We start from the raw sequence: 55,904 nt of genomic DNA on the forward strand, positions 1-55,904 counted from the left end.
TACGTGCTGCCCAAGCACCTGGACGAGAAGGTGGCCCGCCTCCACCTCGCCGCCCTCGGCGTCAAGCTCACCACGCTGCGCCCGGAGCAGGCCTCGTACATCGGCGTGGACGTGGCCGGCCCGTACAAGCCGGACCACTACCGCTACTGATCCCTCCGGGCGCGCACCAGGCGTACGGACAGCCGAACAGAATCCGCCACCGGCCCTTGAAGGACGCTCAAGGGCCGGTGGAAACGCCATGGCCGGGGGTCCCAGGGGATGCCACGATCGGATGTCCGAGCCGAGGGCAGGCACCTCCCCGACCACCACCGAAGGACGCATTCATGAACCCCAATCCGGCCGGTAGCCCCAACCAGTACCAGCAGCAGCCGCCGCACCAGCCGAATCAGCCGTACCAGCCGAACCAGGCACCTCAGGGGTACACCGGTCAGCCCGCACCCGCGGTGGCTGGCGAGCGCGGCAAGTTCCCCACCGTCCTGCTCCTCGTCTCGACCGTCCTCATCGGCCTGATGGCGGGTCTGTTCTTCGCCTTCGACGTCTCGGTGATGCCGGGTCTGGCCAAGGCCGACGACCGGACGTACGTCACGGCGATGCAGAACTTCAACTCGGTCATCGACGGCAGCCCCGTCTTCGGCATGGCCTTCATGCTCGCGCTCGTGGCGGTCGTCGTCTCGGCGATCGTGGAGTTCCGCAAGGGCCGCCGCAACGTGGCGATCTGGGTGGCGGCGGCGGCCGTCGCCTACTTCGTCGTCCTCCTGATCACCTTCAGCGTCAACATCCCGCTGAACAACGAGCTCAAGGACGCCGGCGACGCCGCGAAGATGACCGACTTCTCGATCGTCGAGAAGTTCAAGACCACCTGGGTCTCGACGAACATCGTCCGCACCCTGCTGTGCACGGTCGCCCTCACGGCCCTGTCCCGGGCCCTGGTCCTCTTCGGCCGCGCCACCCGCTCGACCGCCCGCTGAACCGCACGCTGAACGACCAGCACGCAGGAGTGCCCCGGCCGGGACCGTCGGCCGGGGCACTCCTGCGTGCGGTGCGTGCGGTGCGTGCGGTGCGTGCGGTGCGTGCGGTGCGGGAGTACGTACGTACCTCAGGCGGTGGCGGTTCCGTGCAGCACCAGCGCCCATGCCAGGAACCCCAGCGACGCCGTGCACAGCAGCGTGCGCCATACGTTGGCGCGGGCCCAGGGCCCCTCGAAGGCGCGGCGCACCGCACCAGGGTCCGCGATCCGCTCGACCGGGCCGGCCTTCTCCAGCGCGTTGTTCAGCGGGATGTTCACCCGGTTCGTCACGCCCATGGACAGGATGTAGCAGGCCAGCGCCCCGATCAGCGGCACGAGCAGGTCGTGCCCGTCGGAGGGGACGTGCAGACCCAGGGCCAGCGCGGTGAAGAGGAAGGCGCCGATGTAGCCGAGGACGAACCAGCCGTTGAGGATGGCCACGTTGATCCGCTGCATGACCGTGATGAGCGTCCGGTCGTCGGAGCGCTTGAGGCCCGGCATCACCGCCACGGCGAAGCCGTAGAACAGCCCGCTGACCAGTCCCATGGTGACGGTGGCGGCGATCAGCGAGGCCAGACGGGCTGTCTCCACGTGGTTTCCCCCTGCTCGTGGTCATCGACAGGTCATCAGATCGTCAAGTCACGGCGATCATACGGGTGCGGACCACCCCGGCGGCGGGGGGATCCAGCGATCCTCGACCGTTCCTCGATCCCACCGAGGCCCTTCCTGGACCGGCCCGCCGCGCACTACCGCGGAGCCGCGGTCATCCCCGGCGGCGGGACCTCCCCGATCATGGCCTGCGCCGGGCTGCCCACGACCAGGGTCACCGGGATCCCGCCGCCCGCGGCCCGCTCCAGCCGGGACTTGAACTCCGCGGAGGCGACCCCCTCGACGCTGGTTTCCACGGTGACCCCGCCCGCGTCGCGGCTGGGGCGGACGGAGTGGACCGGCAGCGCGTCGCGCAGGCGGGAGATCCGCTGGGTCGCGGCCACCAGGGTCTTGCGCGTGAAGCGGGCGAGGTAGAGGTCGGCGCGGGCCGGATCGGCCTGCGGGTCCGCCCGGTGCGCGGCCTCGACCAGGCGGCGGCCCCGGGCCAGGTCGGTCACGCAGAGCGTCACCCGACCGGGCGGCGCGTCGGTGACGTGGGTGGAGTAGACGTCGGCGAACGCGCCCCGGCCCTGCTCCCCGACGGCCTGCGAAAGGCTGATCCCCTCCGGGGTGTTGGCGGGCGTTCCGTCGATCACGGTCGGCGCCGGCTGCCCGGTCTCCGGACCGGGGGCGGGGGAGGGGCAGGCGGGAGCGCCGCGGTCGGCACTGCTCCCGGCGCCCCCGCCCCCGCCCCCCTCTCCGGTCGTGATCGTCGTCCCGCAACCGGTGAGCAGCGCGGCGGCGGCGAGGGCGGTGGCCATGGCGGTCGCTGCGGTCGTGCGGGCGGAGCGTGCGGTGGTGCGGCGCATCGTCTCGATCCCCTTCCGGAACACGGCGGTGGTCGGCACGGGAGGGACGTGCCGAACGGGCCGCCGGTTCCGCGCGGTGGGGGCCGGATGCGGGGGCCTCGTCAGGCCGCGGCGCCGCCGTCGACCGCCGGTGAGCTGCCGAGGGCCTTCACCGCTTGGTAGTAGGTCCACGCGGTGGAATCGCACGCCCCCTTCTTCACGCCCGAGTAGGCGGAACAGACCCGCTTGAGGTCCGCGTACAGGGCGTCGTCGAGCCGCGACTTGTTCGCGGCGAAGATGCCCGCCGCCTTGTGGTTGCGGTAGCCGAAGTCGTGGCGCGCGCAGGCCGTCTTGAAGGGGAAGCCGAACGGATTGTCGGGGGAGGAGGAGCAGTAGTCCGTGGACCAGTCGAATCCGTACGCCGCCCAGGAGCCCTGGTTGCCGCGCGCCGACAGCCACGCGTTGTAGCTCGCCGAGCTCGTCTGCGTCCAACTGCTCAGCACCTGCGGCTTGTCGGCCGGAGCGGCGACGGCCGACCCCGCGAAGGCGACGAGCGCGGTGACGGCGGTGACGGCGGGAACGAGCGCGGCGGTGAATCTACGGCGCATCAGGAGCCTCCGGAGGAAGGGGGGCGCGCCGGGGGGAACGCGGCGCGGGTCCTCAGGATGTACGGCTGGGATAAAGGGCGGGCATCGTCCGGCTGGACGCCCGGCAGATGCCCGGCGGATGCGCGGCGGATGCACGGCCACGCGCCGGGCTCCCGTCCTCTGAGGGGCGGGAGTCCGGCGCGTCGGGCGTGCGTGTCGTGCCGTGGCGTGCGGCGTCGTGCCGTCAGGCGGCTGCGGGCGCCGGCCTATCGGCTAGCGACCCTTCTTGCCCCAGGACTGGCTGTCGAGGATGCGCTTGTGGTCGTTGCGCAGGGTGGCCGCGTCGCGCTTGTCCCAGACGTAGTCGGTGCGGTTCTGGTAGACGTCGTGGGCGGTGTTCTTGCCCTTGCCCGTGTGCACCTTGACGCTGGAGTGACCGGCGAGCGTCAGGTTGTGGAAGCGGTAGGTGTTGCCCTGCCTGTCCGCGAGGGTGTAACCGCGCAGGTTGACGGACTTCTTGCCGGTGTTCTTCACCTCGACCCACTCGCCGTTGAGGCTGCGGTTGGAGCGGTCGTCGCGCCCGGGGCTGTCGTACTGCACCTTGCCGATCATGACGGTGGAGTGCTTGCCCGTGCTGTGGCCGCGGTCGTGACCACCGGAGGCGGCCGCGGCCGGGAGGGCGGCGGCGCCGACGACGGCGACGGAGGCCACGACGGTCGCGAGGGCGCGGCGGGTGATGAGAGAAGCAGACATGGAGCTGTCACCTCAAGGACGTGCGGGTCCCCGGCTTGCTGCCGGGAACCACACTCTGTCGTGCCGGCCTGACGTTTTCTAGCAAAACGCGCAAGATTACCAAATCGGGACAAATAGCCAATATTCTATGATGAGTCGCTTATGTGGCTCGGCTTTGGCCTCGTCCTTGGCCTCGTCCTTGGCCTCGTCCTTGGCTTCGGGTCGGGTGTCCGTCGTCGAGGCTCAGGCGCCGCTCGGTTGGATCATCCTGCGGCCCGCGGTGCTTCCCCCGTCCACGGCGATCGAGGCACCCGTCATGTAGGGGAAGTCGTCGGACGCGAGGCCGAGCACCGCGCTCGCGATCTCCTCGGCCGCGGCCATCCGTTCGAGACCGTCGACGTTCAGCGGACCCCACGCCTGCTTGTACTTCAGCCAGTCCGCGTCCGGGATCCCCGGCGGGCGGACGAAGGGGGTGTCGGTGGTGCCCGGCAGCAGGGCGTTGACCCTGATCCCCGCGGGCCCGTAGGCGAGCGCCGCCGACTTGACCAGGCCCTGCACCGCCCGCTTGCTCGCGGTGTACGCGGCGCTGTTCGCCCGCGCCTGCTCGGCCGCTGACGACGACGTACAGATGATGACGCCGCGCCGCGCCCTGAGCATGTGCGGAACCTCGTACTTGAGCGCGAGGAACACGCCCCGCGCGTTGGTCGCCTGGACGTCGTCCCACTCCTCGACGCTCATCTCGTGGGGCAGCCGACCGCCGCCGATCCCGGCGTTGTTGAAGGCGACGTCGATGCCGCCGTAACGGCTCGCGACCCGGTCCACGAAGGCGCGCACCTGGGCCTCCACGCGCACGTCGGCCTGGACGTAGGTCGCTTCGCCGCCCGCGTCCCGGATCTCCCGTTCCACCTGGCGCCCCAACTCGGTCCGCCGACCGCAGAATCCGACGTGGGCGCCCTGTGCGGCGAACGCCTTCGCCGTCGCCCTGCCGATGCCGGACGTGGCACCGGTGATGAGCACCGACTTGCCCTGGAAGCGGCCCTCCCCGGCGCGGGACCTCGACGGGGCGCCGGCCGCGTGGGCGGCGCCGCCGAGAAGCGCGCCGCTCAGCCCCAGGGCCGCCGCTCCACCGAGGAGGGACCGCCGCCCCAGGGACGCGGACCGCCCGTCGGGCCCGGTGTTCCCGTCCGTGCGTACGTCCGCATTCGTGTTCGCCTCTGTGTTCATGTCCGCATCCATGGCGATCACGCTCGCAGGTTGTCACCGGGCCTCAACTCCCCCCAGGGGGCGGACATCGCGGCCGGTGGGAGGAGGTGGCCTCCTCCCACGGCAGGACCCCGGGTGCGCCGGCGAACACCTATCGTGAGCGCAATGAACCGACCCCGCATCGAGCGCGCGTTCGACAGGAGATTCGCCTCCTTACGGATCCTGGCGCTCGCCGGCGTCATGGTCGGCTACTCCCTGCTGCTCCAACGGCCGTCCGGGGCGGGGGACTGGGGCCTGGCGGCGGCCGGCCTGACGCTGTGCCTGGCCGCGGGCAGGTGGGTGTGCGGCGCACTCCTGGCACAGTCGGGCCTGCTCGTCGTCGCCCACGCGCTGGGCTCCGACACCGTTCCCTCCTTGAAGGTCCTGGCCGCCGTCACCCTCTTCGAGCTGGCGGTCCAGCACTCCGGGCGCCGCCTCGGGGCCGGAGCGGCCGCGTTGACGCTCGCCGTCGTCGTGAACCGCTTCGAAGAACTGCCCGGCGCCTTCCCCTCGCTCCTCTACAAGGCGTGCATCGTCGTGGGCGTGCCGCTGCTCATGGGCTCGTACGTCCGCGTGACCCGCGACGCCGCCCTGCACGCGCGGGAGTACGCGCGGCAGCAGCGACTCCGCTCCGAACAGACCCTCCTGGCCGCCAGGGTCGCGGAACGCACCACCATCGCCCGCGAGTTGCACGACCTCGTCGCCCACCACGTCTCCTCCATGGTGCTGCGCGTCGGCGTCGCCCGGCACGTCACCGCCACGTCCGACGACACGGCCGGCACCGCCGACACCGACCCGCGGATCACCGAGGTCCTCGACGACCTGCACGCCAGCGCCGGCGCGGCCCTGGCGGACCTGCGGCGCCTGGTGACCGTACTGCGCGCCCCGGACCGCACCGACCGCGGCATCGGACCCCTGGTCGAGCCGCGGGCGCTGCTGACGGCGCTGGAGGCGGTGGTGGAGCACGGTCGCCGGACCGGCCTGGCCGTGACCGCTTCCGTGGACCCTCTCGTGGCGCGCCTCGACGCGGTGCGCGGCCTCGCCGTCCTGCGCCTGGCCCAGGAGGGCCTGGCCAACGCGGCCAAGCACGGCGGGCCCGGCGCACGGGTCGACCTGGCCGTGCGGGTGGTCGACGACGTCGTCCACGTGACGGTCCACGACGACGGGAGCGGAAGGGCCCGCACGCCGGCCCCCGGCCCCCGCGGACACGGTCTGATCGGCATGCGCGAACGCGTGGACCTGCTCGGCGGCCGGCTGGACGTCGGCCCCGCGGCCCGGGGTTGGCGCCTCTCGGCCGAACTGCCCCGCCTCGGCGGCCGGATGGAGTCCCGGCCGTGATCGGCGTCGTCGTCGTCGACGACCAGCAGCTCGTCCGCATGGGCCTGCGCATGCTCTTCGAGCAGGCGCGGGACATCGAGATCCTGGGCGAGGCGGACGGCGGGGCGGAGGCCGTACGACTGGCCGCACGCCTCGCGCCCGACGTCGTCCTCATGGACCTGCGGATGCCCGGAGTGGACGGCATCACGGCCACCCGCCGCATCCTGGCCGCGCGCCCCGCCACCCGGATCCTCGCCCTCACCACCTTCGACGACGACGAGCACCTCTACGGGGCGCTCGCGGCCGGAGCCTGCGGATTCCTCGTCAAGGACACCCCGCCGGCCGAGCTCCTGGAGGCCGTGCGCCGGGCCGCCGACGGCCAGGCCCCCTTCAGTCGGGACGTGCTCGACCGCCTCGTGGCCCGGGCGCTGCACACCAGCTCGCCCGCGGCCGCCCCGTCGGACGCACCCGGGGAGGCATCCGGGGACGCGCCGGGGGACACCCCGCTCCCGGCCATCACCCCGCGCGAACGGGAGGTGCTCGGGCTGCTCGGCGTGGGTCTGTCCAACAAGGAGATCGCCGACCGGCTGCACCTCGGGGTCACCACGGTCAAGACGCACGTGGCCAACCTCATGGCGAAGACGGGCCGGGACAACCGCATCCGCCTCGCGGTCCTCGCCGTCCTCACCGGCATCACCCCGCGGTGACCGCCGGCCCTCGTCGTCTCCTCGACCGGACTCCCCCACCCGACTCCCCCACCTGACTCCCCCACCCGACTCCCCCACCGGGATCCGCGGCCCGGAGGCGGGGAGTCGCTCAGCAGATCGGGCGGTGGCCCTTGTCCCGGGCGGCCTCCTCCATCGCCGCGACCGGTGCCGGGAGTTCCGTCACCGGTGCGTCGAGCGGCACCAGCCGTCCCGCCCGCCCCGGTTGCATCGCGGCCCCGCCCTTCGCGGTGACCCGACCCGTCGGGGAGGCCTCCAAGGTGCCGAGCGCGGCGACGTACGCGGGGAAGCTCTCCACGTCCCGCCGGTGGCGCACCGGTTCCCGGAAGCCGGCCAGCGCCGGGTAACCGTCCTGCCCGGTCAGCGTGTACGACGTGGTCACCACCCGGTACACCCCCTCCGGCCGCAGCGCCGCGCCCCCGACCAGCACGTCGGCGGGCGCGACCCGGTCCCCGGCGGGCCCCGCCGGGTCGAAGGAGTAGCCGACGTTGGCCGACACCGCGAGCGGCGCGTAGGTCAGCGCGCCCCGCGCGTCCACCGCCCACTGCTGCTCCAGTACGTCGTGCAGCTGCGCCCCGCTGACCGACGCCGTGACCAGCGGGTTCCCGTACCCCACCGCCCGCCAGGCCCGTTCGAAGGTGACCGCGTCCTCGCCGGCCGCCGCCACCAGGTCGGTGTTGATGACGCTGCGGCCCAGCCGCGGCGCGAGCGCGATCAGCGCCAGGTCCGCGGGGGCGGGCGCGGGATCGGGCCGCGGGCTCGTGTCGAAGGGGTCGGGCGCCTGCGCGGCCGCCCACAGCGCCCAATCGGCCACCAGGTTCCCCATGGTGCTCTCCCCGACCGCCGAGAGCCGGCGCTGGAAGGGGGTCCGCTGGCGCCCGATGGTCCGGCCGGCCCGTTCGCGCGCGTAACCGGTCCAGTGGTCCACCACGTCCCGCAGGCCCGGATGGGCGGGCACGTCCCGGGTGTTGGGGTGGTTGGTCGAGGTGGTCAGCTCGCGCACCACCGCGCCCGTCGTCGGATCGAGCCGCAGGGTGATCTCGTTGACGATCTGCCCGTGACAGCCCGCCTCCACGAACGGCCGCGGCCGCCCGGTCGGGTCCGGCAGCATCATCGTGAAGGCCCGGTGCCAGTGCCCGGTGACGATCGCGTCGATGTCCGCCGACACCCGCAGCGCCAGCTCGTACGCCGGACCGCTCGGCGCGGTCCCCGCGTCGAAGGCGTCCCCGGCCACCGCCCCGTCGTGCATGCTCAGCACGATCGCGTTGACCCCCTGCGCCTTCAGCAGCGCCGCGCACCGGTCGGCCGCGGCCACCTCGTCCGAGGTCCGCAGCCCGGGCTGGTAGGAGTTCGGGAACCCCTCGGTGCCGAGCGCCGTCAGGTGGATGAAGCCGACGGGCAGGCGCTGCCCGCCCGGCGCGTCCACCCACTCGATGTTGTACGGGGGCAGTACGGCGGCCTCCTCCGTGCCGCTCGCGTCGTCCCGGCGGCCGGTCGTCACGTTGGCGCTGTAGTAGCGGAAGTCGGCGCCGTGGAAGGGCAGTCCGGCCGAGTCGGGGAAGCTGTGGGTGACCCCCGCCCCGTCGAGCCCGGCGCCCGCGCCCCGCTCCATGTGCTGCGTCAGGAAGCCGGGCGTGCGGTCGAACTCGTGGTTCCCGGCGGTCGCGAAGTCCAGACCCAGCCGGTTCAGCGCCTCGATGGTCGGCTCGTCCGACAGGCTGAAGGCGGGGAACTCCCACCCCGAGAACAGGTCGCCCGGGGCGAAGAAGAAGGAGTTCGTCCGATCGGCCCGCAGCCGCTCCAGATGGGTGGCCATGTAGGCGACCCCGCCGACGGTGTACGTCGCCCCGTCCGCCCCCGCGATCACAGCGTCCCGGGCCGGGGGCGCGCTCAGGTACCCGTGCAGATCGGTGATGTTGAGCAGCTGTACGTCGACGTAGCCGGCCGCGCTGGCGGCGTCGAGCCCCGCCGCGCTGCCCGCGACCGCCGTCCCGGTGAGCGCCTTGACCCCCACCGCCCCGGCGGCCGTCAGGAACCTCCGCCTGCCCAGACCCGCGCCCGCCATCGCCCCGTCCCCTTCCGACCGAACCGCTCGCGACCGACACCGCCCGCCGTCCCCCTCACAACGCGTGGCGGGGGCGGCCGTCACGCGCCGGTGGGAGTGGTCGTCACGCACTGGCGGGGTTGCCGTCAGGCGCCGGTGGGAGTGGTCGTCACGCACTGGCGGGGTTGCCGTCAGGCGCCGGTGGGGGTGCCCTGGGCGGGGGAGTGCTCGGCGCGGTAGCGCTTCATGAACTTGAACATCAGGACGACGGAGGCGATCGGCACGCCCCAGTTGCAGATCCAGTTCAGGTCGCCGTTGGCGGGGGCCGCGAGGGCGATCAGGTGGGCGACGGTCATCAGGGCGAACACGCCGCCCCACGCGGCGGAGAACAGCCGGTTCGTCTTCTTGAAGACGGGTGAGTTCCAGGCCGCCTTCGGGACCTCTTGGCGGGCGTACTGCTCGGTGAAGGGCATGAAGGGGAGCGTCAGGAAGATCAGCGCCGCCAGTAAGGCGGTCGCGACGGTCCGGCCGTAGTCGGTCACGAACGCCTCGGCGCCGGAGCCGCCGAGCCAGGCCACCGCCGAGAGCGCCGCGAAGGTCACCACGCCCATCGCGTCCAGCAGCATCACCTTGCCGCGCACCAGCGCCGGGCTCGCGATGGCCAGGGAGACCAGCGCGGCGAGGGCCGCCGACCACTGCGGCGCGAACCCGCTGCCCGCCGCCTCGGAGAAGGCGATCCAGGGGAGGAAGCTGACGAGCGGGTTGGACTTCATGGTCGGGTCTCTTCTCGTGAGGGGCGGGTGCAGGGCCGCCTTCCTGGTCTGACAGGTCAAAAGTAGAAGGTCAGCTTGTGACCTGTCAATAGTGGAAGGTAGAGTCAGGGGCATGAGCCTCCGACACGCACTCCTCGGCCTGCTGACCGACCGCCCCTCCAGCGGGTACGACCTGATGAAGTTGTTCGACACCACGCTGGCCAACGTCTGGAAGGCCACCCAGAGCCAGGTCTACGGGGAGCTGACCCGGATGACCGACGCCGACCTGATCGACGTTTCCGCCGAGGGCCCCCGGGGTCGCAAGGAATACACGCTGCGCCCCGAGGGCCGGGCCGAACTGGAGCGCTGGCTGACCACCCCCGCCCCGCCCCAGCCGCTGCGCAGCGACGCCATGCTGCGCGTCTTCTTCCTCGGCCTGCTGCCGCCCGAGCAGGCCCGCGAGCACCTCGCCCGGATGGAGGCCGCCGAGGCCGAACAGCGCGAACAACTGGAGCGGTTGCGCGACGGTCGCGAGTGGACGGGCCACCCGCTCGCGCTCTCCGGCCGCCTGGTCCTGGAGTACGGGCTGCGCGACGCCGAGGCGAAGCGGGAGTGGGCCCGCTGGGCCCTCGACCAGATCCCCCGGACCCCCGGGGCCGAGACCGCCGTCCCGACGACCGGGGCCTGAGGGGGGCGTCAGTGGGTGGCGGCCGGGTCCGGGGCGAGGCCGTCCGCGACCAGGCCCGCCAGTACGGCCCGCCCCAGCGTCTGCACCGCCGACTGCGGCCGGACCATCACGGTGAACTCCTTGATCCGGTCCTGCTCGTCCAGGTGCACCAGGTCGATCCCGTGGATCTCCTTGCCCTCCACGGTGGCCCGGAAGACCAGGACCGCCGCCGGGGCCCCGGACCCGTCGACGCTCATCTCGCCGGCTCCGTCGAGCCGCCCGACGTAACGGAAGTCCTCGAAGGTCCGCAGCAGCACCCCGAAGAGCCCCAGCACCATCGGTCGACCCTCGAACGGGGTGAACTTCACCGGGCTGTAGAGCCGCACGTCCTCGGTGAACAGGTCCTCCAGGGCGGCCAGGTCGCGGCGGTCGACGGCGGAGCGGAAACGGTCCACGGTGCTCTCGGTGTTCGTGCTCATGGCATCTCCTCGGTTATCAGCGCTCGGTACTCGGTACTCGGTACTTAGTACTCACGAACATGATTACTCAATTTCTTGACTATGATGGGGCAGGGTCATGCTCCATGACCAGAGGTCCACAGGTTCGTGACGGAGGAAGGAGGCGGCAGCACGATGGCACTGCGCCACGCCGTACTGGCGGCGCTGCTCGACGAGGAACTGAGCGGCTACCAGCTGGCCAAGGCGTTCGACATGGGGGTGGCCAACTTCTGGCACGCCCTCCCCCAGCAGCTCTACGTCGAACTCGCCAAGCTGGAGCAGGAGGGCCTGATCGCGGGCCGCGAGGTCGTCCAGGACACCCGCCCCAACAAGCGGCTGTTCCGGGTCACCCCCGTCGGCCTCGCCGAACTGGACCGCTTCACCGCCGCCGCCACCAAGCCGTCCTTCATGCGCGACGACCTCGTCGTCAAGGTCCAGGCCGCCGACCACGTCGACGCCGGGGCACTGATCACCCAGCTCGCCGAGCGGGCCATCTTCGCCACCGCCAAGATCGAGCTCTTCGAGGCGATGCTGTGGAAGATGCGCGGCGAGCGCACCGAGGAGGAGTTCCTGCGCCACGGCGAGCGCATCGGCCCGTACCTGACCTGCCTGCGCGGCCTCGACTTCGAGCGCGCCAACCGGGACTGGTACGAGCGCACCATCACGGTCCTGCGCGAGAGGCGGCCCGACCATGGCTGAGGCATCCCCCCTGCGCTACGTGGCGCTCGGCGACAGCCAGACCGAAGGGCTCGGCGACGGCGACGACACCACCGGCCTGCGCGGCTGCGCCGACCGCTTCGCCGAGGGGCTGGCCCTGCACCACCCCGGCGTCCTCTACGCCAACCTCGCCGTGCGCGGCCGCCTCGCGGGCCAGGTCAGGGAGGGGCAACTGGCGCCCGCCCTCGCACTGCGCCCCGACCTGGCCACGGTCGTCGCCGGGGTCAACGACCTGCTGCGACCCCGTTTCGACCCGGACGAGACCGCCGCCCACCTGGAGGCCATGTTCGCGGCGCTCACCGGCGCCGGCGCCCGCGTCGCGACCGTCACCTTCCCCGACATAGGCCGGCTCGTCCCGCTCGCCCGCCCGCTCGGCTCCCGCGTCACCGCGCTCAACGCCCGGATCCGGCTGGCCGCCGACCGGCAGGGGGTGGCCCTCGCCGACACCGCCCGGCATCCCGTGGTGACCGACCCCCGGCTGTGGAGCGAGGACCGGCTGCACGCGAGCCCGCGCGGCCACGCGCTCATCGCCGCCTCCGTGGCCCACGCCCTCGGCCTGCCGGGCGCCGACGACTCCTGGACCCGCCCCCTGCCGGGCCCCGGAGCGGCTCCCCGCACCGTGGCCGGCGAACTGCGCTGGGCCAACGCCTTCTTGAGCCCGTGGCTCGCCCGCCGCGTCCGCGGCCGCTCCTCCGGCACGCACCGCACCGCGAAGCGCCCCACCCTCCTACCGGTGACCCCCGCGGCCCAGGTGTATTGATCACGAGCGTTGTTGACACCGCACTCACCGCGCGGAGGTCGGCTTCTCTTACCTCACCAGTTCCCGTAGAGGTCCACCATGTGGGCGATCAGCCGGCGCAGGGCATCGGCTCGGTGGCGGCCTTCGTGCTGGTCGCGCGCAGCCTCATCGGCTGCTCGTAGCCGTGCCAGCGCTGTCGGCTCACCGTCCTCCACGTTGTAGATGCCGGGCGCGGTCGTCAGGTCGAGACACTCGGTGAGCAGCCGTAGATTTCAGGTGAGGTCGGGCTGGAGTCGGGGTCGACGTACTCGGTGGTCAGGTAGCGCGCGGGATCGTGAGGCTCCAGCCGACGACTGCGCCGTGCTGGACGAGGAGTGCCACCCCGGGGGCGATTCCGATGCGGGCGTCGAGCGGACCGTCGAGGACGTCCAGGTCGCGCAAGCACGTCAAGACGGAGTCCCCGGGAGCGCGACAGTGCACCGTGCACATCTCGTGCCGGAAGTCCCGGACCTCGTCCGCGCGCAGTCCGCCCGGCCGCACCAGGGGCGTGACGGGAACACGGGCCGCGTCCTCGGCGGAAGCGGAATCCTCGGGCAGGCGGAACTCGGCACCGACCAGTTGTTGGTTCGACGGGTCGAAGCGGAAGACGTCGGGCGCGTCCCACAGCCACTCCTGGCTACCGAAGGTGTCCGCGACGAACTGCTCGCGTTCCACCACGTCCGCGTACCGCACGATGCGCAGTGAGTTCCCCGTGAAGCGCGGGGCGGTGCTCAGTACCTGGCCCGTCACCCTTGCGGTCCAGCCCCCACCGAGAACGAGTCTCACGTTGGATCCCCGCTCCTTGACCGGGCCCGGACCGTGCTCCCGGCCGCCTGAAGTGCTGCTGCCCATGTGGGGCTTTAGGAGGTCAGCGATTCTTGAAGTTCTCCGAGCTGTCCCGCGAGGGTCGAGGATGACTTCTCGCTGCAGGACAGGACGATGGAGATCGTGCTGAGGGTTACACCTTCGGGTCGTTTGGTGTACGACCTCTGCTTACCGGCTCGCCACAGAGCGCTGAAGAACTCCTTTCGGGCGTCATCGTCATCGGAGAGAACTTCATCGGCAGAATCGACGATCAGGATGCAGTAGTCCGAAGAAAGCCACTCAAGGTCGCGAAGGCAGTCATAAAAGGAATTCCAATTCCATCCGAAGTATTCAGGGAACTTCAGCGATTCGGAAAACTGCTGAAAGGTGGCCACCTCGTCGACCATGTCCTTGCCGTTCAGGCGTGCCACATGAACACGACCCGATGCGGGCAGGACTTCATCGAGGGGGGCGCCACCACCTGCCTCGATGACGTGCATCCACGGGGCGACATGGAATGCCGATGTCTCTTCTGTCGTCAATTCACCCATCGCGGACTTCTTCCTACAATGTACGTCTGGTAGTGAGTGGGAGTGTAGTAGCGGGATCCGTCGCTCCCGAACACCCATCGTTCGCCGCCCGGCACGGGGTTGTCGGGTGAGGGGTAGGTCCCGTACTCCTTGTAAGTGATCGGCGCGCCTGATGGTTCATGTTCGGGAAGTTTGTAGCCGCCGTTTCTGCCGCTGTTCTCGAACGGCTCGGTCCACCACTTCGGGCCATAGAATCCGGGCCCGCCCCACCAGCCGAAACTGTACTCCTCCACGTCCCGAAGTACTTCCATCGCTATATCGGGTATGGTTTTGGGCACCCATCCGTGAATCTTGCTCACGTCCCCCAAGGTTTCCCCCGGGGCGAACGTCGGGCACGCCGCCAGTCCCAGAGGGTCGACCCACGTGTGGGGATTGGGGACATAGGCCGCCGGGTTCGGCGCCGGGGCGAGGCCCAGCGGGTCAGGGGTGAGATAGCGGGCGGTCTCGGGTTCGTAGTGGCGGAAATAGTTGTAGTGAAGGCCCGATTCCGGGTCGAAGTACTGGCCCGGGAAGCGGAGCGGGGTGTACGCCTTGCTTGTGGATGCCCAGGTCGTGGTGCCCCACAGGGTGGTGCGGGTGCGCCAAGCAAGTGTTCCCGATTCATCGATCAGTTCTGCGGGGGCGCCCACCAGGTCGGTGATGATGGTGAGGAAGCGGGCGTCTATGACGTCCTGAGGCGTTGTCCGGTCCAGGAGGCGTTCTCGTTGGACGAGGGGTTGTAGCCCCTTGTGGTCCCAGGTGAGGACGATCGAGTGGGTCAGGTCCGGCGACTCTGTTGTCTGTTCGCACAGGATCGTGCCATCCCAGGTGAAGGCGACTTGTTCCAGGACCGTCATGCCATCAGGGGCGAGCCGCCGCTTGGAGGTGCGGCGGCCAAGGGCGTCGTACGCGTAACGCCATACGGCGCCGTCCGGGGTGGTCACCGTGCGCAAGCGGTCCTCGGTGTTCCACTCGAAGCGCCATGTGCGCGATTTCCCGGACAGGTCGGTCGTCCGGCGAAGCGCGACGCGGCCGAGCACGTCGTGTTCGTAGCGCGTCCTGCCCGCGCGCGCGAGCGTCGTGCCGGTGTACTCGCGAGGGCCCACGGCATCCTGGCCGGGATGTGCCGACGGCCAAGAGGCGGTCGACTGGTTCCCCGCCTCGTCGTAGGTGTACCGCTCGGTCCAATTCTCCGCCCTGACCACGGCCACCCGACCGGCCGCGTCCAGGTCGAAGAACCTTGCGCCCTCGAGGCGGTCGCCCAGGCCGGTCAGGTTGCCGTCCGCACGGTACGTGTAGTCGCGGCGCTGGATGGTCTGTCCCGCGCCGGTGATGTGCTGCGTGGTGAGGCGGCCTCCATCGTCATATCGGGACAGCAACGCAACGGCGTCCCCGATCCGGCGCGTGACCTCCTGGCCGGCCGCGTCGTACTCGAAATCGATGGTGCGGCCGGACGCGGTCAGGGCGGTGCGGGACCCGACCGCGTCGTACGTCCAGGTACTGACCGCTCCCATCGGGGTCGTACGGGCGGTGCACCGGCCGAGTTCGTCGTAGGCGTACGCGGTCGTCCGGCCGTTGACCGTCTCGGCCTTGAGGCGCCCGTAGCGGTCGTGGAGGCGCGTGAGCGTCGCGTCCGCGTTGACCGCTTCCTCCAGCTGATCGCCGGAGTCGTACGCGAAGGTCGTCACCGCGCCCGCGGCGTCCTTGTGGACGACCCGGTCCAGCTCGTCCCGCTCGTAGCGGATGGTCTGGCCGAGACCGTCCGACCGGGAGACGAGGCGTCCCGCTGCGTCCCTTCCGTACCTCAGCATGCGGTTGTCGAAGTCGGTCTCGGACGCGACCCGGCCCACCGGGTCGTAGACGTAGTCCCATGTCAGGCCTTGAGGGTTGGTGACCTGGATGAGGCGGAGATCGGTGTCGTAGCTGAACTCGTAACGGGAGCCGTCCGGGCCGGTGCGGGCTGTCGGGACGTCGAAATCCGTGTACTCGAACGTCGTGACGCCGCCAAGAACGTCAACGCGGGTGAGGCAGTTGCCTTCGCCGTCGTACGTCCATGACTGTTCGCTGCCGTCGGCTTCCACACGCCGGGCGAGCCTGCCCTCGACGGTCCATGCCAGGTGGGTGACCCTTCCGAGGGGGTCGGTGATCGACACGGCTCGGCCGAAGGCGTCCCGAGCGTAGTGCGTCGTTGCCCCCTGCGGATCGACGATGGCCAAGGGCAGACCGGCGTTGTCGGAAACGACTGTCGAGGTGTGTCCGAGGGCATCGGTGACGGACGTGATGGTGCCGGTCTCGTCGTAGGTGAAGCAGGTGGTCCCTCCGGACGGCTCCGTGACGGACGTCCGGTTGCCCCTGGTGTCGAACGTCAGATGCGTGACATTGCCGTCGGTCCCGACAACGCGTGTAGGGAGTCCGAGTCCGTTGTACTCGGCCAGCGTCCGCCGCCCGTCCGGCCGCTCCACGACGCTCACGTGGCCCTGCTCGTCGAAGATGGCGCGGCTCACGTGACCTAGCGGATCGGTGCGTGACAGCAGTCGGCCGTAGCGGTCGTACTCAAGGCGGGTGACCGCGCCCAATGCGTCGATCTCGGCGACCACCTGCGAACGGTCGTTGACCAAGTGACGCTCGACATGCCCCGGACCGCTGGTGAGCGTGGTGATGCGCAGGCCGGATGCGGGATCGACATCGTCCCAGGTGAAGACGGTTTCGAGGTGTCCGTTCGTGCCTGACTGGTAGGTGCAGCGGTCCTGATCGTCGTAGACGTACTCGAAGCGGCTTCCGTTGGTGTCCGTCCACGACGTGATGCGGCCGTGTTCATCGCACGCGAAGCCCAGCGGACGGCCGGAGGAGTTGATGACCGAGGTGAGATGTCCGCCGGTGTAGCCGTAGCGCACGATCTCCTGGTCGGATCCATCGCCCGCCGCTCCCGCGAGGTGGAGGGCCGTGACGCGGCCTTCGCCGGTGGTGAGCTTCACGTGGTAGCCGCTGTGGTGGACCATCGCCGTCGGCGCGCCGGCCTCGTCGTGCTCGAAGCTGATCCAGCGGCCGTTGCGGTCGCTGATCTGGGCCAGGAGCGCGACTTCGGCGCCGTGGTCGGTGAAATGCCAGGTCTTACCAGAACTGGGATCGGTGATCGTGTAACCGCCCGGAACGCGGTCCAGCGGCCACTGTCGACCGTGCGTGGGCACGACCGGAACCCCAGGTGCCGGATGGGGATAGGCGAGGAGACTCCCCTCGTCACAGCTGAATACCACGCCCTCGGAGTCGATCTCCAACCGCTGGTCCACCGTGGACGACCACGTCGGCCCGAACCAGTTCCCGGACCGGCGTGAGGAATCGAAGGTGCGCTGGAAGACGAAGGGCAGCGAGCCCGCCAGGGCGATATCCGTGGCGGGCAGCAACATGCGACCGGTCGCGATATCAACCGGGTCCCTCTTGCAGACGGTCTCGCTGCACCGCTTGCCGTTGCTGTCCGGGTTCTTCTCGTGGTCCCCGCGGCTGCCGCTCGGTTTCCTCCCTTCGGCCAGGCGCTCGGCGTCCTTGAGGCCCGCGCGCAGTCCTCCTCGCACCAGACCCGTGCCCTTCGTCCCGATGAGTTCGGGTACGAGGCGGCCGAGGAATTCGGAGGGGTCGCCCTTGGCGGCGTCCCAGGCGTTCTTGAGGGCGCGGTCGGGGTTGGCGGCGGTGGAGGCGAGGCCGGCGAGCGTCATGTTGATGCTCTTGTAGTACTCGGCCGGGTGGGTGAGGTTGTAGGCGTCGGTGGGGTTGACGGAGCGGACGAAGTTGACGAGGCCGGCGGTGCCCTTGACGATGCCGCCGCCGAAGTGGGCCAGCTCGACGCCCTGGCCGACGCCGTAGTCGCCGATCTCCAGCATGAGCCGTTCGCGGCCGGTGGGTTCCTTGGGGGCGTGGGCCATCGCGGCGCTGACCGCACTCTTGGCCGTCGCGGCGGCTTCCTTGCGGGCGTCGCGGGCGGCTTTGAGGATCTCCTGCGCGCGCTGGCGTTTGGCCTGGCCGGGGTCGGTGAACTCGCCGGGGAGCGGTAGCGGGCTGGTGCTGTTGCGGGCGGCGTTGTAGGCGTCGACCTTCTTGTTGTAGGTGTCGACGGCCGTCTTGGAGTCCTGTTGGCCTTCCTTGTAGAGGGCGATGGCCTCGAGGGCCTTGCCCTGGGCGGTGGTGACCGCGGTGGAGTACGTCTCCAGGGCCTTGGCGGCGTTCTCGAAGGCATCGGAGGCGTGGAGCCAGTCGGTGGGGAGGGTCTGGAAGTGTTCGCGAAAGCTGTTGGCGGCTTCGCCCTTCCAGTGCTCGGAGTCCAGGCCCTTCATCCCGGCGCCGACCTGGTCGAACGCCCGGTGGAAGTCGCGGAGGTTCTTCACCGACGCGGCGATCTTCTCCGGGCTGCCGTGGATCAGCTCGTTGGCCTCCTCGGATTGGCCGAGCTGTTGCTCGCCGACCTCCGCGCCGAGGGAAGAGGCGGTTTCGTCGCCCCAGTCCTCGACGGCGTCGGCCCAGTCGTGGGCACCGACCTTGTCCAGGCCTTCGCCCACGACGTCGGTGGCTTTGTCGATGCCTTCGCCGACGAGTTCCTTGCCCTTGTCGATGCCCTTGTCGACGAGGTCGATCCCCTGGTCCGCGAGCCTGCCGAGGCTGTCCCAGCTCACCATCAGCGCTCACCCCAGCGCGGCTGCTCGGCCTGCGCGACGGCCTGCTCGGAAGGGTCGAGGGTCTCGCGGAGCTGCTCGTCGGCCTTCTGACGGACGCTGGGGCCCAGGAGACCGGAGCGTTCCATGGAGTCCATCTGGGCATCCATGACGTCGTAGCCGGTGTCCTTCCAGGTCTGCTTCACTTCCTCGTTCGCCTGGGAAAACGATTCTGCGCTGAAGTCGGGGTCGTCGTAGGCGTGCTGGGAACTGATCTTGTCCCAGCTCATCTTCTTCACGTCGTCCTCCGACAGGTGCGGGTTCCCGTTGAGGGAGTTCACGCCGATCTTGAACGAGTCCTTGATGTACTGCTCCTGCTCCGCGAACGAGCCCGCCGACAGCCCGACCTCCTGCGCGAAGGCGTTCCCGCGCAGGGTCAACGCCCGCACTCCCCACTCCCAACGGTTGCAGAACGTCTCGAACTCCGAGGTCAGAGCGCTGTCCCCGAGCTCCATCCCGGACAGCGCGAGACCGGCGAACCCGCGCCCGACCGACGCCCGCCCGATCATCCCGAGATCCTTCAGCTCGGCATGCGCGAGATCGATACCACTCGCGATCTTCGCCAACGCCTCAGCCGGGGCCTCGAGGTCAGGCCCACCAACGCCCCCGTTCCCGCTCATCGGGAACCCTCCAGGTCAACGGCGGCATCCACATCTACGGCGGCGGTATCCGGGACGACACCCGGGACCGGCGGGAACAACATCCCGTCCGCACTTCCCGCATCCAGCGCCACACCACCCGGCCCCGGCAACAACGGCACCATCACGTCCAACAACCGCGCACCCAAAACCCTCTGATACGTCCACTCCCGGCCGGCTTCTCCTTGTGCCCGCGCGAACGTGGCCAGCGTGTGCTCGTCGGAGAACGCGCAGATCCACCGCACCCCGCCCTGGTCCGCCGTCCACAAGCTCCCGGAGGCATCGAGCGGTACGAGCACGGCCGTACGCCGGAATTCACCCAGCAGCATCGCGAACCGACGCCGCGCAGCGGTCAGCTCGTCAAGGGAAGGGGCGGCGGTCTTCGGTGCCGGTTCGACAGGCGCCGGTGTGGGTGCGGCCGGTCGTGTACTCGACGGAGCGTGCTGGTCAGCCGGGCCAGCCGCCTCCGCCAAGTCGGCGAGTCGTGTGGGCCGCGTCGGCGACGGTATGTGTTCTCCGTTGTCACTCACCGGCCGAATCCTCACATGCGCAGCTTTCCGTGTGCAATGTTGGCTGGACTTGCGGCTGGAACCCATTCACCGCAACGTCAGGGTGCGGTCCCGTAAGCCCGTTGATCTGCAGTTGTCGGGGGTCGTTCGCCACTGTCAGGGGCGTTTGTGGCGTGGCGGGATCGGCCTGCTGCGTGGTGGGTGGGGGCCCGCGATGTGCCCATCTCGGCGGCCGCGTGGGCGACGGGGCGGCCCGAGCAGACCCGTTCGACCAGCAGGCGCCTACCGAAGACGGTCAGCCGCATTGCGGTGGGACACGAAGACCTCCGCGCGGTGGGTTCCCGGACAGCTCCCCCACACCGGAGGTATTCGCCATGTGCAAGACCAGACCGGTGTCGACAACGCTCGTGATCGATACACCTAGCGAGGGCCTGTCGTCGCCACCGGTCGGATCGTCCCCTCCGGGGCGCCGGTAGCCTCGGGCCATGGCTGAGACGACGGTGGCGCGCTTCTACGACGAGCTCGCCGACGACTACCACTTGATCTACTCGGACTGGGACGAAAGCATCCGCCGGCAGGGGGAGCCTCTGGATGCCCTGATCGGCCCGGATCGCGCGAGGGTGCTCGACTGCTCCTGCGGCATCGGCACGCAAGCCATCGGCCTGGCGCTGCGCGGGCACCACGTCACCGGGACCGACCTCAGCCCCCGCGCCACCGCCCGCGCCGCCCGTGAGGCCGGGCGCCGGAACCTGAGCCTGCGCGCCGCCGCCGCCGACATGCGACGTCTACCCTTCGCCGACGGCCGGTTCGATGCCGTCGTCTGCGCCGACAACTCGCTGCCCCACCTGCTGACGGAGCAGGATGTGCACGCGGCCCTCGCCGAGATGCGCCGCGTGTTGCGCCCCGCGGGGCTCCTGCTGGTCAGCACACGTCCTTACGATGACCTGCTGCGCGACCGGCCCGCTTCCACGGCGCCGCAGATCCACCACAGCGCCGACGGCGAAGAGCGGACTGTCACCTTCCAGCTCTGGCACTGGCATGACGACGGTGAACACTACGACCTTGAGCACTTCCAACTCCTGCCCACAGAAGGGGAATGGCGCGTCCAGGTCCGCCGGACCACCTACTGGGCACTTGGTCGGGACCGGCTCGCCGCCATCGCGGCCGAGGCCGGGTTCGTCGACCTCGGCTGGCGGATGCCCCATGAGACGGGCTTCTTCCAGCCGCTCCTCGTCGCCCGCGCCGACGCGTAGGCGAATCGACGGACCGGCGCCCCTGGGTCCGGTCCACGCCGGCCGAATCGGTCAGGAATCGAGAAGCGTTCCGCGCGGTGCGGCCCTAGCCTGCCCACCATGGACATCACCATTCACACGACCTCCCTCCCGCACGAGGACCCGGACGCGTCGCTCGCCTTCTACCGCGACGTCCTCGGCTTCGAGGTCCGCAGCGACGTCGGGCAGGGCCGGATGCGCTGGATCACGGTCGGCCCGTTCGGTCAGCCGGGCACGTCGATCCTCCTGGCGCCGCCCGCCGTCGACCCCGGGATCACCGAGGCCGAGCGCCGCACGATCACCGAGATGATGGCCAAGGGCACCTACGGATGGATCCTGCTGGCCACCCCGAACCTCGACGCCCTGTTCGAGAAGGTGCAGGCCAGTGACGCCGAGGTGGTCCAGGAGCCGACCGACCAGCCGTACGGCATCCGCGACTGCGCGTTCCGCGACCCCGCGGGCAACCTCGTCCGCATCCAGCAACTGCGCTGAGCAGCCGCGCACACCCCTGAGGGAGGGTTCCCATGTGCAAGTCCGAATGGCGGCGTGCGCGCATCGAGGCGCAACGCCTGGCCGACTTCGCGCGGCTGCGCCGCGTCCGCGACCGGATCGACAGGGAGTACGAGCGACCGCTGGACGTGGCGGCGCTCGCCCACGACGCGCAGTTGCCCGCCGGGCAGCTGAGCCGGCAGTTCCGGGCCGCCTACGGCGAGTCGCCGTACGCGTACCTGATGACGCGTCGCATCGAGCGGGCGACCGCGTTGCTGCGCCGGGGCGACCTCACCGTCGCCGCGGTCTGCTCCGCGGTCGGCTGCACGTCGCTGGCCACCTTCACCGCCCGCTTCACCGAGCTGGTCGGCACGCCGCCCGGGGAATTCCGCCGTCAGGCGTGAGGCGGTGCCCGCGTGCGTGGCGAAGCAGGTCTGGGGATCGGTCAGGATTCGAGAAGCCCCGGCGGCCTCCCGAGCCCTAGCGTGATGGTCATGGCAACCACCGCTTCCACCGCAGCCCACACGTCCGTCACGTCCGTCACCCTCGAGGTGGCCGACACCGAGGCCGCCCGCCGCTTCTACAGCGCCTTCGGCGTGGACGCGTACGTCCACCTGCGGGCGTCCGACGCGCACTCCACCGGATTCCGCGGCTTCACCCTGGCGCTCACGGTGTCCGGGCCGGCCACCGTCGACGGCTTCGTCGGCGCCGCCGTGGCCGCCGGAGCCACGGTGCTGAAGCCCGCCGCGAAGTCGATGTGGGGCTACAGCGGCGTCGTCCGGGCACCGGACGGGACGATCTGGAAGATCGCGACCTCGGAGAAGAAGGACACCGCCCCCGCCACCCGCGAGATCGACGAGATCGTCCTGCTGGTCGGCGTCGAGGCCGTGAAGGCCACCAAGCAGTTCTACGTCGACCGGGGCCTGACCGTGGTCAAGAGCTTCGGCGGCAAGTACGTCGAGTTCGCCGCCGGCCCGTCCCACCCGGTCAAGATGGCGCTGTACAAGCGCCGCGCCCTGGCCAAGGAGGTCGGCGTCCCCGTCGACGGCACCGGCTCGCACCGCCTCGTCCTCGGCAGCACCGCCGACGCCTGCACCGACCCGGACGGCTTCGTCTGGGAGGCCGCCGCGTAACCGGACGCCGCGCCGCCACCCCTGCTCGCCCCGTCCCCCCCCGTACGAGAGGAACCGTCATGCCGTCCACGAAGTCGCCCGCCGAGGTCTCCACCCCCACCACTTCCACCGAGAAGTACGACGGGTTCACCGCCGAGGAGCGGGCCGCGATGAAGGACCACGCACGCGAGGAGAAGAAGGCGGCGGCCCGGCGCGGCTCGTCCCGGGCGGAGAAGGCGGCCGCGGAGGAGCGGGACGTGCTCGCGAAGATCGCCGAGATGCCGGAGGCCGACCGCGTCCTCGCCGAGCGGATCCACGAGATCGTCACGACCGCCGCTCCGGACCTCGCGCCCAAGCTCTGGTACGGGATGCCCGCGTACGCCAGGGACGGCAAGGTCGTCTGCCACTTCCAGAGCGCGGCCAAGTTCACGTCGCGGTACGCCACGCTCGGCTTCAGCGACCAGGCGGCCCTCGACGACGGCGCCGTGTGGGCGACGTCCTACGCCGTGCGGGAGCTGACCGCGGCCGACGAGGAGCGGATCGGCGCGCTCGTCAAGAAGGCGGTGGGCTGAGCGACGGGGCCCGCTACCCCCCGCGCGCGGCGTCGTGCGCCGTCAGGGCGGCCGCCAGTCTGCGGGCGTCGGCCGGGTCGGTGGCGTCGTGGCCGGTCAGCAGGTGGATCCGGCCCAGGCGGTAGGTCAGGGTGTTGCGGTGCACGGTCAGGGCGTCCGCGGCCTCCGCGCGCCGGTAGCCCGCCGCGATGAACTCCCGCAGGGTCTCCAGCAGATGGGGTTGGTCCGCCAGCGGTTCCAGGGTCCGGGCCAGGGCGTCGCGGGCCGGTCCCGGCTGGACGAGCTGGTACTCCACGGCCAGGTCGGCGAGCCGGTACAGACCGGGGGAGCGCCCCAGGGCCTCGGCCAGCGCGAGCACCTCGCCGGCCTCCGTGTGCGCCCGCTCGACCGCCGCGTGTTCCCGCGCGGTGGCGGCCGCCGCGATGCAGGGCAGCCCGGTCGCCGCGTCGAGCCGCGCGAGCAGCCGGCGCGCCGCGCACGGCGGCGACTGCCCCTTGCCGCGCCGCGCCGCCCCGTCCCCGCCGCCCCCGCCGTCCTGCGCCAGCGGTACGAGCAGCACCCCGCCCTCGCCCTTGAGCGTGGCCAGCACCTCCGGGTCGCGGTCGAGCTCGCTCCGTACGGCGCGCAGCACGCCCGCGGCGGCGCCGCCCGGGGCGTCGGGCAGCCGGAAGACCACCACGTCGTAGCGCTCCGCGAGCGTGCGCCCGTACCGCTCCGCCGCCCGGCGGGCCGGACGCCCGGCGAGCAGGACGTCGGCCAGGTTCCGGCCGTGCTCGCGCTGCTCCCAGTCCAGGTCCGCCTGTTCGCGCACGTACGCCTCGGCCACCTTCGGCATCACCTCGCCGAGGAAGCCGAGCAGCCGGGTCCCCAGGAGGTACGGATCGATCCCGGTGTCCGCGCCGTCCGCCGCGGCCAGCGCCAGCTTCCAGGCCTCGCCCGCGCCCAGCGAGTACACCCGCAGCACCGCCTCCAGCGGCACTCCGTCGCGCGCCCGCTCGGCGCCCCACGCGACCGGCGCGGCCAGCTCCGGCGCGGCCGGGAGCCGGCCTTCGGCGAGGGTGACGAGGAAGAGCCGCAGCACGGCTTCGGTGTTGCCGAGCAGGTCCCCGGCGATGACGCTGTCGGGCAGCAGCCGGTAGGCGGGTATCTCGGCGGTCAGGTGGGCGACGGTCGCCGCGGCGATCTCCCCGACCCTGGGCAGCAGTGCGGCGGTGAATCCGGCCTCGTCCATGCGCGCATTGTCACCGTGCACAAACGCGGGCGGAAGCTTTCTGCGCGTACCGCCAGGGGACACGGGGATCCGGCCGGAGCATTCTGTGCGGTGCGACCAATCGGCTCACCCCCAGGACCCCCAGGAGAGTTGCGATGGCATTGACCGCACGGCCCGTCCGCAGGTGGCTCGCCCGGGCCGCCCTCCCGTTGGCGCTCACCCTGGCGGCCACGGCCGCCCCGGCCCAGGCCGCACCCACCGACGCGGGCTCGGCCGCCGCCCCGGCCGCGTCCGCCTCCCGGGGCATCAACGACTTCTCCTGCCGGCCCAGTTCCGCGCATCCGGAGCCGGTGGTCCTGCTCCACGGGACCTTCGCGACCTGGTACGAGGACCTCAACTTCCTCCAGGCCGACCTCGCCGCCCGCGGCTACTGCACCTTCGCCCTCACCTACGGCGCCTACGACGGCTTCCCGCTGGTCGGCGGCCTGAAGCCGGTGGCCGTCTCCAACCTGGAGATCAAGGACTACGTCGAGCGGGTGCGCGCCGCCACCGGCGCGGCCAAGGTCAGCGTCGTGGGCCACTCCGAGGGCGGCCTGCAGGCCCTCTACCTCGCGAAGATGCAGGGGATCCAGCCGCACATCAAGGCGGTCGTCGCGATCGCCCCGCCGACCCACGGCACGGACGCCTCCCGGCTGGTCGACCTCGGCGACAAGCTGCTCGGCCGCGGCACCCTCGACGCCATCGCGGCCACCCTCGGCTTCCCGGTGCTGTCCGACGAGTTCCCGGGCGGGCCCGCCATCGTGGCCCTCAACGACGGCCCGGTGGCCCAGCGCGGGATCGCCTACACCATCATCTCGTCCCGCTACGACGAGCTCGTCACCCCGACGGAGACGGCGTTCGTCCGCGAACCGGGCGTCAACAACCGCTACGTACAGGACTCCTGCCCGCTCGACCCGGTGGGGCACATCGGCGAGGCGTACGACCTCAACGTCTGGCACCTGGTCCGCAACGCCCTCGACCCGGGCCGCGCGACCCCGATCCTGATCTGCGCCGTCGGCTCCCCGGGCTGATCCGGCTCCTCCCGACCCCGTCCCACCACGCGCGACCGAACCGCCGTACCCCCGAAGGCTCCCGCCCGGTGCACCCCACCGGCCGGGAGCCTTCGTACGTGCACGGCCCGGCCCGCACCCTCGTGAATGGCCCGGATCCTCACGAAACGGCCCGTCCCCTCGCGAAACGGCCCGTCCCGCGCGTCGGTGCGGGACCGGAGCGGGAGACGAGCGGGACCGGGTCGTGGCAGCGTCGCCCCGGCAGGCCCGAGGAGAGGAGGACGCGGTGCTGGATGACGGCCCGGACCGTCCGAAGGAGCAGGCGCGGTCGCACGACGTCCTGGCGGAGCTGGCGTCCCTCGAGGAGTGGGCCCACCGGGCCGGAGGACGGGTGGCGGACCGCGAGCGGGAGTTCGCCGTCCGGACGCGGACGGTCGCCGGCATGCACGCCCTCGTCTCCGTCACGGCCCGGGCGAACGCCGGTGACCCGGCCCCGGCCGCGGTCGGGGCGGCGGACGCCCTCGTGCTGGGCTCCGTGGTGCGGGGACTGCTGGACCTGGCGGGATACCAGGCGGGGGCCGCCCGCACCGTGGTCGTCCTGACCGGACGGAGCGCGCGCGTCGTGGCGTGCACGGGCCCGTTCGAGGGATTCGAGGGAGGGGACGCGGACGCACCGGTGCTTCCCGGCACGAGCGGCCGCCGGGGAACGGGCGGGGAACCGTTCGGGAAGGCCCGTGGGGACGATCGGTGACGTCGGAAGCGAGCGCAACACACCGGGGGTAGAGAGATGCGCAGCAAGTGGATCGCACTGATCGGGATCGTCGCGGCGGCCGTCGTCCTCGGACTCGGCGTCACGGGACAGGTCGGCGCCGGCGCGGACCAGGGCCGCGGGTCCGGGCACCAGGTCCTCGCCGACGACAAGGGCCCGGCGGGCCCGACTCCCTGAGCGGCCGTCGGACCCGCGCCGCCGCTCAGCGACGGCAGTGGTCCTCGGGCACGTCCATGAAGGCGAACAGCACGTCCGCCCGGCGGTGGTGCTCGTGGGCCGCCGCGAGGTCCCCGAGGGCCCGGGCGCAGTGGGCCATCCCCTCCAGGGCGAAGGCCTCCTCGGGCCGGTAGTCGATCGCCGACGCCACCTTGTGCCCGTGCGCGTGCAGGGCCAGCGCCGCCGCGTGCTCGCCCCGGTGCCGGAGCAGGTTCGCGACGAGGTTCTCGACCTTCGCCTGCCGCACCGGGGTGCCGCTGGTGCGCACCAGGGCCAGGGCCCGCTCGGCGTGCTCCGCGGACCGCGCCGCACGGCCCAGGCGTCGGCAGACCTCGGCCGACAGCGCCAGGGCCAGCGCGACGTCGCCCGGGGAACTGGACCCGTCGCAGCCGGCGAGGGCCCGCTCCAGGCTGGAGTGGGCCTCCGCGTCCAGGCCCAGGCCCATCTGCGCGAAGGCCAGGTCGGTCAGGGCCATGACGCCGTTGCCCCGGAGACCGAGGTCCTGGGCGAGTGCGAGCGCCCGGCGCGCCGCGTCGGCGGCTTCCGCGTACCTGCCCCACTGCTCGTACAGCGTGCTCAGGGTGGTCAGCGTCTCAGCCTCGGACCGGGTCGCCCCCAGCTCCCGCTCGATGGCGATGGCCCGCTCCAGGTGCGGCAGGGCCTCGGCGAACCGCCCGAGCATCGTCATCAGCAGGCCGATGGTGCTCTCACCGTGCGCCTCGATGCGCCGGTCGCCCCGGCGCACCGCGACGGCGCGGGCCTCCTCGGCGACCTCGATGCCCTCGTCGAAGCGGCCGAGCTTCCAGCAGACGACGCCCATGTTGGTCAGGGTCACCCCCAGCAGGTCCAGGTCCTGGAGCCGGCGGGCGGCGGCGAGGGCCAGGCGGCCGAGGTCGAGGAACTCGTCGAAGTGCCCGCGGGCGTTGAGGTGGAAGACGATGTTGCGGGTCATGCACACGGTGTGCCGGTCGTGGGCCGTCCGGTCGGACAGGGCCACGGCGGCCAGCAGTCCGCCGTGCTCCCGATCGAACCACCGCTGGGCGCTGTCGGCGTCCCACAGCGCGGGAAGCTCCGCCGGGGAGGCCGTGATGCCGGTGGGCCGCCGCTCCCGGCCGGGGAACAGGACGCGGCAGGCCCGTTCGGTGGCCGACAGGTAGTAGTCGAGCAGGCTCTCGACCGCGGCCTCGTCGCGCAGCCGCGTGGCGGGTGACCGCAAGCTGCGCGCGAAGCTCCCGACCAGGTCGTGGAAGGAGTAGAGCCCGATCTCGGGCTGCTGGACCAGGTGTGCGTCCAGGAGGAGTTCGAGGACGACCTCGGCCTCGCGGACGCCGGTGCCGAGCAGCGCCGCCGCGGAATGGGAGTCGAGGAAGACCCCGGGGTGCAGCGCCAGCAGGCGGAAGGCCGTCCGCGACGCGTCGTCCATGGCCTGGTAGGACAGGCGCAGGGTGGCCGCGACGCTCCGCTCGCCCGAGCTCAGTTCGTCGAGGCGGTGCGTCTCGTCGCGCAGCCGGTCGACCAGGTACTGGACGGTCCAGCGGGGCCGGTTGCGCAGCCGGGCGGTGGCGATGCGCAGGGCCAGCGGCAAGTGGTCGCAGAGCTGGGCGAGTTCGGCCGCGGCGGCCGGTTCCGCGGCCACGCGCGGCACGCCGAGGGTCTCGGTCACCAACCGGGCGCTCTCCTCGGTCGGCATCACGCCCAGGGAGATCCAGTGGGCCCCGTCGAGGGCGACCAGCCGGGCCCGGCTGGTGATCAGCACCAGGCTGTCGCCCGAGGGCGGCAGCAGGGGAAGGATCTGGGCGGTGTCCACGGCGTTGTCGAGCAGGAGCAGCAGCCGCTTGCCCAGCAGGGCGGAGCGCCACAGGGCGGTCCGGCCCCCGGTGTCGTCGGGGATCCGGTCGCCGGGTACGCCCAGCGCGCGGAGCAGGATGTCGAGGGCGTTCCCCGGCGCGACGGGCGGCTCGCCCGGAGTGAAGCCGCGCAGGTCGATCTGGAGCCGGCCGTCGGGGAAGGCGGCGGCCATCCGGTGCGCGGCGTGCACGGCCAGGGCGGTCTTGCCGCTGCCCCCCATGCCGTCGATCGCGATCAGCCGGGCGCCCCGCTCGCCGGCCTGGGTCGAGCGGTCCAGGAGTTCGCGCAACTGGCTGTCGCGGCCGGTGAAGTCCGTCAAGTCGTAGGGCAGGGTGCACGGCGGCTCGGCAGGCGGGAGCGGTGGCGCGGGCGGCGCCACGAGGGCCGGGGGAGCGGCGATCTCGGGGCTGTCGCGCAGGATCGCCTGGTACATCCCGCTCAGCCGCGGGCCCGGGTCGATCCCGAGCTCCTCGACCAGCAGGTCGCGGATGCGGGAGTACTCCTCCAGGGCCTCGGCCTGGCGGCCGCACCGGTACAGCGCGAGCATCAGTTGGCAGCGCAGGGCCTCGTGCAGGGGCGAGCGCGCGACGAGTTCGCGCAGGCCGACCACCAAGTCGCCCGCCTCGCCCCGGTCCAGGCGCAGCGCGTAGAACTGCTCGGCGGCGGCGAGCCGGTGCTCCTCCAGCACGGCGGCCGCCGCCTCGACGACCGGACCGCCGGCGCCGGACAGGACGGGGCCGCGCCACAGGGCCAGTGCCCGGCGCAGGGCCCGCAGCACGTCGGCGGGGCGGCCCTGGGCCGCCGCCGTCCTGGCCGCGCCGACCTGGTGCCCGAACTCGATGAGGTCGAGCTGGTCGTCCGCCAGGGCGACGTGGTAGCCGGGCCCGTCGGTGATGAGGATCGCGGCGCCGCCCGGGATGCGCTGGCGCAGGTCGGCCACCGTCTTGCGGACCTGGTGCGCGGCGGTCGCGGGCGGCTCCTCGTCCCAGGCCGCCGCGACCAGACGCGAGACCGGCACGAGCTTGCCCGGCTCCAGCAACAGCGTGGCCAGAACCCGCTCCTGGCGGGCACCGCCCAGACGCAGTCTGACGCCGTCGGCCCAGCCTTCGAGCGGTCCGAGCAGGTTGAAGCGGACCCGTTCCACCCGTTGTTCTTGGATCACGTTTCGTCCCCCGATGCCACGCGAATCAGCAGGTCTAGACCTTATTCGTGTGGATCATAAGCCGTTCCCGAACGGTGCGGTACCGAGTTGGGAGGGGATCGGGAATCCATTCGCAGATGCTTCGGGGGCAGGCCAGAGGAATACCGGCCGGATCGGCGACCGGCCCGCGACGGCCGACGGGCCCCCGTGGACCAGGCGGTTCGAGCCGACCGCCGACGCCCCCGCCGGGCCGGCACGCAGGTATTCCACGAAATGCAGAATTCTGTCCGGATAACGCTCAGTAGAAGGAATTACATGACGGTAAAAGCTGACCTCACGCGAGCGCGGACATTCGCACAGGACGGGTTCGTCACCACCGGTTCCCTGCTCTCGGCGGCGGAGGTCGAGGTCTACCGGGAGATCTACGACCGTTTCCTGAAGGGGGACATCGAGAGCGGCGACAAGCGCTCCGACCTCGGCTCGCACGTTCCGCGCCGGGACGGGGTGGCCGAGAACATCACCCAGATCATGTGGCCCTCGGCGCTGCACCCGCCGCTGCTGGAGATGCCCCTGCACGCCCGGGCCCTGGCGATGGCCAAGGAACTCATCGGTGACGACGCCGTCCTCGACTTCGACATGCTGATCCACAAGGCGCCCCACACCGACGTGCCCACGCCCTGGCACCAGGACGCGGCCTACTGGCTCGACCTGCCCGACAAGCGGGCCGTCTCCATCTGGGTGGCCCTGGACGAGGCCGTCCTCGACAACGGCTGCATGTGGTACGTCCGGGGCTCGCACCAGCAACCCCTGCGCCGCCACTACCCCACCAGCGACGGCCAGAACATCCAGTGCGACTGTTCCGAGGACGAGCCCGGCGCGACGCCGGTGCCCCTGGGGCCGGGCGAAGGCGTCGCCCACGCGGGCAGCACGCTCCACGCCTCCCGCGGCAACACCACCGACTCGGTGCGCCGCGCCTACATCCTCAACTTCCGCTCCGCCGAGATGCTCCGGCTCGAACGGGAGCTGGGCTACGACGTGGGCCTGACGGAGAACGTCCGCCTGGTGCGCAACGCCGACGCCGCCGACGCCGTCGACCCCGCCTCCGACTGACCCGTACGCCCGTACGCCCGTACGCCCGTACGCCCGTACGCCCGTACGCCCGTACTCCGTCAATTCCGCGGTCCGTACGCCCCCTACTGCCACGAGGTGTTCCATGGATTCCCAGAACCGTCCGGCGAAGGTGAAGCTGAGCGGAGCGGTGATGACCCACCCGCGCCGCCTGGAAGAAGCCCGACTGCTGGCCGCCGCCGACCCGCACCGGCGCATCGAGGTCGTGGTGGACCCCGAGCCCGAGGGCCGACCGACCGCGCTGCGGGTGGCCCCGTTGTCGTGGGACTGCGTCGCCCCCGACGCCACGCACCACCTGGTCCTGCAGGACGACGTGGAGCTCGCCGACGGGTTCTTCGCGTACGTCGAGCAGGTCGCCGCGGCGGCCGGCGACGAGGCGGTCGCCTTCTACGCCGGCTGGGAGACCCGCAACGGCGGTGTGGCCCGGCTCGCGGCACTGACCGGCGCGCCGTGGGCCTACGCGCTCCAGGAACACGTGCCGTGCTACGCCCTGTTGCTGCCGGCCGACGTGGCCCGCGGGTACGCGCGCTTCCAGGCCGAGGACGAGCCCGGGTGGCCGTACGACGTGGTGGTGCAGCGCTACCTCAACGCCCGCGGCGTCCCGGTCCGCTTCTGCACGCCCAGCCTGGTGCAGCACATGGACATGCCGAGCCTCGCCGGGAACGCCTACCACGGGTTCCGCCAGGCCACCCTGTTCGCCGACCGGGCCGGGGAGCCCACGACGCACGACAGCGTCCGCTTCGACGTCGTGCCGTTCTACCAGTACGGCCTGGCCCGCTGCGCGGTCCGCACCGGCGCGGGCTGGGAGTACGTCGAGACCGAGCGCCACCTGCGCCGGACCGGGCTGCTGGACGCGTGCCTGGCCGCCCTGGCCTCGGCCGCCCCCCACGACCTGCCGGAGCAGGTGCGCCGAGCCGTGTGGGTGACCGGCTTCGCCATCGGCGCCGTGACGGCCGACGCGCCGGAGGCCGACCCGCGGGTCGCGGCCGCGGCGATGGCGACGCTGGGCCCCGGCGGCCTCTGCGAGGACTACGGCGTCGACGACCTGCTCGCCCTGTCCCACCCCGTCCGGGACCTGGCGCTGGCCGCGCTCGACGAGGGGCGCAAGGCCCGCCGCCCCGACGGGCCCGCGGTGGGCTCCGCACCCCGCGCCCGTACCGTCGTGACCGGCGGCGTCGAGGGCTTCGGACGCCAACTGGCCGGCCTGCTCGGCGACCTGGACCACCGGGCCGAGTACCTGGCGGCCCCGCCGGCGAACCCGTCGGACCTCGCCGCGCCCCCGCTCGCGGCCCTGGTCCACCTCGGCCGTCCCGCCGAGGGACCCGAGGCGTTGCGGTACGCGCTGCGGGCCGCGGAGGCGGCGGGAGCCGAGCGCCTGCTCTACGCCGGCTCGGCCGCCGTCTACCGGGGCGGCGGCGAGCGGACGCTCGCCGAGGGGGACCTGACGGGCCCTCCGGGCGATCCGGTGGCCCTGACCTGGTGGCAGGAGGAGGAGCTGTGCCGGGCCTGGGGCGAGCGCACCGGCATCCCGGTTCAGGTGCTGCGGCTCGCCGATCCGGTGGGACCGCACGCCGCCCGCGGGACCGCGTCCGTGGACTGGGTCCACCTGGCCTGGACGCGGCAGCCGCTGGCCCTGGACCCCCGGGGCGTCCACCAGGTCCTGGACTACCGGGACATGGCCGCGGCGATCGACGCCGTCCTCGCCGCGGAGCCGTCCGAGCCGGTGTTCAACGTCGCCTCGGCCACCTTCGGCGAGGAGGAACTGGCCGGGCTGGTCGCAGGGGTCTCCCGCCGCACGCCGTGGGAGACCGGCTCCGCGGACCGGACGCAGCGGTGGCGCATGACCACGGACCTCATCACGGCCGGACCCGGCTGGTCCGCGAGCGAGTCGGTCACCGAAGGCCTGCGCGATCTGGCCCAGTGGTACGCCTGCGACGTCCACGGCGGCGACGACCTCCCGGCCTAGGCCCGCGCGTACCTCCACCCCTTCGCAATTCTTCAAGGAGCACACGATGTCCGGTATAGCCGGGTTGGTAGATTTCTCGCGCACCGCCTCGGGCGCCGGCCGGGGTGGCTCGGACCTCGCGTCCGTCGCACGGGCCATGACCGGGACCATGGCCCGGCGCGGGCCGGACGGCGGCGTGTGGCTCTCGGAGCACGCCGCTCTGGGTCTGCGGACCCTGTCCCCGGCCGGCTCCGACGGCCCGGGCCTGCCGACCGCCTTCGCCGACGGCTCCGGCACCCGGGCGGTGGTCGCCTTCAGCGGCGAGCTGTACAACCTCCGCGAGCTGGCCGCACGGCTGAGGTCGTCGGGACACACCCTGCGCTCCGACGCCGATGCCGAGGTGGTGCTGCACGCGTACCTGGAGTGGGGGCCGGATTTCGTCACCCACATCGAGGGGGTCTACGGCTTCGCCCTCTGGGACGAACACCGCCAGGAACTGCTCCTGGTGCGCGACCGGATGGGGGTGAAACCGCTCTTCCACGCGCTGACCGCCGCGGGCGTCCTCTTCGGCTCCGAACCCAAGGCGATCCTCGCGCACCCCGACTTCTCCGCCGTGCTGGACGCCGACGGGCTGCGCGACATCCTGTCGGTGGCCCGCGTACCGGGGCACGCCATCTTCCGCGGCATGAAGGAGGTGCTGCCTGGCCACACCCTGCGCGTCACGCGGACCGGCACCGAGGAACGGCGCTACTGGGGCCTGGAGGTCAGGGACCACACCGACTCGCTGGAGCAGACCGTCGCGACCCTGCGCGAGCTGCTCGAATCCGCCGTCGCCCAACAGATGGTCGCCGACACCACCCCCTGCTCCCTGCTCTCCGGGGGCCTGGACTCCAGCGCGCTCACCGCGCTCGCCGCGCAGGTCGCCCGCCGCGAGGGGATGGGAACCCTGCGGTCCCTCTCCGTCAACGACGAGGACCCCGCACGACCGGGCGGGGGCGGCGGCAACGAGGACCACGTCTACGCCCGCCTGATGGCCGACCACGTCGGTTCGGACCTCAGCGAGATCTCGCTCGGCACCCTGGACCTGCTCGACCCCGCGCTGCGGGCCTCGGTACTGGCCGCCTACGACCTGCCCATCAACAAGGGCGACCAGTACGCCTCGCTGCACCAGCTCTTCGCCGAGGCGCGCCGGTACGCGACCGTGGCCCTGTCGGGGGAGCTCGGCGACGACGTCTTCGGCGGATACAACTGGCAACGCCTGCCCGAATGGGTCTTCAGCGACACCTTCCCGTGGATCCAGGAGGGACGGGGCCGCTTCCGCGGCAACGAGGTCGTCTTCGACCCGGGTCTGCTGGCCAAGCTCGACCTGGCCGCCTACGAGCGCGACTCGCACAGCACGGCGGTGGCGGAGCTCTCGGCCGCCGAGGCGATCGCCGATCCGACCGAGGCGCGCTACCGCGAGGTGACCTACCTCGCGCAGACCCGCCACGCCCGGGTCCTCTTCGACCGGCTGGACCGGCTGGGGATGGCGTGCGGACTGCGGATCAGGGTTCCGTTCGCCGACTTCCGGCTCGTCGACTACGCCTTCAACATCCCCTGGGCCATGAAGAGTTTCGACGGCCGGGAGAAGAGCCTGTTGCGCGCGGCCGTGCGCGACCTGCTCCCGGACCCGGTGGCCATGCGGGTCAAGACCCCCTACCCCAACCTCCGCACCGGCGCCTACGACCGGAAGCTGCGCGAACGCCTCGTCGCGGTCGTCCGGGACGCCGACAGCCCGGTCAACGCGCTCTTCTCGGCCGAGTTCCGGCGGACGGTCGCGGCCGACGGGGCGGCCGCGCTGGAACACGGCCTGAGCCGGGCGGCGTTGGAGACGGCGCTCCAGACGGACAGCTGGCTGCGGACCTACGGGGTGCGCATCGCCCTGTGAGCCGGGCCCCGGCCCGCCCGCGCGCGGGGGGACCGTACGATCCCCGCGCGCGGGCGGGCCGGGAGCCCGCCCGGTACTGCGCCCGGCACCCCCCAGATCGACGAGGAGCAACCCCATGACCTTGACCGCCCAGAAACCGTCCCGTCTGTGGACGCCGAACTTCGGCCTCTACTTCACCGCGCGCGTCGTCTCCCAGGTGGGCGACACGATGATCCCGGTCGCCACGGCCGTCGCGATGTTCTCCCTCGGGTACGGCGTCAGCGGCATCGGGTTCGCGCTCGGCGCCTGGATGGGGGCGTTCGCGCTCTTCGTCGTCTTCGGCGGGGTGCTCGCCGACCGCTTCCACCCCAAGCCCCTGATGGTCGGCGCGGACGCGGCCCGGTTCCTGGCCCAGGGCCTGCTCGGGCTCTACCTCTGGCTCGGGCACCCGCCGCTGTGGCTGATGATCGTGGGCGCGGTGATCGGCGGCACCGCGACGGCGATGTTCCAGCCGGGCACCTCCAGCCTGGTGCCACAGGTGTCCACCGACCCGCAGAAGGCCAACGGGGTCCTGCGCGTGAGCGAGGGGTTCGCCACGATGGCCGGTCCGGCGATCGGCGGAGCCCTGGTCGCCGCGACCTCGGCCGCCGGGGTCTTCGTCCTCGACGCCGCCACCTTCGCCATCAGCGGCCTGTGCATGGTCGCGCTGCGGCTGCCCGCCTACGAGGTGGACCGGACCGACAGCACCCTCACCAACCTCCGCACCGGATGGCGGGAGTTCCGGTCCCGGACCTGGCTGTGGGGGGTCATCCTGATCTGGTGGGTCCTCGGCGTGTTCGTCTGGGGCCCCATCACCCCGCTCGGCGCCGCGTCCATCATCGCCGAACACGGCACCGCCGCCTTCGGTTACGCCGAAGCGGCCTTCGGCGCCGGCTGCGCGATCGGCGGCCTCGTCGCGATACGGGTCCGGGTCGCCCGCCCCCTCTTCGCCGGCGGCGTCGCCATGCTCCTGTTCCCCTTCATGCCGCTGGCAGCGGCCCTGGTCCCGGCCCTGCCGCTGCTCATGCTCGGCTACGCGGTCAGCGGCATCGGCTGGGCCTTCTGGGGCGTCCAGTGGTCCACCACCGTCCAGACCCAGATCCCCGAGGACAAACTCAACCGGGTCGCCGCCTACCAGGTCGCCGGCTCCATCCTCGCCGTCCCCCTCGGCCAGGTGATCGCGGGCCCCGCGAGCGGCGCCTTCGAACTCCACGACCTCCTGCTGGTCGCCACCGTGGCCGCGTTCGGCTGCGCCGTCGCCCTCCTGGCCACCCCCGCCATCCGCGAGCTGCGCCGGACCGGCGCGTAGCCCCCCGTACCCCCGTATCCCCGTTCCCCCGTTCCCCGTATCCCCGCACCCCCGTACCTCCGCACGAGCAACCGCCAGCGCCACCACCCCCTCGAAGGAGCCGAACCCGTGCGCACCCCGTACCGCATGACCGTCATCGGAACCGGATACCTCGGAATCACCCACGCCGCGTGCATGGCGAAGCTGGGCTACGAGGTCCTGGGCCTGGACATCGACGAGGAGAAGATCCAGCAGCTGAACAACGGCCACCTCCCCATCTACGAAGCGGGACTGGAGGAGATACTCAGGGACGGCCTCGCCGCCGGCAACCTGCGGTTCACCACCTCCTTCCAGGAGGCCGCCGAGTTCGGTGACGTCCACTTCCTGTGCCTCGGTACGCCACAGGTGAAGGACGGATGGGCCGCGGACACCTCCCAGCTCGACGCGGCCGTCGAGGCCCTGGCGCCCCACATCGACCGGGACTGCCTGGTCGTCGGGAAGTCCACCGTCCCCGTGGGCACGGCGGAGCGGCTCGCCGCCAAGCTCGCCGACCTGGCTCCCCGGGAGACCACCGTGGACCTGGCGTGGAACCCGGAGTTCCTGCGGGAGGGGTTCGCCGTCGAGGACACCCTCGCCCCGGACCGCATCGTCATCGGCGTGCGGACCGCGTCCGCCGAGCGGACGCTGCGCGAGCTCTACGCGCCGCTGGGCGAAGTCCCCCTCGTGGTCACCGACTTCGCCACCGCCGAGCTCGTCAAGGTCGCGGCGAACGCGTTCCTCGCCACCAAGATCTCCTACATCAACGCCATGGCCGAGGTCTGCGAGGCCGCGAGCGCCGACGTGACGGCCCTCGCTCGGGCGCTGTCCTACGACGACCGCATCGGCCGGCGGTTCCTCAGCCCCGGCATCGGCTTCGGCGGCGGCTGCCTGCCCAAGGACATCCGGGCCTTCATGGCGCGCGCCGACGAACTGGGGGCGGGCGGGGCGCTGGCCTTCCTGCGCGAGGTCGACGCCATCAACCAGCGGCGCCGCACGCGCGCCGTGGACCTGGCCCGCGAACTCGTCGGCGGTTCGCTCAAGAACCGCACCGTGGCCGTCCTGGGCGCGGCGTTCAAGCCGGAGTCCGACGACATCCGCGACTCCCCCGCGCTCGCGGTCGCGCACGCCATCCACCAGGAGGGCGGACTGGCCTCGGTGTACGACCCCGCCGCACTGGACAACGCCCGCAAGGCCTATCCCGAACTCGACTACGCGAGCTCCGCGTTGGAGGCAGCGCGCGGGGCACACGTCGCGCTCCTGCTCACCGAGTGGACCGCCTTCACGGAACTCGATCCCGAAGAGCTCGGTTCGGTGATGGCCACCCGCAACATCGTCGACGGACGCAACGTCCTCGATCCCGCGGCCTGGCAGGCGGCCGCATGGAACTACCGCGCTCCCGGACGTCCCTGACCCGCCGGGCCGCCGCCGCCGTGTGCGGCGCCCGCAGAACCCCTCGCCACAGTCATCGACCTGGAGTGCGTAAAAGTGTCACTACTTGACCCGAGAATGCCCGGCATCATCGTCGTGAACGAGCGGTACTTCCCCGACAGCGAGCTCGTCCCGGCGAACGTCGGCGCCACCTCCTTCTCCCGTTCCGTGTTGCGCTGCCTCGAAGGCGCCGGCCTCTCCGCCGGGCTCATCCTCTACAAGCGGGACGAGAACCTTGAGGAACCCCAGGTCGACGTGGTGTTCCGGTCGGGCGCCGCGTGCGCGGTCCTCCGGTTCAACTTCGACATGAGCGAGGCCTCCGTGAGCCGGGCCATAGCCGACGCGGCCAGGACCCTGTTGGCCCGGCACGGCATGGGCGGCCAGGCGATGCTCTACTACCAGACGGACGCGCTGCTGGGCTTCCACCCGGAGGAGTTCCCGTGCTGCGTCACCCACCACGGCCCCTTCGTGTACGACTTCATCGAACGGTTCCCCGCGGTCGCGACCGGCAGGGCGTTCGGCGGCGCCGGCAAGGCACTGCACCTGCTCAAGCATCAGGAACTCGGCCTGAGCAAGGTGCGCACCAACGACCGCATGTTCGTCCTCCAGCACTCCGACCTGCAACGGGACCACCTGGTCAGCCGCGGCATCGACGAGCGTCGGATCCGCGCGGTGCGTCCCCCCATCGCACTGCTCGAACACTCCGAGGCCCTGGAGAGCGAGGAACTGCGGGCCTTCGTCGCGGGCGCCGAGCTGCTGGTGTTCACCGCGGTCGCCCGGCTGGACTACTTCAAGAACGTCGAACTCCTCGTCGACGGCTGCGCCCTGGCCCGCGAGCGAGGCATCCCCGTACGCGTCCTGGTCGTCGGTGACGACGAGGACAAGGACGTCGCGCGCAAGGAGCTGGGCGCCCGCATGCCGACGGAGCACGCCGCGGAGTTCCTGGCGGTCGGCAAGCTCTCCAAGCCGCAGCTCTACGCCCTGTTCCGGGAAGCGCGGTCCAACGGGATCTTCGTGTGCCCCTCGCGCTACGAAACCCTGGGCATCACCCCCCTGGAGGCCGCGCTCTCCGGTGTCTGCACCCTCATGACCAACTCCGAGAAGGTCGAGGCACGCAGGTTCTTCCCCGAAGCCCACCGGTTCGCGCCCAGTGCCGAGGGGCTCGCCGACGCGATCGGGCGCGTGTACGCCGATGCGGCGGGCGTGGAACGGCTCGGCCGGGACCTCGGGGCCCAGATCGCGGCGGAGGTCTCCGAGGAGAAGTTCGCGCACGACACCCTCAGCGCCTGGGACCACTTCTCCGAAGCCGCGCAGGCGCTCGCCCTCTGACACGCACCCCGCACCCGGACAGGAGCAGCACCGCATGGAACCCCAGGAACGCCAGGACCCCCAGGAACCTCAGGAAGAAGCGGCGGAGGTGGGCCCGGTCCACGCCGCGCACCGGCACAACCCCTACGCGTACTTGATGGACGGCCCGCGGCTCGACGCGTTGCTGACCCGGTTGGGCCGCCGCCGGGCGGCCAGTGTCCGGTGCAACCGCGCCGTGTCCCCGGAGCGGGCGCCGCGCGGGGTCTACCCCCGGCCCGCCATGGCGTTCGTCGTGATGGACCCGACCGCGGGACCGTGGGTGCCCAACGAGGACGCGGTCCTGGGCACCGTCACCGTGGGCGAGGGCGGTTCCGCCTTCCTGCCCTACGCCGCGGCCAAGGCGGCGGGCCACCGCCGACTCGGCGGCAACTACGGCGAGGCGGTCCTCGTCGACCCGCACCTGTGCGGCACCGAGAACTTCCGCTACGGCCACTCCGTGCAGGTCCGTGGCGTGATCGTCGGCGCCAGCGGGCAGAGCCCGGACCAGGACCTGTACGAGGCCGGCGCCCTCGCCACCGACCTGATCGCCGCGATCGCCGAGCTCCACCTGGCCTGGGAGGAGCGCGTCGGACCCGGCGAATGGTTCACGCCCGACGGCCTCCCGCCCGCCCGGTAGCCCGCGACACCGGGCGCCCGACCCGGCCCGCCCGGGCCCGCGCCGCCCGGCCGCCCTCAGGCCGTCCCGGCGCGGGGCGTGTGCAGGCCCGCGACGACCATGTGCACGAGCAGGTCGTACGTCTCGTCCAGCTTCTCCGGCAGTTCGAAGGCGCCCCCGGTCTCCAGCGCCGCGAACCCGTGCACGACCGCCCGCAGGCAGCGCGCCGCGTGGATCGCCGCGGAGTCCTCCAGACCGTACGCGCGCAGCGTGGCCAGCATGATGGCGACCAGCCGGGCCCCCGCCTCGGCGGTCCGGGGCTCGGGGCGCTGGACGAGCGCCGCGTAGCGGTGCGGGTGGCGGCGGGCGTAGTCGCGCCAGGCCGCCATCAGGGCGCGGACGGCCTCGTCGGAGGAGCGGCCGAGGACGGCCGCGCCGACCTCGTCCGCCATCTCGTTCATGATCCGGGCCGACAGCAGGTCGCGCAGCTCGGCCAGGCCGCGCACGTGCTTGTAGAGCGAGGGGGTCGCGACCCCGGCCCGGGCGGCCACCGCCGACAGGGTCAGCGCGGCGGGCCCGCCCTCGGGACCCTCGTCGACGAGCGTCAGCGCGACGTCGACCACCGCGTCGGTGGACAGGGACGGCCTGGGCGACCTAGCCACGGGCGCCGTCCTTCAGGAAGCCCAGGATCGCGGCGGCGGTCTCGGCGGGGAACTGGACGTGCGGGTAGTGGCCCGCCCCGTCGATCATCGCGAGCCGTCCCACCCCGGCGGGCAGTTCCGCCACGATGGCCTCGCCCTCGGCCCGGGGGTCGGCCCAGTCGGGGTCGAGGGTGCCCTCGACGATCAGCGCCGGGCAGCGGACGTCGGCCAGCCGGGCCCCCGCGTCGGTCGGCGCGGACATCCCCATCGCGGCCACCACGGCCATCCGCCCGGGCCGGCGCAGGTCGGCTTCGAGGGAGGCGAGGCGCGGGTCGAGCGCGGCGGCCCCCATCCCCGGGTGCGCGTGGCGCAGGTACCGCTTCCACAGCCCCACGCTGCGCAGCAGCCCTGTCCCCATGAGCAGCAGCATGCCCTTGCGGTAGCGGGCCCGGCTCACCAGGGCGCCGAGGTCGGGCTTCTGCGCGCGGGTGAAGGGGCTGATCTCGACGACCGCGCCGATCAGGTCGGGCTCTTCGGCCGCCGCGATGGTGGCGGAGCCGCCCGCGAAGGAGTGGCCCACCAGGACGGCGGGGCCGCCGCCCAGGTGGCGGACGAGCGCGAGCAGGTCGCCGGCCGTGTCGGTCCGGGTGTACGACGCCCACCCGGCGTCGGATTCCCCGTGCCCGCGCAGATCGGTGCGGGCGACCCGGTGCCCGGCGGCCACCAGGAGCTCGGTCAGCGCGTCGTAGGCCCCGCGGTGGTCGCCCATCCCGTGGGCCAGGACGACCAACGGGCCCTCGCCCGCGACGTCGTACGCCAACTGCCCGCCGTCGACCTTCAGGAACTCGGTCATCGCCCTGCCCTCTTCCGTCGTCCCGCACCCGTGTGCGCCCCTGTGGGCTAATCTCCGTTGCTATTAAGCTAATGGCATTAGCCGACCGGGTCAAGGGATCCCTCGCCTTGCGAAACGGACCGGTGGTCCGTATGGTCGTCTCCATGCGGACCGGCGGTCCGTTTTGGAGCGCCGCGTCTCCCGACAGGACGGAAAGCTTGATCATGACAATGACGAGGCCCCTACCGATGACGGCCGCGGAGCTGTACGGCCACGGTCTGCGACTGCTGCTGGAGAAGGACATCGCGGGCTGGGTGGACCTGTGGGCCGAGGACGGCGTCATGGAGTTCCCGTTCGCGCCGGAGGGCTGGCCCGCACGGCTGGAGGGCAAGGCCGCGGTCGCCGCGTACATGCGCCACTACCCCGACCACGTCGACCTGCACGACTTCCCCGAGGTGACGGTCCACGAGACCACCGTGCCGGGGACGATCGTGGTGGAGATGCGCGGGGTCGGACGCCTGGTGGAGAGCGACAGCCCCTTCGACATGACCTACATCGCCGTGGTCACGGTCGAGGACGGGCTCATCACTTCCTACCGCGACTACTGGAACCCCCTCGCCGTCCAGCAGCCCGGCGCCGACTTCGTGGGAGCGACCCGATGACCAGCACCACCACCAGCACGAGCACCGGCACCACCCTGGTCATCGGGGCCACCGGCACCACGGGCAGCCGTGTCACCGCCCGACTGGCCGCCGAGGGCCACCGGGTCAGGGCCGCCAGCCGCAAGGCCGCCCCGGTCGACGGCGCGCGGGCCGTCCGCTTCGACTGGAACGAGCCCGCGAGCTGGGACGCGGCCCTGGCCGGCGTCGATCGCGCCTACCTCGTCCCGCCCATCGGCTCCTCGGACCCGGCCGCGGTCATGCTGCCCTTCCTGCGGCAGGCCCGCGCGACGGGCGTGCGCCGCGCGGTGCTGCTCGGCTCCTCGGCGATCCCGGCGGGCGGCCCGGCGGTCGGGCAGGTCCACGAGGCGCTGCCCGGACTGTTCCCGGAGTGGGCGGTGCTGCGGCCGTCCTGGTTCATGCAGAACTTCGCCGGCCACGCCCCCCACGCCCGCAGCATCCGCGAGGAGGGCGCCATCCGGACCGCCTCGGGAGACGGCCGCGTCGGCTTCATCGACGCCGGTGACATCGCCGCCGTCGCCGTGCGCGCCCTGACCGACGAACGGGCCCCCGACACCGACCTGATCCTGACCGGGCCCGAAGCGCTGAGCTACGACGATGTCGCCGCGATCATCACCGAGGTCACCGGCCGGCCCGTGGAGCACCGGCACCTGACCTTCGAGGAGCTGCGCGACCGGTGGGCGGCCGAGATCCCGCTGGAGTTCGCCACCATGCTGGCCGGCATGGACCGTGCCATCGCCGGCGGCGCGGAGGACCGGACCACCGACGCCGTCGCGCGCCTCACCGGCCGCCCCGCGGGCACGCTGCGCGCGTTCGTCGAACGGGAAGTCCGAGGGAACGGCTGATGGCGGCGTGATCCGCCCCGCCGCAGCGCGTATCTTCGACTGGCTCGACGACACGCTCCGGCCGGTCGGACGCCACACCGCGGACGGGCCGAAGACCACGGAGGACCCATGACCCAGCGCCCGGAGCGCGCGGACGCCCTGCGCAACCGCGAGGCCGTCCTTGCCGCCGCCGACGCCCTCTTCGCCACCAGCGGCAGCCCCCACAGCGTGTCGATGGACGACATCGCCGCGGCCGCGGGCGTGGGCAAGGGCACCCTCTTCCGCCGCTTCGGCGACCGTGCCGGTCTGATCGGCGCCGTCATCGCGTCCCGCCTCGAACCCCTGCGGCACGCCGTACGGGAAGCCCAGGAGGCGGCCGGATCCTCGGCGCACCGGCGCGTGCGGGAGCTCCTCGACGCCCTGCTGAGCTTCAAGATCGACAACCGGAACCTGATGTCGGCCGCGGAGGACGCCGGACTCAGCAGCCCCTACCAGGCCGACCACTACGGCTGGTGGCACGACACCCTGCGCTCGGAGCTGGCCGAAGTGCCCGGTGTCCACCACGCGGACTTCACCGCTCACGCGCTGCTCGCCGCCGTACGCGCCGACCTCGTCGCCCACCTGATCGACCGCCAGCAGATGACCCCCGCCGACCTGCGGGCCGCACTCGCGGCCCACGTCGACAGCGTCCTCGGCACCGGCACCGGCACCGACACCGGCACCCCCTAGCGCAGCTCCTCCCGGAGGGCGGCTTCGAGGAGGGCGCCGTGCCCCGCCACGGTGGGGTCGGCGTAGAACGCGGCGAGCGCGGTCTCCGCACCCAGGTCGCGGCGCAGGTCCTCGACCACGGTGAGGGCGAGCAGGGAATGGCCGCCCAGCGCGAAGAAGTCCGCGTCGGGCCGGTCCACGGGCCGGCCGAGCGCCGCGGACCAGGCGTCGGCCACCACTCGCTGTACGGGCGAGAGGGGCGGCGGCGCCGCGACCCCGTCGGCGGCGGGCCGGTCGCCGATACCGGGCCGGCCGCCGGTGCGGACCGGCGGGAGCGGGTCCCGCGCCAGCGCGCGGCGGTCGGCCTTGCCGCTGCCGGTGAGCGGGAAGCCGTCGGTCAACACCCAGGTGCCGGGCACCAGATGGGCGGGCAGCAGCGCGGACACGTGATCGCGCAGGGCGACCGTGTCGCAGCGGGCACCGGCCTCCGGGACGACGAACGCGGTCAGCCGGGCGTCCTCCACCGAGGTCCGGCGCACGACCACGACCGCCTCGCGGACCCCGGGATGGCGCAACAGGACGTGCTCGACCTCGCCCGGCTCCACCCGGTGGCCGCGCACCTTGACCTGCTCATCGGTGCGGCCGTGGAAGACCAGGGCGCCGTCGGCGCGGACCGAGACCAGGTCACCGGTGCGGTAGCGCCGGGCGTCCCCCGGGGTCGGCCCGACGAACCGCTCCGCGGTCAGCGCGGGCTGGGCCACGTACCCCGCGGCCAAGCGGGCCCCGCTGAGCCAGAGTTCGCCGGTGGCGCCCCGCGGCACCGGACGCAGCCGCCCGTCCAGGACGTGCGCACCCGCCCCGGGCAGCGGGTGCCCGAGGGGCGGCGCGCCGGCGCAGTCGGCGTCGTGGACCCGGTGGGCCGTGGCGAAGGTGGTGGCCTCGGTGGGCCCGTACGCATTGACCAGCTCCAGGTCGGGGCGCAGGCGCAGGACCCGGCGGGCGTGGGCGCCGGAGAGTTCCTCGCCGCCGGTCACCACGGTCCGTACGAGCCCGAACAACGCCGAATCCCGCGCGGCCAGGTGGTGGAAGAGACTCGTGGTGAGGAAGACGACGTCGGCGCCCAGGTGCGCTGCCTCGGTCGCGAGGTGCTCGACGGCGGGTCGCCCGGTGGCGCACACGACCACGGTCGCGCCGTGTGCGAGCGGGGCCCACACCTCGAAGGCCGCGGCGTCGAAGGCCATGGGGGAGTGGAACAACATCCGGTCGCCCGGGCGCAGCGGGTCGCAGGGCAGTCCGGTGGCCATCGACTCGGCGCCCCGGTGCGTCAGGGCCACCCCCTTGGGCCGCCCGGTGGATCCGGAGGTGTACAGGACGTAGGCCGTCGCGTCGGGGTCGTACGGCGCGGGCTCCGCCACCGGGGCGGGCGCCCCGGCGGCGCGGGGGAGGACCGGGAACGGGAGCGGGGGCAGCGGCAGGGCGTGCGCGGCCGCCACGGGGGAGTCGGCGAGGAGGTCGGGGTCGCCGACCGTGAGGGCGGCGCCGGTCTCCCGCAGCGTCATGGTGATGCGCTCGTCGGGGTGGTCGGGATCGAGCGGTACGTAGTGACCACCGGCCCACCACACGGCGAGCTGGGCCACCACGGCCCGCACCGAATGCGGCACCAGCAGCCCGACGGCCGAGCCGGGGCCGATCCCGCGGAGGCGTAATGCCTGGGCCAACTGGGCCGCATTGGCGATGAGTTGAGCGTACGTGAGGTCATGTCGGCCGTCGTGCACCGCGAGGGCGTCGGGGGTGGCGAGGGCGTGCGCGGCCACCCGGGCCACGATGCCGGCCGGGGGGAGGGGGTCAGGGGGCATGCGGGTTCCTCGATGACGAAGCGGAGAAGGAGAAGGAGAAGGAGAAGGAGAAGGAGTGGGAGTGGGAGCGTGCGTCATGCCAGGCCCATCGCCCGGGCCACGATGACCTTCTGGATCTCCGAGGTGCCCTCGATGATCGTCATCATCCGGACGTGCCGGTACAGGAATTCCAGCGGATGGCCGCGCACCCAGCCGCCCGCGCCGTGCACCCGCAGGCTGCGGTCCACCACGCGGACGGCGGTCTCGGAGCTGGTCAGCTTGGCCAGCGCCGCGTGCTCCGGCACCTCCGTCCCCCCGTCCACCAGCCGGGCGCAGGCCAGCGTGAGCAGCTTGGCCGCCTCCACCTCCGCGCGGCTGGTCACCAGGTGTTCCTGGACGTGCTGGTAGGACCCGATGCGCGCGCCGAAGGCCCAGCGTTCGCGGGCGTGCGCGACGCCCAGCTCCAGGGCGTACTCGGCGATGCCGTTGCACTGCGCGGCCACCACCAGGCGCCCGCGCGAGAGGCTGTCCATCCCCTGGCCGAGGGCCGCGCCGATGCCCGGCCCACCGCCGACCACCGCGTCGGCGCCGAGCCGTACGCCGTCCAGCAGCAGCTCGAAGAGCGGCTCGCCCGACATGCCCGCGAAGCGCTGGCCGATCCGGAGCCCCGGGGTGTCCATGGGCACGATGAACGCCGTGGGGCCGCCGACCGGATCCGTGTGGTCCGCCCCGTCCCGCCCGTTGTCGCTTCCCCCGTCGAAGGGGACGGTCGCGACGACCAGGGCGAAGTCGGCGCGGTCGGCGTGGCTCACGAAGGTCTTGCGTCCGGACAGGGCCCAGCCGCCGTCCCCGGTCCGCCGGGCCGTGGTGGCGAGGGAGAAGGCGTCCGAGCCGGCGTCCGGTTCGGTCAGCGCCAGGCACCGCAGCGCCTCCCCGCGGACCAGTGGGGCGAGGTAGCGCTCGATCTGCGCCGGGGTGCCGGCCCGCAGCAGCGGGCTGGGCCCGTCGGAACCGGCCAGGGCGTACGGCGCCAGCGGGCAGCCGCTCGCACCCGCCGCGTGGTGCAGCTGGACGACGGCCGAGAACGGCACGTCCGAGCCCCCGAGTTCCTGGGGATGGTCCCCGGCGTAGAAACCGAGGGCCGCCGACCGCCGCCGCACCCAGTCGCGCAGCTCGATGGGCGGCAGGTCGCAGTCCTCCGGCAGCTCGGCCGCCAGCGGGACCAACTCCCGCGCGATGAACGACCGGAAGGAGTCGGTCAGTTCGCCGTGCTCGCCCTCCAGGACGGAGGACGGCGACACCGGGCCGCCGGCTCCGGTCCGGGTATCGGTCGCCCGCGTCGTGGTCATCGCCGGGCCTCCGCTTCGGAATCGAACTTCCTGAGCGCCTCGGCCTGATCGGTCAGGACCGGGTGGCGCAGCAGGACGTGCAGCGGCGGGCGCCGGTGGCCGAGCCTCGGCGCCAGCCAGGCGGAGAGTTGGGCGACCAGCAGCGAGTGCCCGCCGACCTGGAAGAAGTGGGAGGACGGGGTGAAGCGGTCGTGCCCCAGCACGTGCCGCCAGCCGTCCCCGAGCACCTCCAGGACCGGATCGTCCGGCCCCGCCGGCCGCCCGGACCGGGCCCGCGCCGCCTCGCTCGCGCGGGCCCGCCCGGCCTCTGCCGCCAGCCGCGCGAGCCGCACCCGGTCGGGCTTGCCGCCCGCCAGGACGGGGATCTCATCGAGCTCCAGCCACTGGCCGGGCACCAGCGCGGCGGGCAGCCGCGCGCCCAGCGCCCGGTGCAGGTCGGCCTGGTCCAGCGCCTCGGCGCCGGCCCGTACGAAACCCACCAGCCGGGGGCCGGCCGGTGGTCCGGGATCCAGGACCACCGCGCACGGCCGCCCCGCCAGCTCGGCCGAGGCGGCGGCCTCGACCTCCTCCAACTCGATCCGGTAGCCGCGCAGTTTGACCTGGTGGTCGCGGCGCCCGAGGAACCGGAACCGGCCGGCGCGGTCCTGGTGGCCGAGGTCGCCGGTCAGGTACACGCGGGCGCCGCCGAGCGCGGCGACGGTGACGAAGCGCTCCGCGGTGGTCCCGTCGTCGCCCAGGTAGCCGTCCGCCAGGCCCGCGCCGCCGATGGCGAGCTCGCCGACCGCGCCGGGCGGCAGCGGGTAGCGACCCGAACCGTCCAGGACGTGCACGGTGACGCCCGGCAGCGGCGTCCCGAGCGCGACCTCCCCGCCCTCCGCGAGGTCCTCCGCAGTGACCTCCTGCACGGTGGACGTGATCGTCGCCTCGGTCACCCCGTAGGCGTTGAGGACGGTGACGGAGCCGGTACCCGCGCCGCCGCCCACCCCGCCGGCCGCCGCGAACAGCGGCGCGAGCGAGGCGGCGGGCAGCCGCTCGCCGCCGACCACGAGCAGCCGCGGCGTCCACAGGCCCTCCGCGAGCACCGCGCACAGCTCCTCCCGCACCGCCAGCAGATAGCTGGTCGGCAGGTTGGCGACGGTGATCCGCCGCGCGGCCAGTACGGCGCCCAGCTCGGCCCCCGTCGGGACCTCCCGGTGCGGCAACACCAGGCAGGCCCCGGCCAGCAGGGCGGGCAGCACCTCCTCCAGTGCCACGTCGAACGAAGGCTGGGCGAAGAGCAGCACCCGGTCGTCGGCCGTCAGCGCGAACCGCTCGGCGACCGCCGCCGCGTGGTGCGCGAGGGCCCCGCGGCCCACCACGACCGGTTTGGGCGGCCCGGTCGAACCCGAGGTGTGGATGACGTACGCCGCCCCCTCGACCAGCGCCGCCGCCCGTGCGTCCGGGAAGTCCGGGGCGGAGCCGGTGCCGTTCGGACCGTCGAGCAGCGCCAGCGGGATCCCCCGGGCCGGGAGCCCCGCCGCGCTCTCCCGGGTGGCCAGCACCAGCGCGGGCCGCAGCCGATCCAGCAGCGCCTCCAGCCGGGCGGCCGGATCGGCCGGGGACAGCGGGCAGTACACCGCGCCCGTCCGCAGGCAGGCCAGCAGGGTGACCACCGAGTCCACCCCGCGCGGCAGTACGGCCGCCACCGGCATCCCCGCGGTGACACCGGCCGCCCGCAGCCGCTCGGCCAGCGCCGCGACCTCGTGGTCCAGGGCGGCGTAGGTCAGCGACCGGGCGCCCGCGACGAGCGCGGTCGCACCGCGCGGGTGCCCGGCGAGCAGGTGGGCCGGGTCGGGCAGGTCCGCGGCGGGGGCGCGGGCGGGGGCGGGAGGGGTGTCGGCGGCCGGCTCCCGGACGGGTGCGCCGGGCGCTTGCGGCGGGGTGGGGGAGAGGGCGGCCAAGGCCGCACCGGGTTCGGCGAGGTAGCCGCGCAGCAGGGCGAGGAACCGCTCGGCGAGGAGCGCGACGGTGTCCCCGGTGAAGAGGTCCCGGTCGTAGTCCCACACCAGGGTCATCCCGGCGGCGCCGGGCCGCTGACCGCCGCTGCCGCTGCCGCTGCCGCTGCCGCCGAGCGTGCGGCGGTCGTCGGGCAACAGCACCACGTCCAGGTCGAACCGGGTGGTGCCGGTGTTGAACCCCTCGAAGAGGGTGATCTCCAGCTCCGGCAGGTCGATCCGCGGGAGCGGGGCGTCATGGGCGCTGAACATCACGCTGAAGAGCGGATTGTCCGCCCCGTCCGTGTGCAGCCCGAGGTCGCGGGTCAACTCCTGTACGGGCAGCTGCTGGTGGGGCAGACAGCGGATCAGGGTGTCGGTCACCTCGTCGACGAGGTCGCGCGCGGGGGCGCCCGGATCGGGCCGCAGCCGGACCGGGATGGTGTTGACGAACATCCCGATCGTCTTCTCGTGGCCCTCCGGGCGGTTGCCGACGGCGGTGCCCACGACGAGGTCGGCGCGGCCGCTGTGCCGCCGCAGCAGCTCGGCGAAGAGCGCCATCAGGGTGGTGAAGACGGTGTGCCCCTCGGCCCGGCTGCGCGCGCGCAGCCGGTCGGCGAGGTCCGCCCCGACCGCCTGGCGCAGCTGGGCCCCCGCGTGACGGCGCCGTACGCCCGGCCGCGCCAGCCCCGGCAGCGGCAGGTCGAAGGCGGCTCCCGCCAACTGCTCGCGCCAGAACTCCAGCCCGGCGGCCCGCCGTTCGCCGGCGCCGGGGCCGGCGATCCCGTTGAGGTGCTCCTCGTACGAGCGCGGCGCGCGGGCCATCGGCCGGTGCGTCGGCTCCGCGTCGGGCCGGGCACCCGGCAGCAGCCGGGTGCGGTAGCCGGTGAACACGTCGTGCAGCAGGGTCGTGAAGGAGTGGCCGTCGTGGATCAGGTGGTGCTCCACGTGGACGATGCGGTGGTGCCGCGCGGCGAGGCGCACCAGGAGCCAGCGCATCAGCGGGGCCTCGGTCAGCTCGAAGGGCCGATCGGCCTCGGCGCGCAGCAGCTCGGCGAAGGCGGCCTCGGGGTCGGTGTGCCCGCTGACGTCGGCGCGGCCCACCCGTGGCCCGGCGTGCTCGTTCACGCGCTGGCGCGGCAGGTCGCCGGGGTCGCCCGGCACCAGTTCGAGGCGCAGGCCGCGGTGTCGGGCGAAGGTCTCGGCCAGGGCGTCGACCAGGGCCTCCTCGTCGAGGGGGCCCCACAGGTCGATGGTGGCGGTGAAGTTGTAGGCGTGGCTGCCGGGCGACATCTGCTCGTGCAGCCAGACGATTTCCTGTGACGGGGACAGCTCGAACATGGTCGGTTCGCGTTCCTCTACCGAGAGGGATGGATGTGGGTACGGGCGCGCATGCGGGCGCGCCGGAAGGGACTTCCGGTGGGCCGGAAGTCCGGGGTACGGCGGTGGGGGAGAGCGGGGGAGGGCGGAGCCTCAGGCGCCCGGCGGCAGCGCGGCGAGCAGCGCGGTGAACGCCTCCTCGGGCGCCCCGTCCGGGAAGGCGGCGCGCTCCCAGGCCATGCGGACCCGGGCGTCCGCGCCGTGCGCGAGCGCGACCGTCAGCGGGGCCTGGAGCGGCCGCCCGTCGACGTGGATCTCGACGCCGGTCACCCCGCCGAGGCGCAGCGCGGGCCGTAGGTCGCGGTCCTCGAAGGTGAGCAGGCCGTCGAAGCGGCCGGGCCACGGCAGGTCCGCGGCGCGGGCCGCGCGCACGATCTCGTCGAAGGGCGTGTCGGCGTGTTCGAGGTCGGCGCACCACAGCTCGAAGACGGCGTCCGTGTCCGCGTCCCCCGCCACACCCGTGCGGTGGTGGTCGGTGGTGGGCGGGGCCAGGAACGGGACGGTGTTGAGGAAGGCGCCGACCACGTCCTCGGCGCCGGTCGGGCGGCCGCCCCAGGCGTAGCCGAGCAGTGGTGCGGGGCCCCGCGGACCGCGCCCGTACAGGACCCGCGCGGCGCGGTCGCAGGCGGTGAGCAGGGCGGGGAAGCGCAGGGCCGGGTCGGGGCCTCGGCCGTGGTCGCCCCCGCCCGAGTGCTCGGGCAGCCGGGCGGACAGGACGTCGCTGCCCCCGTCACCCGCCCCGGACGGGACGGGCGGACCGCTCCGACCACCCGCCCCGGCGAGGCCGGACAACCGTCGCGCCCAATGGGCCAGGGCGGCGGGCCCGGAGGCCGCCTCCTCCACCGCCAACTGGGCGTGCACGGCCGCGCGGTAGGCGCACAGCGCCTCCCGCGCCCGGGCGGCGGGCAGGTCGTCCGGTCCGAGGCCGTGGGTGTAGCCCTCGGAGAGGTCGGCGATGATCCGGCCGATGGACCGCTCGTCGCAGACCGCGTGGTCCATGACGAGGGCCAGCACCTCCTGGTCCCGCCCACCGTCCTCCGCGCGCTCCTGCCCGTCGGCGGGGGCCAGCAGGAGCCGCAGCGGCGGCCCCTCGCCCCACCCGGCGAGCGCCGCCCGCAACAGGTCACCGGCACGGCCCCCACCGCCACCGCCACCGCCCCCACCACCCTTGCCGTGGCCATCGGGTGCGCGGTCGGGTCCGCCGAGCCGGGCGACGTACGCCCCCGGCTCCTGCGGGCCGACCGGCAGCAGGACCGGTACGCCGCCCAGGACCGCGGGCCGGCTCCGCAGCACGGGATGACCTGCGGCGACGTACCCGGCGGCCGCGTCGAGGCGCCGCGGGTCGAGGGAGCCGCGGGGGAAGCGGAAGAAGAGCGGGACGAGGTCGGCCCGGCCGTGCGGGGAGAGGTGGCGGGCGAGCAGGAAGCGGCGCTGGGCGCCGGTCACGGGGAGGGGGCGGTCGGCGTCGGCGGCGGCGCCGGACGCACGGGATCGGTAGCGGTCGAGGTACTGGGTGGTGATGGTCCACACCTGTGAACGGGTCGTGAACATGTGACCGACCATTCGCCCGTGCCATGGAATGGTCAAGGCGGACCAGGCGATTCCGGACAGGTTTTCGGCGATCGACGGCCCGTTCGGACGTGTCCGGTTCCGGTCGGCCGGAAGGGGGCGACCGAAGCCCCGGTGGGCCCCGGTCGCCAAACAGGCCCAAAGACCCGACCTTTGGCGTAATGGCAACTATGCGGCGATTGGCCGGTATTCATTGCTCTGGCCCGTTTTTGGGCCGCTCCGGCGCGAGGTCAGCAAGTCCGTACGTTACGGTAACTTCGCTTTCTGTCACCAGTAAGCACCCCCACCCCACCCTTTCCGCGCGGCCGTCGCGGCAGTTGACGCTGCCCCCGAGACGTCCGCGCACGCTCGTCCAGCACTGGAGACCACGTGAGTACGACCGAGTGCGGCAGCCGGTTGGAGGCCCTCGGGGCCCACATACCGGCGGGCACGCTGACCACCCGGGACCTGATCGGACGGACCGAGAGCCTCCACGGCGTGGACGTCCAGCGGATCACCGGAGTCGTGGAACGCCGCGTCGCGGACCCCGCTCCCGAGGCGGGCGAGGACTCCTTCGGGATGGCCCTGTCGGCCGCCCGCGACGCGCTGGCCGTCTCCCGCTACGAGGCCGCCGACCTGGACGTCGTCATATCGGCGTCCATCACCCGCTACAAGGACGGCGGCCGCTTCGCCTTCGAACCGTCCTTCGCCGGCTCGCTCGCCCGGGAGCTGGGAGCGCGGACCGCGATCCACTTCGACGTCTCCAACGCCTGTGCGGGCATGATGACCGGCGTCTACGTGCTCGACCGGATGATCCGGTCCGGAGCCGTCCGCACCGGCCTGGTGGTCAGCGGCGAGCAGGCGACCCGCGTCGCCGAGACCGCCGCCCGCGAGCTGAGCGACTCCTACGACCCGCAGTTCGCCTCGCTCTCCGTCGGCGACTCGGGCGCCGCCGTGATCATGGATCGGGCCACCGACGAAGCCGACCGGATCCACTACGTCGAGATGCTCACCTGCTCCGAGTACTCGCACCTGTGCATGGGCATGCCCAGCGACCGGACCGAGGGCATCGCCCTCTACACGGACAACAAGAAGATGCACGACAAGGACCGCCTCGCCCTGTGGCCCCGGTTCCACCAGGACCTGTTGGCCAAGGCGGGCCGGGACTTCGCGGCGGAGGACTTCGACTACGTCGTCCAACACCAGGTCGGCACCCGCTTCATCGACTACGTCAACGCCACCGGGGAGCGGGAGTTCGGCGTCCCGATGCCCACCTCGCTCGCGGTCGTGGAGCGGTTCGGCAACACCGCGACCACCTCCCACTTCCTCACCCTGCGCGAACACCTGCGGGCGGGCACCGCCCGCACCGGCTCCACCTTCCTGCTGGTCCCCGCCGCCTCCGGCGTGGTGACCGGCGCCCTGTCCGCCACGATCACGAACATGGGGGTCTGAGCCATGGGCATGGTCATCACCACCGCGGCCACCGCACACCCCTCCATCGGGGGCCCGGCCGGGAGCACCGCCGGGGCCACCACCGTCGCGCTCGCGGGGCGCGCCGCCCGCGACTGCCTCAGCCGCGCGGGGCTCGCCGCCTCCTCCGTCGGCGTCCTCGTCAACGTCGGCGTCTACCGCGAGTCGAACACCTTCGAACCGGCCCTCGCCGCCATGGTCCAGAAGGAAGCGGGCATCAGCCTGGACTACCTCGCCGACCCCGCCCCGGCCTTCTCCTTCGACCTGATGAACGGTGCCTGCGGGGTACTGGGCGCCGTACAGGTCGGCCAGGCGCTCCTCGACACCGGCAGCACCGAACGCCTCCTGATCACCGCGGCCGACGTGCACCCCGGCGGCGACGCGCGCCGCGACCCCGCCTACCCCTACGCCGACCTGGCGGGCGCCTGGCTGCTGGAGCGCGGCGCCGACCCCGACAGCGGGTTCGGTCCCGTACGCCACTACGCGCCCGACGGTCCCGTCGGCAGCGAGGGCTACCTCGACACCACCCGCATGGGCAGCGGCGGACGCTCCCTGATCACCGTCCGGCGCGAGCCCGGCCACGGCGCCCGCCGCAGCGCCCTCGCCGCCACCGCGGTCGCCGACTACGCGCGGGAGTTCGGCCTCGACCTCTCCCGCACCCTCGTCATCGGACCGCCCGAGCCGGAGCGGGAACCGGAGGTCGAGCCGGAGCCCGAGCCGCACACCGCCGCCCCCGTGCTCGGCTACCTGCGGGCGCTGGAGGCCGGACGGCCCCGGGACTGCGACCGGTTGCTCTTCGTCAGCGTCGGCGCGGGCCCCGTCGTGGTCTGCGCGAGCTACACCCCCGAGGGCTGGTGAAGCGCGTGCACGCGGACCTGAGCACGAGCCTCGGCGTCGGCATCGCGGGCTCCGAGGGCCTCGCCGACCACCTGGCCCGCAACGCCGCGGCCTTCCCCGACCGGGCCGCCGTCATCCACCCCGAGCCGGGCGCCCGCGACGGCGACGGCCGCCCCCGCTACCGGACCGTCTCCTACGGGCAGTTACAGCGCTCGGTGGAGGACCTCGCCCACGGCCTGGCCCGGGCCGGGATCACCCGCGGGACCAAGACGGTCCTGATGGCGCCGCCCGGCCCCGACCTCTTCGCCCTCGCCTTCGCGCTCTTCCGTCTCGGCGCCGTCCCCGTCGTCGTCGACCCCGGCATGGGCCTGCGCCGGATGCTCCACTGCTACCGGGCCGTCGGCGCCGAAGCGTTCATCGGACCGCCGCTCGCCCACCTCGTGCGGGTCCTCGGCCGCCGCACCTTCGCCGCCGTACGGATCCCCGTCACGCTGGGCAGCGGCCTGCTCGGCGCCCGCACGGGCGCCTTCGGCGCGCACGCCCTCGCCCGGCTGCGCACCCTGACCGGACCGCGCACCGCCCCCGCCCCCGTCGGCGGCGACGACCTGCTGATGATCGGGTTCACCACCGGCAGCACCGGGCCCGCCAAGGGGGTCGAGTACACCCACCGCATGGCCCTCTCGATCGCCCGCCAGATCGAGGCCGCCCACGACCGGAGCCGCGACGACACCTCGCTCGTCACCCTCCCCTTCTACGGGCTGCTCGACCTCGTCTACGGCTCCACCCTCGTCCTCGCCCCGCTGGCCCCGGCCAAGGTCGCCCAGGCGGACCCCGAGCTGCTCGTGGACGCGCTGGAACGCTTCGCCGTCACCACGGTCTTCGCCTCGCCCGCCCTGCTGCGCAACCTCGCGGACCACCTCACCGCACACGAAGGCGAGCACCCCCTGCCCGACCTGCGCTGCGTCGTCTCCGGCGGCGCGCCCGTGCCCGACGCGGTGGTCGCCCGGCTGCGCGCGGTCCTGGACGAGAAGGCCCGCATCCACGTCACCTACGGGGCCACCGAGGTGCTGCCGATCACCTCGATCGAGTCCGAGGAGGTCCTGGGCGAGCGGGCGGCCCGGAGCGCCGAGGGCGCCGGCACCTGCGTCGGCCGGCCCGTCCCCGGCACCCGGGTGCGCATAGCCCCCGTCACCGACGGCCCGTTGCCCCGGCTGCCGCCCGGCACACCCCCGCTGCCCGCGGGGCGCGTCGGCGAGATACTCGTCGCGGGCGAGTCCGTCAGCCCGCGCTACCACGGCGACCCCCGCGCCGACGCGCTGCACAAGACGTACGAGGACCCGGCCGACGGCATCGGGGCGCCCGTCGTCTGGCACCGCACCGGGGACCTCGGCCACCTCGACGCCGACGGCCACCTCTGGTTCTGCGGGCGCAAGGCGCAGCGGGTCCGCACCGACGGCCAGGACCTGCACACCGTGCGCTGCGAGGGGATCTTCAACGCCCACCCGCTGGTGCGCCGCAGCGCGCTGGTGGGCGTGGGCTCGGGCGTGGGCTCGGGCGTGGGCTCGGGCTCGGGCTCGGGGACCGGGGCGCGCCGCCCCGTCGTCTGCGTGGAGACCGAGCACCCGCTCGACCCCGCCGCCTGGCAGGACCTGACCGCCGAACTGCGCACCCTGGCCGCCGCCCACGCGCCGACCGAACCGGTCGAGGAGTTCCTGCGCCACCCGGCCTTCCCCGTGGACGTCCGGCACAACGCCAAGATCGGCCGCGAGGAGCTGGCCCGCTGGGCCGAGCGGCAGTTGGCGCCGCCCCCGCCGCCGTGGTCCCGCGAACGCGCCGCGCGGCTCGTCCCGCTCGCCGGCTGGGCCTACCTGCTGGGCGGCGCCGTCTGGGCGGCCACCGCGGGCGCCCCCGACGTGCCCCTGCTGCGCTGGCTGTGGTGGACCGACGCCGCGCTCAGCACCGTCGGGCACGCCGTCCAGATCCCGCTGGCCCTGCCCCGCGGCCGGGCCGCCGGGTACGGCCCCGCGGCCACCGCCGGGCTCACGATGCTCTACGGCGCCACCTGGTGGCGGTCCCTGTGAGGATCCTGATCACCGGAGCCACCGGCTTCCTCGGCGGCCACCTCGCCGACGCCTGCCTGCGCGAGGGGCACACCGTACGGGCCCTGGTGCGGCCCGGCGCCGACACCGAACGGCTGCGCTCCCTGCCCGGACTCGAACTCGCCATCGGTGACCTCGGCGACCCGCGCTCGCTGCGCGCGGCCGCCGGGGGCCAGGAGGTCGTCCTGCACAGCGCCGCGCGGGTCGTCGACCACGGCACGCACGCGCAGTTCCACGAGGCGAACGTCGCCGGGACCCGGCGGCTGCTCACGGCGGCGCGGGCCGCGGGCGCCCACCGGTTCGTCTTCGTCTCCAGCCCCAGCGCGCTGATGCGCGTCCGCGAGGGCGACCGGCTCGGCCTCGACGAGAGCGCGCCCTACCCGACCCGGTTCCTGCACCCCTACAGCGCGACCAAGGCCCGCGCCGAACAGGACGTACTCGCGGCCCACACGCCGGAGTTCACCACCTGCGCCCTGCGCCCGCGCGGCATCTGGGGCACCCGGGACCGCGCGGGCTTCCTGCCGACCCTGATCGGCGCGATGCACGCGGGGCGGCTGCCCGACCTCTCGGGCGGCAAGCGCGTCCTGGTCTCCCT

General features: G+C 72.9%; 49 protein-coding genes and 2 pseudogenes (1 of these 51 running past the window's edge). 29 read left to right on the forward strand and 22 right to left on the reverse strand.

Annotated features, from left to right (window positions below):
• Both ACIQWR_RS19600 and ACIQWR_RS19605 read left to right on the forward strand, forming a co-directional pair.
• Positions 1-150 (forward strand): adenosylhomocysteinase (locus ACIQWR_RS19600; RefSeq protein WP_404011455.1); only part of this gene is annotated, 150 nt, incomplete at its 5' end.
• A 173-nt stretch (positions 151-323) separates the two neighbouring features.
• A complete protein-coding gene (locus tag ACIQWR_RS19605) occupies positions 324-968 on the forward strand; it encodes a DUF1772 domain-containing protein (protein WP_404010880.1) in 645 nt (214 codons plus the stop codon).
• Between the two features lie 128 nt (positions 969-1,096).
• Here ACIQWR_RS19605 and ACIQWR_RS19610 read toward each other — a convergent pair whose 3' ends face one another.
• The 5 genes from ACIQWR_RS19610 to ACIQWR_RS19630 form a co-directional block, all read right to left on the reverse strand.
• A complete protein-coding gene (locus tag ACIQWR_RS19610; protein WP_404010883.1) occupies positions 1,097-1,597 on the reverse strand; it encodes a DUF1772 domain-containing protein in 501 nt (166 codons plus the stop codon).
• Between the two features lie 155 nt (positions 1,598-1,752).
• A complete protein-coding gene (locus ACIQWR_RS19615) occupies positions 1,753-2,502 on the reverse strand; it encodes a hypothetical protein (protein WP_404010886.1) in 750 nt (249 codons plus the stop codon).
• A 62-nt stretch (positions 2,503-2,564) separates the two neighbouring features.
• The gene (locus ACIQWR_RS19620; protein WP_404010888.1) at positions 2,565-3,050 is read right to left on the reverse strand and encodes a phospholipase; all 486 of its coding nucleotides are present in this window, start codon (positions 3,048-3,050) and stop codon (positions 2,565-2,567) included.
• A 252-nt stretch (positions 3,051-3,302) separates the two neighbouring features.
• Complete coding sequence (locus tag ACIQWR_RS19625) at positions 3,303-3,782, reverse strand: lamin tail domain-containing protein (RefSeq protein WP_404010891.1); 480 nt, start codon at positions 3,780-3,782, stop codon at positions 3,303-3,305.
• Positions 3,783-4,004: 222 nt separating this feature from the next.
• On the reverse strand, positions 4,005-4,985 hold the full coding sequence (locus ACIQWR_RS19630) for an SDR family NAD(P)-dependent oxidoreductase (protein WP_404010894.1): 981 nt from the start codon (positions 4,983-4,985) through the stop codon (positions 4,005-4,007).
• 144 nt (positions 4,986-5,129) lie between these two features.
• On the opposite strand from ACIQWR_RS19630, the gene ACIQWR_RS19635 reads away from it, so the two are divergent.
• Positions 5,130-6,341 (forward strand): sensor histidine kinase, encoded by a 1,212-nt coding sequence (locus ACIQWR_RS19635; protein WP_404010896.1) that lies wholly within the window; start codon positions 5,130-5,132, stop codon positions 6,339-6,341.
• A complete protein-coding gene (locus ACIQWR_RS19640) occupies positions 6,338-7,027 on the forward strand; it encodes a response regulator (RefSeq protein WP_404010899.1) in 690 nt (229 codons plus the stop codon). Before ACIQWR_RS19635 ends, ACIQWR_RS19640 begins: the two co-directional genes overlap by 4 nt.
• A gap of 109 nt (positions 7,028-7,136) precedes the next feature.
• Here the strand turns inward: ACIQWR_RS19640 and ACIQWR_RS19645 are convergent, their stop codons facing one another.
• Both ACIQWR_RS19645 and ACIQWR_RS19650 read right to left on the reverse strand, forming a co-directional pair.
• Entirely contained in the window at positions 7,137-9,110 is a 1,974-nt protein-coding gene (locus tag ACIQWR_RS19645) for a bifunctional metallophosphatase/5'-nucleotidase (protein ID WP_404010902.1), read from the reverse strand.
• A 170-nt stretch (positions 9,111-9,280) separates the two neighbouring features.
• Positions 9,281-9,862, reverse strand: a complete 582-nt coding sequence (locus tag ACIQWR_RS19650) for a hypothetical protein (protein WP_404010905.1) — start codon at positions 9,860-9,862, stop codon at positions 9,281-9,283.
• A gap of 112 nt (positions 9,863-9,974) precedes the next feature.
• Here ACIQWR_RS19650 and ACIQWR_RS19655 point away from each other — a divergent pair, with 112 nt between their 5' ends.
• Positions 9,975-10,529 carry a PadR family transcriptional regulator gene (locus ACIQWR_RS19655; RefSeq protein WP_404010907.1) on the forward strand — a complete coding sequence of 185 codons (555 nt, stop codon included), beginning with the start codon at positions 9,975-9,977 and terminating at the stop codon, positions 10,527-10,529.
• Positions 10,530-10,537: 8 nt separating this feature from the next.
• Here the strand turns inward: ACIQWR_RS19655 and ACIQWR_RS19660 are convergent, their stop codons facing one another.
• Positions 10,538-10,987, reverse strand: a complete 450-nt coding sequence (locus ACIQWR_RS19660) for a nuclear transport factor 2 family protein (protein ID WP_404010910.1) — start codon at positions 10,985-10,987, stop codon at positions 10,538-10,540.
• A 153-nt stretch (positions 10,988-11,140) separates the two neighbouring features.
• On the opposite strand from ACIQWR_RS19660, the gene ACIQWR_RS19665 reads away from it, so the two are divergent.
• On the forward strand, positions 11,141-11,704 hold the full coding sequence (locus ACIQWR_RS19665; protein ID WP_385781601.1) for a PadR family transcriptional regulator: 564 nt from the start codon (positions 11,141-11,143) through the stop codon (positions 11,702-11,704).
• Positions 11,697-12,482: an SGNH/GDSL hydrolase family protein gene (locus ACIQWR_RS19670; RefSeq protein WP_404010913.1), complete on the forward strand. Its 786-nt coding sequence runs from the start codon at positions 11,697-11,699 to the stop codon at positions 12,480-12,482. The genes ACIQWR_RS19665 and ACIQWR_RS19670 overlap by 8 nt, the downstream gene beginning before the upstream one ends.
• Positions 12,483-12,776: 294 nt before the next feature.
• On the opposite strand, the gene ACIQWR_RS19675 is transcribed toward ACIQWR_RS19670, so the two are convergent.
• From ACIQWR_RS19675 to ACIQWR_RS19700, 6 genes and pseudogenes are all read right to left on the reverse strand, one after another.
• Positions 12,777-13,286, reverse strand: coding sequence for a hypothetical protein (locus ACIQWR_RS19675; protein ID WP_404010916.1), 510 nt, complete (start codon positions 13,284-13,286; stop codon positions 12,777-12,779).
• A gap of 74 nt (positions 13,287-13,360) precedes the next feature.
• Positions 13,361-13,855, reverse strand: a complete 495-nt coding sequence (locus ACIQWR_RS19680; RefSeq protein WP_404010919.1) for a barstar family protein — start codon at positions 13,853-13,855, stop codon at positions 13,361-13,363.
• On the reverse strand, positions 13,843-18,537 hold the full coding sequence (locus ACIQWR_RS19685; RefSeq protein WP_404010922.1) for a putative T7SS-secreted protein: 4,695 nt from the start codon (positions 18,535-18,537) through the stop codon (positions 13,843-13,845). The genes ACIQWR_RS19680 and ACIQWR_RS19685 overlap by 13 nt, the downstream gene beginning before the upstream one ends.
• Positions 18,537-19,193 carry a hypothetical protein gene (locus tag ACIQWR_RS19690; RefSeq protein ID WP_404010925.1) on the reverse strand — a complete coding sequence of 219 codons (657 nt, stop codon included), beginning with the start codon at positions 19,191-19,193 and terminating at the stop codon, positions 18,537-18,539. The genes ACIQWR_RS19685 and ACIQWR_RS19690 overlap by 1 nt, the downstream gene beginning before the upstream one ends.
• Positions 19,190-19,741 carry an SseB family protein gene (locus tag ACIQWR_RS19695; RefSeq protein WP_404010927.1) on the reverse strand — a complete coding sequence of 184 codons (552 nt, stop codon included), beginning with the start codon at positions 19,739-19,741 and terminating at the stop codon, positions 19,190-19,192. The genes ACIQWR_RS19690 and ACIQWR_RS19695 overlap by 4 nt, the downstream gene beginning before the upstream one ends.
• 95 nt (positions 19,742-19,836) lie before the next feature.
• Positions 19,837-20,038, reverse strand: a pseudogene (locus tag ACIQWR_RS19700) (IS481 family transposase); the annotation flags it as partial.
• Between the two features lie 167 nt (positions 20,039-20,205).
• Here ACIQWR_RS19700 and ACIQWR_RS19705 point away from each other — a divergent pair.
• From ACIQWR_RS19705 to ACIQWR_RS19725, 5 genes and pseudogenes are all read left to right on the forward strand, one after another.
• Entirely contained in the window at positions 20,206-20,973 is a 768-nt protein-coding gene (locus ACIQWR_RS19705; protein WP_404010930.1) for a class I SAM-dependent methyltransferase, read from the forward strand.
• A 99-nt stretch (positions 20,974-21,072) separates the two neighbouring features.
• Positions 21,073-21,483 (forward strand): VOC family protein, encoded by a 411-nt coding sequence (locus tag ACIQWR_RS19710; RefSeq protein ID WP_404010933.1) that lies wholly within the window; start codon positions 21,073-21,075, stop codon positions 21,481-21,483.
• A gap of 32 nt (positions 21,484-21,515) precedes the next feature.
• A pseudogene (locus ACIQWR_RS19715) lies at positions 21,516-21,969 on the forward strand (helix-turn-helix domain-containing protein).
• On the forward strand, positions 21,969-22,613 hold the full coding sequence (locus ACIQWR_RS19720; protein WP_404010936.1) for a glyoxalase: 645 nt from the start codon (positions 21,969-21,971) through the stop codon (positions 22,611-22,613). The pseudogene ACIQWR_RS19715 and the gene ACIQWR_RS19720 overlap by 1 nt, the downstream one beginning before the upstream one ends.
• Before the next feature lie 59 nt (positions 22,614-22,672).
• Positions 22,673-23,164, forward strand: a complete 492-nt coding sequence (locus tag ACIQWR_RS19725) for an iron chaperone (protein WP_404010939.1) — start codon at positions 22,673-22,675, stop codon at positions 23,162-23,164.
• A gap of 13 nt (positions 23,165-23,177) precedes the next feature.
• On the opposite strand, the gene ACIQWR_RS19730 is transcribed toward ACIQWR_RS19725, so the two are convergent.
• Positions 23,178-24,395: a PucR family transcriptional regulator gene (locus tag ACIQWR_RS19730; RefSeq protein WP_404010941.1), complete on the reverse strand. Its 1,218-nt coding sequence runs from the start codon at positions 24,393-24,395 to the stop codon at positions 23,178-23,180.
• Positions 24,396-24,529: 134 nt separating this feature from the next.
• On the opposite strand from ACIQWR_RS19730, the gene ACIQWR_RS19735 reads away from it, so the two are divergent.
• The 3 genes from ACIQWR_RS19735 (at position 24,530) to ACIQWR_RS19745 (ending at position 26,369) form a co-directional block, all read left to right on the forward strand.
• A complete protein-coding gene (locus ACIQWR_RS19735; RefSeq protein WP_404010944.1) occupies positions 24,530-25,444 on the forward strand; it encodes an esterase/lipase family protein in 915 nt (304 codons plus the stop codon).
• A gap of 223 nt (positions 25,445-25,667) precedes the next feature.
• Positions 25,668-26,174, forward strand: coding sequence for a hypothetical protein (locus ACIQWR_RS19740; protein WP_404010946.1), 507 nt, complete (start codon positions 25,668-25,670; stop codon positions 26,172-26,174).
• Between the two features lie 36 nt (positions 26,175-26,210).
• Positions 26,211-26,369: a hypothetical protein gene (locus ACIQWR_RS19745; RefSeq protein WP_404010949.1), complete on the forward strand. Its 159-nt coding sequence runs from the start codon at positions 26,211-26,213 to the stop codon at positions 26,367-26,369.
• A 25-nt stretch (positions 26,370-26,394) separates the two neighbouring features.
• On the opposite strand, the gene ACIQWR_RS19750 is transcribed toward ACIQWR_RS19745, so the two are convergent.
• Complete coding sequence (locus tag ACIQWR_RS19750; protein ID WP_404010952.1) at positions 26,395-29,418, reverse strand: BTAD domain-containing putative transcriptional regulator; 3,024 nt, start codon at positions 29,416-29,418, stop codon at positions 26,395-26,397.
• A 294-nt stretch (positions 29,419-29,712) separates the two neighbouring features.
• Between ACIQWR_RS19750 and ACIQWR_RS19755 the strand changes: the two genes are divergently transcribed.
• From ACIQWR_RS19755 to ACIQWR_RS19785, 7 genes are all read left to right on the forward strand, one after another.
• Positions 29,713-30,507 carry a phytanoyl-CoA dioxygenase family protein gene (locus tag ACIQWR_RS19755; protein ID WP_404010955.1) on the forward strand — a complete coding sequence of 265 codons (795 nt, stop codon included), beginning with the start codon at positions 29,713-29,715 and terminating at the stop codon, positions 30,505-30,507.
• 103 nt (positions 30,508-30,610) lie between these two features.
• Positions 30,611-32,491 carry an NAD-dependent epimerase/dehydratase family protein gene (locus tag ACIQWR_RS19760; RefSeq protein WP_404010958.1) on the forward strand — a complete coding sequence of 627 codons (1,881 nt, stop codon included), beginning with the start codon at positions 30,611-30,613 and terminating at the stop codon, positions 32,489-32,491.
• A gap of 46 nt (positions 32,492-32,537) precedes the next feature.
• Entirely contained in the window at positions 32,538-34,397 is a 1,860-nt protein-coding gene (gene asnB / locus ACIQWR_RS19765) for an asparagine synthase (glutamine-hydrolyzing) (RefSeq protein WP_404010960.1), read from the forward strand.
• Positions 34,398-34,512: 115 nt separating this feature from the next.
• Positions 34,513-35,724, forward strand: a complete 1,212-nt coding sequence (locus ACIQWR_RS19770) for an MFS transporter (RefSeq protein ID WP_404010962.1) — start codon at positions 34,513-34,515, stop codon at positions 35,722-35,724.
• Positions 35,725-35,850: 126 nt separating this feature from the next.
• Entirely contained in the window at positions 35,851-37,152 is a 1,302-nt protein-coding gene (locus ACIQWR_RS19775; RefSeq protein WP_404011458.1) for a UDP-glucose dehydrogenase family protein, read from the forward strand.
• Between the two features lie 96 nt (positions 37,153-37,248).
• Positions 37,249-38,499 (forward strand): glycosyltransferase family 4 protein, encoded by a 1,251-nt coding sequence (locus tag ACIQWR_RS19780; RefSeq protein ID WP_404010965.1) that lies wholly within the window; start codon positions 37,249-37,251, stop codon positions 38,497-38,499.
• A 34-nt stretch (positions 38,500-38,533) separates the two neighbouring features.
• Positions 38,534-39,154: a hypothetical protein gene (locus ACIQWR_RS19785; protein ID WP_404010967.1), complete on the forward strand. Its 621-nt coding sequence runs from the start codon at positions 38,534-38,536 to the stop codon at positions 39,152-39,154.
• 56 nt (positions 39,155-39,210) lie between these two features.
• Here ACIQWR_RS19785 and ACIQWR_RS19790 read toward each other — a convergent pair whose 3' ends face one another.
• Positions 39,211-39,795, reverse strand: coding sequence for a TetR/AcrR family transcriptional regulator (locus tag ACIQWR_RS19790; RefSeq protein WP_404010970.1), 585 nt, complete (start codon positions 39,793-39,795; stop codon positions 39,211-39,213).
• Positions 39,788-40,627 carry an alpha/beta fold hydrolase gene (locus ACIQWR_RS19795; RefSeq protein WP_404010972.1) on the reverse strand — a complete coding sequence of 280 codons (840 nt, stop codon included), beginning with the start codon at positions 40,625-40,627 and terminating at the stop codon, positions 39,788-39,790. The genes ACIQWR_RS19790 and ACIQWR_RS19795 overlap by 8 nt, the downstream gene beginning before the upstream one ends.
• 203 nt (positions 40,628-40,830) lie before the next feature.
• Between ACIQWR_RS19795 and ACIQWR_RS19800 the strand changes: the two genes are divergently transcribed.
• The 3 genes from ACIQWR_RS19800 to ACIQWR_RS19810 all read left to right on the forward strand — a co-directional run bounded on the left by ACIQWR_RS19800 (position 40,831) and on the right by ACIQWR_RS19810 (position 42,839).
• Positions 40,831-41,268 (forward strand): nuclear transport factor 2 family protein, encoded by a 438-nt coding sequence (locus ACIQWR_RS19800; RefSeq protein WP_404010975.1) that lies wholly within the window; start codon positions 40,831-40,833, stop codon positions 41,266-41,268.
• Positions 41,265-42,131: an NmrA family NAD(P)-binding protein gene (locus ACIQWR_RS19805; protein WP_404010978.1), complete on the forward strand. Its 867-nt coding sequence runs from the start codon at positions 41,265-41,267 to the stop codon at positions 42,129-42,131. The genes ACIQWR_RS19800 and ACIQWR_RS19805 overlap by 4 nt, the downstream gene beginning before the upstream one ends.
• A gap of 108 nt (positions 42,132-42,239) precedes the next feature.
• Entirely contained in the window at positions 42,240-42,839 is a 600-nt protein-coding gene (locus ACIQWR_RS19810; RefSeq protein WP_404010980.1) for a TetR/AcrR family transcriptional regulator, read from the forward strand.
• On the opposite strand, the gene ACIQWR_RS19815 is transcribed toward ACIQWR_RS19810, so the two are convergent.
• The 4 genes from ACIQWR_RS19815 to ACIQWR_RS19830 all read right to left on the reverse strand — a co-directional run bounded on the left by ACIQWR_RS19815 (position 42,836) and on the right by ACIQWR_RS19830 (position 50,906).
• Entirely contained in the window at positions 42,836-44,674 is a 1,839-nt protein-coding gene (locus ACIQWR_RS19815; RefSeq protein ID WP_404010983.1) for a non-ribosomal peptide synthetase, read from the reverse strand. The two genes, ACIQWR_RS19810 and ACIQWR_RS19815, sit on opposite strands and share 4 nt — an antisense overlap.
• A gap of 74 nt (positions 44,675-44,748) precedes the next feature.
• Entirely contained in the window at positions 44,749-46,002 is a 1,254-nt protein-coding gene (locus tag ACIQWR_RS19820; RefSeq protein ID WP_404010985.1) for an acyl-CoA dehydrogenase family protein, read from the reverse strand.
• Complete coding sequence (locus ACIQWR_RS19825; RefSeq protein ID WP_404010987.1) at positions 45,999-49,316, reverse strand: amino acid adenylation domain-containing protein; 3,318 nt, start codon at positions 49,314-49,316, stop codon at positions 45,999-46,001. Before ACIQWR_RS19825 ends, ACIQWR_RS19820 begins: the two co-directional genes overlap by 4 nt.
• Positions 49,317-49,448: 132 nt before the next feature.
• On the reverse strand, positions 49,449-50,906 hold the full coding sequence (locus tag ACIQWR_RS19830; protein WP_404010990.1) for a non-ribosomal peptide synthetase: 1,458 nt from the start codon (positions 50,904-50,906) through the stop codon (positions 49,449-49,451).
• A gap of 387 nt (positions 50,907-51,293) precedes the next feature.
• Between ACIQWR_RS19830 and ACIQWR_RS19835 the strand changes: the two genes are divergently transcribed.
• The 4 genes in view from ACIQWR_RS19835 to ACIQWR_RS19850 are tightly spaced (at most 5 nt apart) and all read left to right on the forward strand, a layout consistent with a single transcriptional unit that may run on beyond the window.
• Entirely contained in the window at positions 51,294-52,355 is a 1,062-nt protein-coding gene (locus ACIQWR_RS19835; RefSeq protein ID WP_404010992.1) for a 3-oxoacyl-ACP synthase III family protein, read from the forward strand.
• 3 nt (positions 52,356-52,358) lie between these two features.
• Complete coding sequence (locus ACIQWR_RS19840; RefSeq protein WP_404010995.1) at positions 52,359-53,231, forward strand: hypothetical protein; 873 nt, start codon at positions 52,359-52,361, stop codon at positions 53,229-53,231.
• 5 nt (positions 53,232-53,236) lie between these two features.
• On the forward strand, positions 53,237-55,291 hold the full coding sequence (locus ACIQWR_RS19845; RefSeq protein ID WP_404010997.1) for a fatty acid CoA ligase family protein: 2,055 nt from the start codon (positions 53,237-53,239) through the stop codon (positions 55,289-55,291).
• Positions 55,288-55,904 carry the 5' portion of an NAD-dependent epimerase/dehydratase family protein gene (locus tag ACIQWR_RS19850; RefSeq protein WP_404010999.1) on the forward strand. It continues 466 nt past the right edge of the window, so 617 of the gene's 1,083 nt are visible here — the first part of the coding sequence; it begins with the start codon at positions 55,288-55,290; the stop codon falls past the right edge of the window. The genes ACIQWR_RS19845 and ACIQWR_RS19850 overlap by 4 nt, the downstream gene beginning before the upstream one ends.

Origin of the sequence: Streptomyces sp. NPDC098789, assembly GCF_044759975.1 — a bacterium.
GTDB lineage: Bacteria > Actinomycetota > Actinomycetes > Streptomycetales > Streptomycetaceae > Streptomyces.

Excerpts from the sequence above, each read along its gene's own strand:
- ACIQWR_RS19605 (WP_404010880.1), top strand. The coding sequence starts at position 324 with ATGAACCCCAATCCGGCCGGTAGCCCCAACCAGTACCAGCAGCAGCCG.
- ACIQWR_RS19620 (WP_404010888.1), bottom strand. The coding sequence starts at position 3,050 with ATGCGCCGTAGATTCACCGCCGCGCTCGTTCCCGCCGTCACCGCCGTC.
- ACIQWR_RS19625 (WP_404010891.1), bottom strand. The coding sequence starts at position 3,782 with ATGTCTGCTTCTCTCATCACCCGCCGCGCCCTCGCGACCGTCGTGGCC.
- ACIQWR_RS19630 (WP_404010894.1), bottom strand. The coding sequence starts at position 4,985 with ATGAACACAGAGGCGAACACGAATGCGGACGTACGCACGGACGGGAAC.
- ACIQWR_RS19635 (WP_404010896.1), top strand. The coding sequence starts at position 5,130 with ATGAACCGACCCCGCATCGAGCGCGCGTTCGACAGGAGATTCGCCTCC.
- ACIQWR_RS19645 (WP_404010902.1), bottom strand. The coding sequence starts at position 9,110 with ATGGCGGGCGCGGGTCTGGGCAGGCGGAGGTTCCTGACGGCCGCCGGG.
- ACIQWR_RS19650 (WP_404010905.1), bottom strand. The coding sequence starts at position 9,862 with ATGAAGTCCAACCCGCTCGTCAGCTTCCTCCCCTGGATCGCCTTCTCC.
- ACIQWR_RS19655 (WP_404010907.1), top strand. The coding sequence starts at position 9,975 with ATGAGCCTCCGACACGCACTCCTCGGCCTGCTGACCGACCGCCCCTCC.
- ACIQWR_RS19660 (WP_404010910.1), bottom strand. The coding sequence starts at position 10,987 with ATGAGCACGAACACCGAGAGCACCGTGGACCGTTTCCGCTCCGCCGTC.
- ACIQWR_RS19665 (WP_385781601.1), top strand. The coding sequence starts at position 11,141 with ATGGCACTGCGCCACGCCGTACTGGCGGCGCTGCTCGACGAGGAACTG.
- ACIQWR_RS19670 (WP_404010913.1), top strand. The coding sequence starts at position 11,697 with ATGGCTGAGGCATCCCCCCTGCGCTACGTGGCGCTCGGCGACAGCCAG.
- ACIQWR_RS19680 (WP_404010919.1), bottom strand. The coding sequence starts at position 13,855 with ATGGGTGAATTGACGACAGAAGAGACATCGGCATTCCATGTCGCCCCG.
- ACIQWR_RS19685 (WP_404010922.1), bottom strand. The coding sequence starts at position 18,537 with ATGGTGAGCTGGGACAGCCTCGGCAGGCTCGCGGACCAGGGGATCGAC.
- ACIQWR_RS19690 (WP_404010925.1), bottom strand. The coding sequence starts at position 19,193 with ATGAGCGGGAACGGGGGCGTTGGTGGGCCTGACCTCGAGGCCCCGGCT.
- ACIQWR_RS19705 (WP_404010930.1), top strand. The coding sequence starts at position 20,206 with ATGGCTGAGACGACGGTGGCGCGCTTCTACGACGAGCTCGCCGACGAC.
- ACIQWR_RS19710 (WP_404010933.1), top strand. The coding sequence starts at position 21,073 with ATGGACATCACCATTCACACGACCTCCCTCCCGCACGAGGACCCGGAC.
- ACIQWR_RS19720 (WP_404010936.1), top strand. The coding sequence starts at position 21,969 with ATGGTCATGGCAACCACCGCTTCCACCGCAGCCCACACGTCCGTCACG.
- ACIQWR_RS19725 (WP_404010939.1), top strand. The coding sequence starts at position 22,673 with ATGCCGTCCACGAAGTCGCCCGCCGAGGTCTCCACCCCCACCACTTCC.
- ACIQWR_RS19730 (WP_404010941.1), bottom strand. The coding sequence starts at position 24,395 with ATGGACGAGGCCGGATTCACCGCCGCACTGCTGCCCAGGGTCGGGGAG.
- ACIQWR_RS19735 (WP_404010944.1), top strand. The coding sequence starts at position 24,530 with ATGGCATTGACCGCACGGCCCGTCCGCAGGTGGCTCGCCCGGGCCGCC.
- ACIQWR_RS19745 (WP_404010949.1), top strand. The coding sequence starts at position 26,211 with ATGCGCAGCAAGTGGATCGCACTGATCGGGATCGTCGCGGCGGCCGTC.
- ACIQWR_RS19755 (WP_404010955.1), top strand. The coding sequence starts at position 29,713 with ATGACGGTAAAAGCTGACCTCACGCGAGCGCGGACATTCGCACAGGAC.
- ACIQWR_RS19760 (WP_404010958.1), top strand. The coding sequence starts at position 30,611 with ATGGATTCCCAGAACCGTCCGGCGAAGGTGAAGCTGAGCGGAGCGGTG.
- asnB (WP_404010960.1), top strand. The coding sequence starts at position 32,538 with ATGTCCGGTATAGCCGGGTTGGTAGATTTCTCGCGCACCGCCTCGGGC.
- ACIQWR_RS19770 (WP_404010962.1), top strand. The coding sequence starts at position 34,513 with ATGACCTTGACCGCCCAGAAACCGTCCCGTCTGTGGACGCCGAACTTC.
- ACIQWR_RS19775 (WP_404011458.1), top strand. The coding sequence starts at position 35,851 with ATGACCGTCATCGGAACCGGATACCTCGGAATCACCCACGCCGCGTGC.
- ACIQWR_RS19780 (WP_404010965.1), top strand. The coding sequence starts at position 37,249 with ATGCCCGGCATCATCGTCGTGAACGAGCGGTACTTCCCCGACAGCGAG.
- ACIQWR_RS19785 (WP_404010967.1), top strand. The coding sequence starts at position 38,534 with ATGGAACCCCAGGAACGCCAGGACCCCCAGGAACCTCAGGAAGAAGCG.
- ACIQWR_RS19795 (WP_404010972.1), bottom strand. The coding sequence starts at position 40,627 with ATGACCGAGTTCCTGAAGGTCGACGGCGGGCAGTTGGCGTACGACGTC.
- ACIQWR_RS19800 (WP_404010975.1), top strand. The coding sequence starts at position 40,831 with ATGACAATGACGAGGCCCCTACCGATGACGGCCGCGGAGCTGTACGGC.
- ACIQWR_RS19805 (WP_404010978.1), top strand. The coding sequence starts at position 41,265 with ATGACCAGCACCACCACCAGCACGAGCACCGGCACCACCCTGGTCATC.
- ACIQWR_RS19810 (WP_404010980.1), top strand. The coding sequence starts at position 42,240 with ATGACCCAGCGCCCGGAGCGCGCGGACGCCCTGCGCAACCGCGAGGCC.
- ACIQWR_RS19815 (WP_404010983.1), bottom strand. The coding sequence starts at position 44,674 with ATGCCCCCTGACCCCCTCCCCCCGGCCGGCATCGTGGCCCGGGTGGCC.
- ACIQWR_RS19820 (WP_404010985.1), bottom strand. The coding sequence starts at position 46,002 with ATGACCACGACGCGGGCGACCGATACCCGGACCGGAGCCGGCGGCCCG.
- ACIQWR_RS19825 (WP_404010987.1), bottom strand. The coding sequence starts at position 49,316 with ATGTTCGAGCTGTCCCCGTCACAGGAAATCGTCTGGCTGCACGAGCAG.
- ACIQWR_RS19830 (WP_404010990.1), bottom strand. The coding sequence starts at position 50,906 with ATGTTCACGACCCGTTCACAGGTGTGGACCATCACCACCCAGTACCTC.
- ACIQWR_RS19840 (WP_404010995.1), top strand. The coding sequence starts at position 52,359 with ATGGGCATGGTCATCACCACCGCGGCCACCGCACACCCCTCCATCGGG.